This window comes from Pseudomonas sp. NMI542_15, assembly GCF_021283425.1.
Lineage (GTDB): Bacteria > Pseudomonadota > Gammaproteobacteria > Pseudomonadales > Pseudomonadaceae > Aquipseudomonas > Aquipseudomonas fortuita.
Genome location: NZ_JAJSRO010000031.1, coordinates 1 through 53,282 on the forward strand (window position 1 = coordinate 1; position 53,282 = coordinate 53,282).

Annotated in this window: 56 protein-coding genes, 4 tRNA genes and 1 pseudogene (1 of these 61 running past the window's edge); 30 read left to right on the forward strand and 31 right to left on the reverse strand. The window is 63.0% G+C overall.

Going from position 1 to position 53,282, the window contains the following annotated elements:
• Nucleotides 1-2: 2 nt before the first annotated feature.
• From LU684_RS27885 to LU684_RS27895, 3 genes are all read right to left on the reverse strand, one after another.
• Nucleotides 3-75, reverse strand: a tRNA-Glu gene (locus tag LU684_RS27885).
• A 92-nt stretch (nt 76-167) separates the two neighbouring features.
• Nucleotides 168-243, reverse strand: a tRNA-Gly gene (locus tag LU684_RS27890).
• 2 nt (nt 244-245) lie between these two features.
• A tRNA-Glu gene (locus LU684_RS27895) sits at nt 246-321 on the reverse strand.
• Between the two features lie 315 nt (nt 322-636).
• Here LU684_RS27895 and LU684_RS27900 point away from each other — a divergent pair.
• Nucleotides 637-1,404 (forward strand): hypothetical protein, encoded by a 768-nt coding sequence (locus LU684_RS27900; protein ID WP_016485458.1) that lies wholly within the window; start codon nt 637-639, stop codon nt 1,402-1,404.
• Nucleotides 1,405-1,457: 53 nt separating this feature from the next.
• Here the strand turns inward: LU684_RS27900 and LU684_RS27905 are convergent, their stop codons facing one another.
• A complete protein-coding gene (locus LU684_RS27905; protein WP_016485457.1) occupies nt 1,458-1,940 on the reverse strand; it encodes a GAF domain-containing protein in 483 nt (160 codons plus the stop codon).
• Nucleotides 1,937-2,827 (reverse strand): ATP-binding protein, encoded by an 891-nt coding sequence (locus LU684_RS27910; RefSeq protein WP_016485456.1) that lies wholly within the window; start codon nt 2,825-2,827, stop codon nt 1,937-1,939. The genes LU684_RS27905 and LU684_RS27910 overlap by 4 nt, the downstream gene beginning before the upstream one ends.
• A gap of 200 nt (nt 2,828-3,027) precedes the next feature.
• Between LU684_RS27910 and LU684_RS27915 the strand changes: the two genes are divergently transcribed.
• On the forward strand, nt 3,028-5,385 hold the full coding sequence (locus tag LU684_RS27915; protein ID WP_232895262.1) for a hybrid sensor histidine kinase/response regulator: 2,358 nt from the start codon (nt 3,028-3,030) through the stop codon (nt 5,383-5,385).
• Here LU684_RS27915 and LU684_RS27920 read toward each other — a convergent pair.
• The gene (locus LU684_RS27920; RefSeq protein ID WP_197889057.1) at nt 5,375-5,863 is read right to left on the reverse strand and encodes a glutathione peroxidase; all 489 of its coding nucleotides are present in this window, start codon (nt 5,861-5,863) and stop codon (nt 5,375-5,377) included. The genes LU684_RS27915 and LU684_RS27920 overlap by 11 nt on opposite strands.
• Before the next feature lie 13 nt (nt 5,864-5,876).
• Nucleotides 5,877-6,272, reverse strand: coding sequence for a peptide-methionine (R)-S-oxide reductase MsrB (gene msrB / locus LU684_RS27925; protein ID WP_016485453.1), 396 nt, complete (start codon nt 6,270-6,272; stop codon nt 5,877-5,879).
• A gap of 168 nt (nt 6,273-6,440) precedes the next feature.
• On the opposite strand from msrB, the gene LU684_RS27930 reads away from it, so the two are divergent.
• The gene (locus LU684_RS27930; RefSeq protein ID WP_016485452.1) at nt 6,441-7,652 is read left to right on the forward strand and encodes a pyridoxal phosphate-dependent aminotransferase; all 1,212 of its coding nucleotides are present in this window, start codon (nt 6,441-6,443) and stop codon (nt 7,650-7,652) included.
• Between the two features lie 276 nt (nt 7,653-7,928).
• Nucleotides 7,929-8,816 (forward strand): protease HtpX, encoded by an 888-nt coding sequence (gene htpX, locus LU684_RS27935; RefSeq protein WP_012271122.1) that lies wholly within the window; start codon nt 7,929-7,931, stop codon nt 8,814-8,816.
• A 47-nt stretch (nt 8,817-8,863) separates the two neighbouring features.
• Here the strand turns inward: htpX and LU684_RS27940 are convergent, their stop codons facing one another.
• The gene (locus LU684_RS27940) at nt 8,864-9,514 is read right to left on the reverse strand and encodes a thiopurine S-methyltransferase (RefSeq protein WP_016485450.1); all 651 of its coding nucleotides are present in this window, start codon (nt 9,512-9,514) and stop codon (nt 8,864-8,866) included.
• A 110-nt stretch (nt 9,515-9,624) separates the two neighbouring features.
• On the opposite strand from LU684_RS27940, the gene LU684_RS27945 reads away from it, so the two are divergent.
• The gene (locus LU684_RS27945) at nt 9,625-10,392 is read left to right on the forward strand and encodes a DODA-type extradiol aromatic ring-opening family dioxygenase (RefSeq protein WP_016485449.1); all 768 of its coding nucleotides are present in this window, start codon (nt 9,625-9,627) and stop codon (nt 10,390-10,392) included.
• 90 nt (nt 10,393-10,482) lie between these two features.
• Here LU684_RS27945 and LU684_RS27950 read toward each other — a convergent pair whose 3' ends face one another.
• Together LU684_RS27950 and LU684_RS27955 are read right to left on the reverse strand one after the other, a co-directional pair.
• Nucleotides 10,483-12,156 (reverse strand): DEAD/DEAH box helicase, encoded by a 1,674-nt coding sequence (locus LU684_RS27950; protein ID WP_232895263.1) that lies wholly within the window; start codon nt 12,154-12,156, stop codon nt 10,483-10,485.
• Nucleotides 12,157-12,621: 465 nt separating this feature from the next.
• Complete coding sequence (locus tag LU684_RS27955; RefSeq protein ID WP_016485447.1) at nt 12,622-13,377, reverse strand: spermidine synthase; 756 nt, start codon at nt 13,375-13,377, stop codon at nt 12,622-12,624.
• A 115-nt stretch (nt 13,378-13,492) separates the two neighbouring features.
• Between LU684_RS27955 and LU684_RS27960 the strand changes: the two genes are divergently transcribed.
• Nucleotides 13,493-14,839 (forward strand): class II 3-deoxy-7-phosphoheptulonate synthase, encoded by a 1,347-nt coding sequence (locus LU684_RS27960; RefSeq protein WP_096425744.1) that lies wholly within the window; start codon nt 13,493-13,495, stop codon nt 14,837-14,839.
• A gap of 43 nt (nt 14,840-14,882) precedes the next feature.
• On the opposite strand, the gene LU684_RS27965 is transcribed toward LU684_RS27960, so the two are convergent.
• A complete protein-coding gene (locus tag LU684_RS27965; RefSeq protein WP_013971536.1) occupies nt 14,883-15,101 on the reverse strand; it encodes a DUF1127 domain-containing protein in 219 nt (72 codons plus the stop codon).
• Between the two features lie 97 nt (nt 15,102-15,198).
• On the opposite strand from LU684_RS27965, the gene LU684_RS27970 reads away from it, so the two are divergent.
• Complete coding sequence (locus LU684_RS27970; protein ID WP_095117221.1) at nt 15,199-16,050, forward strand: LysR substrate-binding domain-containing protein; 852 nt, start codon at nt 15,199-15,201, stop codon at nt 16,048-16,050.
• Between the two features lie 58 nt (nt 16,051-16,108).
• Here LU684_RS27970 and LU684_RS27975 read toward each other — a convergent pair whose 3' ends face one another.
• The gene (locus tag LU684_RS27975) at nt 16,109-16,858 is read right to left on the reverse strand and encodes a sulfite exporter TauE/SafE family protein (RefSeq protein ID WP_024717729.1); all 750 of its coding nucleotides are present in this window, start codon (nt 16,856-16,858) and stop codon (nt 16,109-16,111) included.
• Between the two features lie 113 nt (nt 16,859-16,971).
• On the opposite strand from LU684_RS27975, the gene LU684_RS27980 reads away from it, so the two are divergent.
• From LU684_RS27980 to LU684_RS27990, 3 genes are all read left to right on the forward strand, one after another.
• Complete coding sequence (locus LU684_RS27980; RefSeq protein WP_016485443.1) at nt 16,972-17,925, forward strand: LysR family transcriptional regulator; 954 nt, start codon at nt 16,972-16,974, stop codon at nt 17,923-17,925.
• Nucleotides 17,926-17,983: 58 nt separating this feature from the next.
• On the forward strand, nt 17,984-18,439 hold the full coding sequence (locus LU684_RS27985) for a MarR family winged helix-turn-helix transcriptional regulator (protein WP_016485442.1): 456 nt from the start codon (nt 17,984-17,986) through the stop codon (nt 18,437-18,439).
• A 139-nt stretch (nt 18,440-18,578) separates the two neighbouring features.
• Nucleotides 18,579-19,007 carry an organic hydroperoxide resistance protein gene (locus tag LU684_RS27990; RefSeq protein WP_232895265.1) on the forward strand — a complete coding sequence of 143 codons (429 nt, stop codon included), beginning with the start codon at nt 18,579-18,581 and terminating at the stop codon, nt 19,005-19,007.
• A gap of 58 nt (nt 19,008-19,065) precedes the next feature.
• Here LU684_RS27990 and LU684_RS27995 read toward each other — a convergent pair whose 3' ends face one another.
• Together LU684_RS27995 and earP are read right to left on the reverse strand one after the other, a co-directional pair.
• The gene (locus tag LU684_RS27995; RefSeq protein ID WP_016485440.1) at nt 19,066-19,638 is read right to left on the reverse strand and encodes an elongation factor P; all 573 of its coding nucleotides are present in this window, start codon (nt 19,636-19,638) and stop codon (nt 19,066-19,068) included.
• Nucleotides 19,639-19,686: 48 nt separating this feature from the next.
• Nucleotides 19,687-20,820: an elongation factor P maturation arginine rhamnosyltransferase EarP gene (earP, locus tag LU684_RS28000; RefSeq protein ID WP_145913225.1), complete on the reverse strand. Its 1,134-nt coding sequence runs from the start codon at nt 20,818-20,820 to the stop codon at nt 19,687-19,689.
• A gap of 130 nt (nt 20,821-20,950) precedes the next feature.
• Between earP and LU684_RS28005 the strand changes: the two genes are divergently transcribed.
• Together LU684_RS28005 and LU684_RS28010 are read left to right on the forward strand one after the other, a co-directional pair.
• On the forward strand, nt 20,951-21,349 hold the full coding sequence (locus LU684_RS28005; RefSeq protein ID WP_232895266.1) for a hypothetical protein: 399 nt from the start codon (nt 20,951-20,953) through the stop codon (nt 21,347-21,349).
• A gap of 2 nt (nt 21,350-21,351) precedes the next feature.
• A complete protein-coding gene (locus LU684_RS28010; protein ID WP_232895267.1) occupies nt 21,352-21,822 on the forward strand; it encodes a GreA/GreB family elongation factor in 471 nt (156 codons plus the stop codon).
• Between the two features lie 114 nt (nt 21,823-21,936).
• Here LU684_RS28010 and LU684_RS28015 read toward each other — a convergent pair whose 3' ends face one another.
• On the reverse strand, nt 21,937-22,875 hold the full coding sequence (locus LU684_RS28015; RefSeq protein WP_024717730.1) for a LysR family transcriptional regulator: 939 nt from the start codon (nt 22,873-22,875) through the stop codon (nt 21,937-21,939).
• Nucleotides 22,876-22,993: 118 nt separating this feature from the next.
• On the opposite strand from LU684_RS28015, the gene LU684_RS28020 reads away from it, so the two are divergent.
• Nucleotides 22,994-23,743: a 3-oxoacyl-ACP reductase family protein gene (locus LU684_RS28020; RefSeq protein WP_060518446.1), complete on the forward strand. Its 750-nt coding sequence runs from the start codon at nt 22,994-22,996 to the stop codon at nt 23,741-23,743.
• A gap of 125 nt (nt 23,744-23,868) precedes the next feature.
• Here the strand turns inward: LU684_RS28020 and LU684_RS28025 are convergent, their stop codons facing one another.
• Complete coding sequence (locus LU684_RS28025) at nt 23,869-24,747, reverse strand: LysR family transcriptional regulator (RefSeq protein WP_232895268.1); 879 nt, start codon at nt 24,745-24,747, stop codon at nt 23,869-23,871.
• A gap of 106 nt (nt 24,748-24,853) precedes the next feature.
• Between LU684_RS28025 and LU684_RS28030 the strand changes: the two genes are divergently transcribed.
• From LU684_RS28030 to LU684_RS28040, 3 genes are all read left to right on the forward strand, one after another.
• The gene (locus tag LU684_RS28030) at nt 24,854-26,041 is read left to right on the forward strand and encodes an MFS transporter (RefSeq protein ID WP_095117192.1); all 1,188 of its coding nucleotides are present in this window, start codon (nt 24,854-24,856) and stop codon (nt 26,039-26,041) included.
• Nucleotides 26,042-26,175: 134 nt separating this feature from the next.
• On the forward strand, nt 26,176-26,556 hold the full coding sequence (locus tag LU684_RS28035) for a hypothetical protein (RefSeq protein WP_060518452.1): 381 nt from the start codon (nt 26,176-26,178) through the stop codon (nt 26,554-26,556).
• 133 nt (nt 26,557-26,689) lie between these two features.
• Nucleotides 26,690-28,822 carry a TonB-dependent siderophore receptor gene (locus LU684_RS28040; protein WP_232895269.1) on the forward strand — a complete coding sequence of 711 codons (2,133 nt, stop codon included), beginning with the start codon at nt 26,690-26,692 and terminating at the stop codon, nt 28,820-28,822.
• A gap of 185 nt (nt 28,823-29,007) precedes the next feature.
• On the opposite strand, the gene LU684_RS28045 is transcribed toward LU684_RS28040, so the two are convergent.
• Nucleotides 29,008-29,097, reverse strand: a tRNA-Ser gene (locus tag LU684_RS28045).
• A 198-nt stretch (nt 29,098-29,295) separates the two neighbouring features.
• On the opposite strand from LU684_RS28045, the gene LU684_RS28050 reads away from it, so the two are divergent.
• From LU684_RS28050 to LU684_RS28060, 3 genes are all read left to right on the forward strand, one after another.
• Nucleotides 29,296-29,985, forward strand: coding sequence for a crotonase/enoyl-CoA hydratase family protein (locus LU684_RS28050; RefSeq protein ID WP_016485430.1), 690 nt, complete (start codon nt 29,296-29,298; stop codon nt 29,983-29,985).
• Nucleotides 29,986-30,168: 183 nt separating this feature from the next.
• Complete coding sequence (locus LU684_RS28055; RefSeq protein ID WP_232895270.1) at nt 30,169-30,882, forward strand: lysophospholipid acyltransferase family protein; 714 nt, start codon at nt 30,169-30,171, stop codon at nt 30,880-30,882.
• Nucleotides 30,883-30,951: 69 nt separating this feature from the next.
• Nucleotides 30,952-31,923: a magnesium and cobalt transport protein CorA gene (locus LU684_RS28060; RefSeq protein WP_024717731.1), complete on the forward strand. Its 972-nt coding sequence runs from the start codon at nt 30,952-30,954 to the stop codon at nt 31,921-31,923.
• A gap of 31 nt (nt 31,924-31,954) precedes the next feature.
• On the opposite strand, the gene LU684_RS28065 is transcribed toward LU684_RS28060, so the two are convergent.
• Nucleotides 31,955-32,686: an amidotransferase gene (locus LU684_RS28065; RefSeq protein ID WP_023048853.1), complete on the reverse strand. Its 732-nt coding sequence runs from the start codon at nt 32,684-32,686 to the stop codon at nt 31,955-31,957.
• A gap of 528 nt (nt 32,687-33,214) precedes the next feature.
• Here LU684_RS28065 and LU684_RS28070 point away from each other — a divergent pair.
• Entirely contained in the window at nt 33,215-34,015 is an 801-nt protein-coding gene (locus LU684_RS28070) for a cytochrome c (RefSeq protein ID WP_102689859.1), read from the forward strand.
• Nucleotides 34,016-34,060: 45 nt separating this feature from the next.
• On the opposite strand, the gene LU684_RS28075 is transcribed toward LU684_RS28070, so the two are convergent.
• The 4 genes from LU684_RS28075 to LU684_RS28090 all read right to left on the reverse strand — a co-directional run bounded on the left by LU684_RS28075 (nt 34,061) and on the right by LU684_RS28090 (nt 37,502).
• Nucleotides 34,061-34,393, reverse strand: a complete 333-nt coding sequence (locus tag LU684_RS28075) for a ribonuclease E inhibitor RraB (RefSeq protein WP_016485425.1) — start codon at nt 34,391-34,393, stop codon at nt 34,061-34,063.
• Nucleotides 34,394-34,572: 179 nt separating this feature from the next.
• Nucleotides 34,573-34,809: a hypothetical protein gene (locus LU684_RS28080; protein WP_016485424.1), complete on the reverse strand. Its 237-nt coding sequence runs from the start codon at nt 34,807-34,809 to the stop codon at nt 34,573-34,575.
• 203 nt (nt 34,810-35,012) lie between these two features.
• Entirely contained in the window at nt 35,013-37,070 is a 2,058-nt protein-coding gene (locus LU684_RS28085; protein ID WP_016485423.1) for an LTA synthase family protein, read from the reverse strand.
• A gap of 240 nt (nt 37,071-37,310) precedes the next feature.
• Nucleotides 37,311-37,502 carry a PLDc N-terminal domain-containing protein gene (locus LU684_RS28090; RefSeq protein ID WP_016485422.1) on the reverse strand — a complete coding sequence of 64 codons (192 nt, stop codon included), beginning with the start codon at nt 37,500-37,502 and terminating at the stop codon, nt 37,311-37,313.
• Nucleotides 37,503-37,628: 126 nt separating this feature from the next.
• Between LU684_RS28090 and LU684_RS28095 the strand changes: the two genes are divergently transcribed.
• Nucleotides 37,629-38,567 carry a ZIP family metal transporter gene (locus LU684_RS28095; RefSeq protein WP_016485421.1) on the forward strand — a complete coding sequence of 313 codons (939 nt, stop codon included), beginning with the start codon at nt 37,629-37,631 and terminating at the stop codon, nt 38,565-38,567.
• A 63-nt stretch (nt 38,568-38,630) separates the two neighbouring features.
• Here LU684_RS28095 and LU684_RS28100 read toward each other — a convergent pair whose 3' ends face one another.
• Together LU684_RS28100 and LU684_RS28105 are read right to left on the reverse strand one after the other, a co-directional pair.
• Nucleotides 38,631-39,161, reverse strand: a complete 531-nt coding sequence (locus tag LU684_RS28100) for a hypothetical protein (RefSeq protein ID WP_016485420.1) — start codon at nt 39,159-39,161, stop codon at nt 38,631-38,633.
• A gap of 60 nt (nt 39,162-39,221) precedes the next feature.
• Nucleotides 39,222-39,746, reverse strand: a complete 525-nt coding sequence (locus LU684_RS28105; RefSeq protein ID WP_016485419.1) for an ankyrin repeat domain-containing protein — start codon at nt 39,744-39,746, stop codon at nt 39,222-39,224.
• Between the two features lie 264 nt (nt 39,747-40,010).
• Here LU684_RS28105 and LU684_RS28110 point away from each other — a divergent pair, with 264 nt between their 5' ends.
• Nucleotides 40,011-40,283 (forward strand): DUF3509 domain-containing protein, encoded by a 273-nt coding sequence (locus tag LU684_RS28110; protein WP_016485418.1) that lies wholly within the window; start codon nt 40,011-40,013, stop codon nt 40,281-40,283.
• A gap of 123 nt (nt 40,284-40,406) precedes the next feature.
• Here the strand turns inward: LU684_RS28110 and LU684_RS28115 are convergent, their stop codons facing one another.
• From LU684_RS28115 to aroC, 3 genes are all read right to left on the reverse strand, one after another.
• Nucleotides 40,407-40,943 (reverse strand): oxidase, encoded by a 537-nt coding sequence (locus LU684_RS28115; protein ID WP_016485417.1) that lies wholly within the window; start codon nt 40,941-40,943, stop codon nt 40,407-40,409.
• Entirely contained in the window at nt 40,943-42,097 is a 1,155-nt protein-coding gene (locus LU684_RS28120) for an MFS transporter (protein WP_016485416.1), read from the reverse strand. Before LU684_RS28120 ends, LU684_RS28115 begins: the two co-directional genes overlap by 1 nt.
• A gap of 147 nt (nt 42,098-42,244) precedes the next feature.
• Entirely contained in the window at nt 42,245-43,336 is a 1,092-nt protein-coding gene (aroC, locus tag LU684_RS28125; RefSeq protein ID WP_016485415.1) for a chorismate synthase, read from the reverse strand.
• A 175-nt stretch (nt 43,337-43,511) separates the two neighbouring features.
• On the opposite strand from aroC, the gene LU684_RS28130 reads away from it, so the two are divergent.
• Both LU684_RS28130 and LU684_RS28135 read left to right on the forward strand, forming a co-directional pair.
• Entirely contained in the window at nt 43,512-44,474 is a 963-nt protein-coding gene (locus tag LU684_RS28130) for an alpha/beta hydrolase (protein WP_016485414.1), read from the forward strand.
• 64 nt (nt 44,475-44,538) lie between these two features.
• Complete coding sequence (locus tag LU684_RS28135) at nt 44,539-45,321, forward strand: hypothetical protein (RefSeq protein WP_023048646.1); 783 nt, start codon at nt 44,539-44,541, stop codon at nt 45,319-45,321.
• Between the two features lie 133 nt (nt 45,322-45,454).
• Here the strand turns inward: LU684_RS28135 and prmB are convergent, their stop codons facing one another.
• Nucleotides 45,455-46,363 carry a 50S ribosomal protein L3 N(5)-glutamine methyltransferase gene (gene prmB, locus LU684_RS28140; protein WP_016485412.1) on the reverse strand — a complete coding sequence of 303 codons (909 nt, stop codon included), beginning with the start codon at nt 46,361-46,363 and terminating at the stop codon, nt 45,455-45,457.
• Between the two features lie 179 nt (nt 46,364-46,542).
• On the opposite strand from prmB, the gene LU684_RS28145 reads away from it, so the two are divergent.
• The 5 genes from LU684_RS28145 (at nt 46,543) to LU684_RS28165 (ending at nt 49,310) form a co-directional block, all read left to right on the forward strand.
• The gene (locus tag LU684_RS28145; protein WP_012271080.1) at nt 46,543-47,133 is read left to right on the forward strand and encodes a cysteine hydrolase family protein; all 591 of its coding nucleotides are present in this window, start codon (nt 46,543-46,545) and stop codon (nt 47,131-47,133) included.
• 86 nt (nt 47,134-47,219) lie between these two features.
• Nucleotides 47,220-47,540: a hypothetical protein gene (locus LU684_RS28150; RefSeq protein ID WP_016485411.1), complete on the forward strand. Its 321-nt coding sequence runs from the start codon at nt 47,220-47,222 to the stop codon at nt 47,538-47,540.
• A gap of 162 nt (nt 47,541-47,702) precedes the next feature.
• On the forward strand, nt 47,703-48,263 hold the full coding sequence (locus tag LU684_RS28155; protein ID WP_060518466.1) for a Smr/MutS family protein: 561 nt from the start codon (nt 47,703-47,705) through the stop codon (nt 48,261-48,263).
• A 70-nt stretch (nt 48,264-48,333) separates the two neighbouring features.
• Nucleotides 48,334-48,879 carry a GTP cyclohydrolase I FolE gene (gene folE / locus LU684_RS28160; protein WP_003252789.1) on the forward strand — a complete coding sequence of 182 codons (546 nt, stop codon included), beginning with the start codon at nt 48,334-48,336 and terminating at the stop codon, nt 48,877-48,879.
• A gap of 59 nt (nt 48,880-48,938) precedes the next feature.
• On the forward strand, nt 48,939-49,310 hold the full coding sequence (locus LU684_RS28165) for a glutaredoxin (RefSeq protein ID WP_016485409.1): 372 nt from the start codon (nt 48,939-48,941) through the stop codon (nt 49,308-49,310).
• 130 nt (nt 49,311-49,440) lie between these two features.
• On the opposite strand, the gene LU684_RS28170 is transcribed toward LU684_RS28165, so the two are convergent.
• A complete protein-coding gene (locus tag LU684_RS28170) occupies nt 49,441-50,043 on the reverse strand; it encodes a glutathione S-transferase family protein (RefSeq protein ID WP_232895271.1) in 603 nt (200 codons plus the stop codon).
• A gap of 145 nt (nt 50,044-50,188) precedes the next feature.
• On the opposite strand from LU684_RS28170, the gene LU684_RS28175 reads away from it, so the two are divergent.
• The gene (locus LU684_RS28175) at nt 50,189-51,379 is read left to right on the forward strand and encodes a benzoate/H(+) symporter BenE family transporter (protein WP_016485407.1); all 1,191 of its coding nucleotides are present in this window, start codon (nt 50,189-50,191) and stop codon (nt 51,377-51,379) included.
• Nucleotides 51,380-51,461: 82 nt separating this feature from the next.
• On the opposite strand, the gene LU684_RS30875 is transcribed toward LU684_RS28175, so the two are convergent.
• Together LU684_RS30875 and LU684_RS30880 are read right to left on the reverse strand one after the other, a co-directional pair.
• Entirely contained in the window at nt 51,462-52,343 is an 882-nt protein-coding gene (locus LU684_RS30875; protein ID WP_371262313.1) for a methyl-accepting chemotaxis protein, read from the reverse strand.
• 27 nt (nt 52,344-52,370) lie between these two features.
• Nucleotides 52,371-53,282: pseudogene (locus LU684_RS30880) on the reverse strand (methyl-accepting chemotaxis protein); its annotated part runs 120 nt beyond the window's last position; the annotation flags it as partial.

Genomic DNA, 53,282 nt, shown 5'->3' on the forward strand with positions numbered 1-53,282 from the left:
GGCGTCCCCTAGGGGACTCGAACCCCTGTTACCGCCGTGAAAGGGCGGTGTCCTAGGCCACTAGACGAAGGGGACACACAACACTTTTCAGTGCACCAGCACATGAACCTCACGGTTCAGACTGGATTTTCTTTTCCTGCCCCGCCGTTAAGCAGTGCCGGAGAAACTGGAGCGGGAAACGAGACTCGAACTCGCGACCCCGACCTTGGCAAGGTCGTGCTCTACCAACTGAGCTATTCCCGCATTGGCGTCCCCTAGGGGACTCGAACCCCTGTTACCGCCGTGAAAGGGCGGTGTCCTAGGCCACTAGACGAAGGGGACACGCTACAAGCATTACTGCTTGCTTTCACTCCCTGCCGCGTTTCGCTGTGTGCTTTACGCTGCAAGTGGCGCGCATTCTATGGATGGATCGGGAAGGCGTCAACCCCTTTGTAGAAATTTATTTAAATCAAAGACTTCCGGGTGGGTTGGGGTGTAAATGCGGGGCGGGTTGTCGATATAGAGAGCAGTCATCCTGCACTGGCCTCCTCGCGGCTTTAGCCGCGAAAGGACCAGCACTGGCATACAGCCGCTGTTCGCCCCTTGGCAAACTCACTACACTCAAAGCTGTAATTCTTCTTCAATGAGGCATTAACGGTGACACCACTTCTGATCACCCTGCTCATCGTGGCGGGCATCGCGTTGCTGATCGTGATCGGCTACCTCAACAATGTGGTCGAGAACGGCAAGCTGGAACGCGCCCGGACCAAGATCGAGCTGGCCGACCGCCTGCGCCGCTGTGGCGAAATCACCGAGACCTTCCCGGGCCAGTTCATGACCCCGGCCCTTAAACTGTTGCTCACCCGCCTGGAGCTGAACCTTACCCAGCGCCAGCTGGCGGTGGACAAGCATAATGCCGAACTCAAGGCGCGCATTGCCGAGCTGGACGTGCTGATTGCCCTGGGCGAAAAGATCCCAGTGAACAACCCGCCCAACCCGATCCATACCGAGATCAAGGCCAAGGACGTGCGCTTCTTGCTGGAGGCCATGCACAACCAGGTGACTCGTGCGGCCCAGGAAGGCTTCCTGACCACGCCTGAAGCCAAGCACTGGGTCAAGGAAATCCGCCACATCCTGGTCCTGCTGCATATCGAGTTCTTCAACAACCTCGGCCAGCAAGCCCTGCAGAAGAACCAGCCCGGCCAGGCACGCCTGGCATTCGAGCGCGGCGTGCAGTACCTGCGCAAGCAGCCGGAGCCGAAGGTGTATGAAGAGCAACTGACGTATCTGGAAAAGCTGCTGGCGCGGGCCAATGCCCAGGTGCTGGACCGCATGGCACCTGCGGAGGACGAGCACAACGAACTGACCGACGGGCTCAAGACCGATGCAGAAGAGACCTGGAAGAAGAAAGTGATCTACGACTGATTCGTTAGCCTGTGCTGGCCCTGTGAGAGCGGCCAGTACAGCGAACCTGTTGGTCAGCAGTCTGTCAGCTCCAGGAAGATCGCCGCCAAGCGTTCCAGCCCCGCCTGGTCTGCCTCGCTGAACCGCCCAACCTTCGGGCTATCCAGGTCCAGCACACCAATCAACCGTCCCGCCTTAACCAACGGGATTACCAGCTCGCTGTTGGACGCGCTGTCACAGGCAATGTGGCCCGGAAACGCATGCACGTCCTCTACCCGCTGGGTCTGGCGCGTTGCCGCCGCTGCACCGCACACGCCCTTGCCGAACGGAATGCGCACGCACGCCACCTGGCCCTGGAACGGGCCCAGCACCAGCTGTTCGTTGCGGTTGAGGTAGAACCCCGCCCAGTTCAGGTCGTCCACCTGGTTGTACAGAAACGCCGAAAACTGTGCGGCATTGGCGATGAAGTCACGCTCGTCGGCAAACAGCGCCTGCACTTGCGCCGCCAGCAGGTGGTAGCCGTCGAGGCCGGCGCCACTGGCATTAAGGTCGATCATTTACTTTGCTCCAGCAATTGCAGCCCGACCCAATAGCGGGCGAACTGATAGGCACAACGGCCATTACGGTTACCGCGGCCGGTGGCCCAGCGCACGGCGAGGATGTCGAGTGCTTCAGAGCGCTGCCAGGCAAGCCCGGCAGGCCGTGCCAACTGGCCAATCCAGTGCTCGACAACATTCAGGAAGTGGTCCTGGGTAAACGGGTAGAACGACAGCCACAGGCCAAAGCGGTCAGACAGGGCAATCTTGTCCTCCACCGCTTCGCTGGGGTGCAGTTCGCCATCTACGCGCTTCCAGTTTTCGTTGTCGCTTTCTTTTTCGGGCACCAGGTGGCGACGGTTGGAGGTGGCGTACAGCAGCACGTTGTCCGGCGCCTGCTCCAGCGAGCCGTCGAGCACGCTTTTGAGTACCCGGTAGTCGCCCTCCCCGGCCTCGAACGACAAGTCGTCACAGAACAGGATGAAGCGTTGTGGCAGCTTCTGCAGCTGCTCGACCACCCGTGGCAGGTCGGCCAGGTGGTCGCGTTCAATTTCGATCAGGCGCAGGCCGGCGCTGGCATGCTCGGCCAGCAAGGCGCGCACCAGCGACGACTTGCCAGTACCGCGCGAGCCCCACAGCAGCGCGTGGTTGGCCGGCAGGCCGTTGATGAACTGGTGGGTGTTGCGGCCCAGCTGGTCGCGCTGCTGGTCGACGCCGATCAGGTCGGTCAGGCGGATGTCCAGGCTGACTTCCAATGGCAGCAGATAACCGCTGCGGCCATCGCGCTGCCAGCGCGCGGCCAGGGTGGTGCCCCAGTCGATGTTCGGGCGCTGTGCCGGTAACAGGGGCTCAAGGCGCGCCAGTACCGATTCGGCGCGGTCCAGAAAAGCAATCAAGCGAGCGTCCATGACGACTCCTAACAATTCAGATTCGAGGCTGCTGTGCTGGCCTCTTCGCGGCTAAAGCCGCTCCCACAGGGACCGCACCAGGCCAGAGGACGGCGCAGTACCTGTGGGAGCGGCTTTAGCCGCGAAGAGGCCGGTACAGCCAGTTGAGCAATCAAGGCTGAATGTGTGACAGACCCACCAGTAGCCGGGGTTGATCGGCTATGCTTGCGCAGCGCAAGCAACGGGAAACCGGCTCGGGACTCATGGATATCAAGTTCACCAATCGCCTGTCATACAAGCAAGCCCGGTTGACAGTCCTGGTCGGCTTCATCCTGGGAACATTGCTCAGTCTCATCCAGATCGGCATCGATTATGCCAGCGAAGATGCGTCCATCAACCGTGAAGTGAATGCGTTGCTGCAAATCAGCCACAACCCGGCCTCGCGCATCGCCTACAACATCGACTCGGAGCTGGCGCTGGAGCTGACCCGCGGCTTGTTGCAGTCGCCGGCCATCATCCGTGCGCGGCTGATCGACAACAACGACACCGTGCTGGCCGACGTCGAGCGGCCCAGGCTGCAACACCGCTACCGGCCGCTGAGCGACTTCCTGTTCGGCGAGCAGCGCCAGTTCAAGGAACGCTTGTACCTGACCCACATGCCAGAGGAAAACCTGGGCACCCTGTACCTGGACGTCGACACCTTTGCCTTCGGCAGCCGCTTTCTCGAACGCGCCGGCATCACCCTGCTCAACGGTTTTGCCCGTAGCCTGGTGCTGACCGGCATTCTGCTGGCGCTGTTCTACATGATGCTGACCAAGCCACTGGTCACGGTGATCGGCGCGCTCAGCGGCAGCGACCCGCGCAAACCCCGGCAAACCCGCCTGGACTGCCCGCACGGCCACGAGCACGACGAAATTGGCGTGCTGGTGAAAGTCGCCAACCAGCAGTTCGTCAGCATGGCCACCGAGATCGAGCAGCGGCGCACCGCCGAAAACCGCCTTACCCAGTACCTGAACGAACTGGAAGACATCGTCTCGGCACGCACCAACGAGTTGAAGGCCAGCAACAACAGCCTGAGCCTGTCCAACCAGGAGCTGGAAGAAGCGCGCCGCCGCGCGCTGGACATGGCCCAGGCGCGTGCGGCGTTCCTGGCCAACATGAGCCACGAAATCCGCACCCCGCTAAACGGCATGCTCGGCATGATCGCCCTGGCCCTGGACAGCCCGCTACCCAGCGAGCAGCGCCAGCAACTGGCGATTGCCCACGACTCGGGCAAAGTACTGGTGGAGTTGCTGGACGATATCCTCGACCTGTCCAAGTTCGATGCCGGCCAGCTGGAGCTGGAACGCATTCCGTTCGACATGGGTTCGATGGTGGAGGACACCGCCAACCTGCTGTCTCAGAACACCGCACAGAGCGTGGAACTGACCTGCCTGATTGCCCGTGACTTCCCCAGCAGTGTGCTCGGCGACCCCACGCGGGTGCGGCAGATCGTCAGCAATCTGCTGTCCAACGCGCTGAAGTTCACCCGCTTCGGCCGCGTCGATGTGCGCTTGGTGACTATCGTCGGCGGTGTCCGGCTAGAGGTGCGTGATACCGGCATCGGCATCCCTGAAGACGCCCAGGCACGGATCTTCCAGCCGTTTACCCAGGCCGGCGCCGGCATCACCCGCCAGTACGGCGGCACCGGCCTGGGCCTGGCGCTGACGCGCAACCTGTGCAAGGCCATGCAAGGCCATTTGCACATTCGCTCCGAAGCGGGCTTTGGCAGCTGCTTCAGCGCCGAGCTGCCGCTGGTCGTGCACACTGAAGCCATCGCACCGTTGCCGCTGCATGGGCGTGTGGCCGCCCTGAGCGATGCAGGCAACGGGCTCAACGAACTGTTACAGGGCCTGCTGCCGGCCTGGGGTTTGACCTACCAGCGGCATGACAGCAGCGCGACGCTAGCCGCCACCGCGATGGACCTGCTGATCACCGACGACGTAGAGCGCCTGTTCGAACTGCGCCAAACGCTGAAAACCCCCATCTTGCTGGTGACCGCCTACGGCAACTTCCTGTCCAGCGAGCAATCCGCCGCCCTCGCCCCACTCCATCAACTGGCCCGGCCACTGGCGCGCAACGCCCTGTACCAGACCCTGCGCCGCACCCTGCAAGGCTTCGACCCCGAGCACCCGCTGGCCAGCCCGGCCATCAGCCTGGAGGCAGGCCGCGCGCGCATCTTGCTGGTGGAAGACAACCCCGTGAACCAGTTAGTGGCCAAGGGCATGCTGGCCAAGCTCGGCTGCCAGGTGCAACTGGCCACGCAGGGCGCCGAGGCCCTGGAGCAGCTGGAACGGGATGACTTCGACCTGGTGCTGATGGACTGCAACATGCCGGTGATGGACGGTTACGAAGCCAGCCGACGCATCCGCCAGAGCGGCCGCTGGCCCAACCTGCCAATCGTCGCCCTCACCGCCAACGCCATGCCCGAGGAGCGCGAGCGCTGCCGGACCGCGGGCATGAACGACTACCTGGCCAAGCCATTTCGCCGCGAAGAGCTACTGGCGCTGATCGACCACTGGGTTCCGCTCAGCGGCTAAGCAGGCGCTCGATGTCTGTTGCCAAGGCCTGTGGCTTGGTAGTGGGTGCATAACGCGACACCTGGCCGCTGGCCGGGTCGACCAGGAACTTGGTGAAGTTCCACTTGATCTTCTGGCTGCCCAAAATGCCCGGTGCGCGCTGCTTGAGCTCGACGAACAACGGGTGGGTGCCTGGGCCGTTGACTTCGACCTTGCGAAACAGCGGGAAGCTCACGCCAAAGTTGCGTTCGCAGAACTGCGCAATGTCCCGCGCGTCGCCCGGCTCCTGCTTGCCGAACTGGTTGCAGGGAAAGCCCAGCACCACCAGGCCGCGCTCGCGGTAGGCCTGCCACAGTTGCTCCAGGCCCTTGTACTGCGGGGTAAAGCCGCACTGGCTGGCGGTATTGACCACCAGCAACGCCTTGCCCGGGAAGTCGCCGAGCTTCTTTTGCTCGCCGCCCAGGGTCACGCAGGGGATGTCCAGCATCGATCCAGCCATGTCAGGGCTCCGGTCAGTCGCGCGGGCGCAAGTCGATGCACACCGAGTTGATACAGTAGCGCAGGCCAGTCGGTGGCGGGCCATCGGGGAACACGTGGCCCAGGTGCGCGTCGCAGCGGGCACAGGTGACTTCGGTACGGATCATGCCGTGGGAGGTGTCACGGATCTCGATCATCGCACTGTCTTCGATCGGCGCGTAGAAGCTGGGCCAGCCGCAGCCGGAATCGAACTTGGTCTGCGCATCGAACAGTTTCGCGTTGCAGCAGATGCAATGGTAGATGCCGTCTCGGCGCTCGCTGTTGTACTTGCCGCTGAACGGCCGCTCAGTGCCTTTTAGGCGGCATACCTGGTACTGCTCGGGGTCGAGCATCGACCGCCATTGCTCCAGGGTTTTTTCGATCTTTTGCATATGGAAACCTCGGCAGGCTGAATTTCACCTCGCGCCGTCTTTTCCGGGGCGCGGGTGGCACGTATATTAGTTGGCTTCGTGTGCCAGGCGTTCAGTCTGGCACCCGCTTCCTGCCGTTACAAACCTTTCGGCGGGGCGTAGCGCGTTTTCTCATATCGGGATCCCATCATGCAGTTCAGCAAATCGAACAAGCTCGCCAATGTCTGCTATGACATTCGCGGCCCAGTGCTCAAGCACGCCAAGCGCCTGGAAGAGGAAGGCCACCGCATCCTCAAGCTGAACATCGGCAACCCAGCGCCGTTTGGCTTCGAGGCGCCCGATGAAATCCTCCAGGATGTGATCCGCAACCTGCCCACCGCGCAGGGCTACAGCGACTCCAAAGGCCTGTTCAGCGCACGCAAGGCCGTGATGCAGTACTGCCAGCAGAAGGAAATCGAAGGCGTCACCATTGAGGACATCTACCTCGGTAACGGCGTTTCCGAGCTGATTGTCATGTCGATGCAGGCGCTGCTGAACAACGGCGACGAAGTGCTGATCCCGGCCCCCGACTACCCGCTGTGGACGGCCGCCGTAAGCCTGGCCGGGGGCAAGCCGGTGCACTACCTGTGCGACGAGCAGGCCGACTGGTTCCCCGACCTTGAAGACATCAAGGCCAAGATCACCCCGAACACCAAGGCCCTGGTGATCATCAACCCGAACAACCCGACCGGCGCGGTGTACTCCAGGGAGCTGCTGCTGGGCATGCTGGAGCTGGCCCGCCAGCACAACCTGGTGGTGTTCTCCGACGAAATCTACGACAAGATTTTGTACGATGAAGCGGTACACATCAGCACCGCCTCGCTGGCACCAGACCTGCTGTGCCTGACTTTCAACGGCCTGTCCAAGTCTTACCGGGTGGCGGGCTTCCGTTCCGGCTGGCTGATCATCTCCGGGCCCAAGCACCACGCGCTCAGCTACATCGAAGGCATCGACATGCTGGCGAACATGCGCCTGTGCGCCAACGTGCCGGCCCAGCATGCCATCCAGACCGCACTGGGCGGCTACCAGAGCATCAACGACCTGGTGCTGCCGCCAGGCCGCCTGCTGGAGCAGCGCAACCGTACCTACGAGCTGCTAAACGATATCCCGGGTGTAAGCTGCGTGAAGCCGATGGGTGCGCTGTATGCCTTCCCGCGGATCGACCCGAAGGTGTGCCCGATCCTCAACGACGAGAAGTTCGCCCTGGACCTGCTGCTGTCGGAAAAGCTGCTGATCGTACAAGGTACGGCGTTCAACTGGCCGTGGCCGGACCACTTCCGCGTGGTGACCTTGCCGCGGGTGGATGACCTGGAAGCGGCGATTGGCCGGATCGGCAATTTCCTGCGGACGTATTCGCAGTAAATGATGGCCTCTTCGCAGCACCAGGCTGCGCCTACAGGTGTACGCGTTCTCCTGTAGGCGCAGCCTGGTGCTGCGAATGGGCTGCAAAGCAGCCCCTCGCACTCTCACAGGGTGTTTCTTACATCCTGCAACGCTCTATCCCACAGCTCCCGCGTCATCCTCTGCCATACTCCGCCGTACACAGTTTGAAATAGTCGGCCGATTGAATCGGCGCGACAGGCCCCTTATATACCCCGCAGTAAGCGACAATTCATCCGTCAGGAGAACGTAACAACCATGATGCGCATTCTGTTGTTTGTGGCCACCAACCTTGCGGTGGTGCTGGTTGCAAGCATTACCCTGAGCCTGTTCGGTTTCAACGGGTTCATGGCCGCCAACGGGGTCGACCTGAACCTCAGCAGCCTGCTGGTGTTCTGCGCCGTGTTCGGCTTTGCCGGCTCCCTCGTCTCGCTGTTCATCTCCAAGTGGATGGCAAAGATGAGCACCGGCACCCAGATCATCAGCCAGCCGCGCACCCGCCACGAGCAGTGGCTGTTGCAAACGGTCGAAGAGCTCTCCCGTGAAGCGGGTATCAAAATGCCCGAGGTGGGTATCTTCCCGGCGTACGAGGCCAACGCCTTCGCCACCGGCTGGAACCGCAACGACGCATTGGTAGCCGTGTCCCAGGGCCTGCTGGAGCGTTTCTCGCCCGATGAAGTGCGGGCGGTGCTGGCCCACGAAATCGGCCACGTGGCCAATGGCGACATGGTCACCCTGGCGCTGGTACAGGGCGTGGTGAACACCTTCGTGATGTTCTTCGCACGCATCATCGGCAACTTCGTCGACAAGGTCATCTTCAAGAACGAAGAAGGCCAAGGCATTGCCTACTACGTGGCGACCATCGTTGCCGAGCTGATCCTGGGCATCCTGGCCAGCATGATCGTGATGTGGTTCTCGCGCCGCCGCGAGTACCGCGCCGACGAAGCCGGTGCGCAACTGGCTGGCACCTCGGCCATGATCGGCGCCCTGCAGCGCCTGCGCGTGGAACAAGGCCTGCCAGTGCACATGCCAGACACCATGAAGGCCTTTGGCATCAACGGTGGCCTCAAGCACGGCCTGGCCGGGCTGCTGATGAGCCACCCGCCCCTGGAAGACCGTATCGAGGCCCTGCGCCGTCGCGGTTGATCCATCGGGTAATACAGAAAGGGCGACTTTGGTCGCCCTTTTTCGTATTACCGGCCAAGCCGGTAAACCCGCTCCAACAGACTGGAAACCCCGGCCTGCACAAACTTGGGGCTCTCCTGAATCACCTCTACCGCCTCCAGCTCATGCAGCTGCCACCCTGCAAACCCCTGCCGCACCTCTGCGTCCCCGACTGAAAACGGCGGCCCGGGCAGCAGTGACTGATCATAATCCAGGGTCACCACCAAACCCCGGCAATTGGCCGGCAGCAAAGCCGTCAGCGCCTGCATGTACATCGCGCGCATTTGCGCCGGCAGCGCAATCAGCGCCGCCCGGTCATACAGCCCCACGCAGTCGCCTATATCCTGCGCACGCAACGCAAAGAAATCACCACACCACAGCTCCACGTCACCACTGCGCCAAACTTCGAAGTCCCCGCGCTGCTGCACCTCGGCTTCAAGCCCGTGCTCGCCGAAGAAATCCTCTACCGCGCGCCGCGACAGCTCCACACCCAACACTCGGTACCCCTGCCCGGCCAGCCAGATCAAATCCAGGCTTTTGCCGCACAGCGGCACCAGCACTCGGCTACCAGACTCAAGGCCGAGTGACGGCCAGTGCGCCTGCAGGTACGAATTGACCTGCCCCTGATGAAAGCCGATCTGGTTATCGACCCACCGCTTGTGCCAGAAAGCTGGCTCCATGGTTGCTCCTTGTTTATCGAGTAAACCGATAGAAAACGCGTAAAACTTGCGATGGATATCGATCAGTTTCTGACCGAAGATGAGTGCATCTTAACCTTCAGGACCTTGCCATGCTGCCCAGCCTGTTCATTTCCCATGGTTCGCCCATGCTCGCCCTGCACCCGGGTGCCAGCGGGCCGGCCTTGGCCGGGCTGGCCAACAGCCTGCCACGCCCCAAGGCAATCGTGGTGGTGTCAGCGCACTGGGAAAGCCGTGAACTGCTGGTAACCAGCAGTGCACAGCCAGAAACCTGGCACGACTTCTACGGCTTTCCACCGGCATTGTATGCGGTGCAATACCCGGCGCCGGGCGAGCCTTCCCTGGCAGGCCAGGTCAGCGAGTTGCTGAAGGCTGCCGGGCTGCCAGCCCGGCTGGACGCCCAGCGGCCGTTCGACCACGGCGCCTGGGTGCCGCTGTCGCTGATGTACCCGGACGCAAGCATTCCCGTGGTGCAGGTTTCCCTGCCCAGCCACATGGGGCCTGCGCTGCAGGTGAAGGTGGGCCAGGCGCTGGCGAACTTGCGTGCCGAGGGCATCTTGCTGGTGGGTTCGGGCAGCATCACCCATAACCTGGGGGAACTGGACTGGCATGCAGGGCCGGATGTGATCGAGCCATGGGCGCTGGCGTTCAGGGATTGGGTGGTGGAGCGGCTGCAGGAAGATGACCAAGCGGCATTGCTGGATTACCGGAAGCAGGCGCCACATGCCGTGCGTAACCATCCCAGTGATGAGCATTTGCTGCCGCTGTTCTTTGCCCTGGGGGCTGGGAGCAGGTTTGGCGTGGTGCATCAGGGGTTTACCCTAGGGGCGCTGGGGATGGATATATATCGGTTCGACTGAAGGGCCTCTTCGCGGGCTTGCTCGCGAAAGGGCCGGTACAGGCAAAAAAAATCCCCGACCTGGGCCGGGGATTTTTTTATAGCGCCAGGATCAATCCTCGCGGTAGCGACGCAGCTTCAGCTGCTTGCCAGCTACGCGGGTGTCCTTGAGCTTGGACAGCAGCTTCTCGAGGCCGTCTTCCGGCAGCTCGACCAGGCTGAAGCTGTCGCGAACCTGGATGCGACCGATGGCATCACGCGCCAGGCCACCCTCGTTGAGGATCGCGCCCAGCAGGTTCTTGGCAGCGATACCGTCGCGGGCACCCAGGGCGGTACGGCAACGTACACGGCCTTCGGCCAGCGGCAGCGGCGCACGGCGCTCGCGGTCACCGCGGTCAGGGCGCTCGCCACGCTCAGGACGCTCACCACGCGGGGCACCAACGCCCGGCACCAGCGGCTGCTCACGCTCTACCGCAGCCAGGTCCAGCGCCTGGCCATTGGTGGCTTTGCGCAGCAAGGCCGAAGCCAGCGCACGTGCGCTGCAACCCAGGTCGGTGGTCAGGCGGTCGAACAGTTCACCGTGGGTGGCTTCTGCTTCGGCTACCAGCGGCGCCAGGCTCGAGGTCAGCTTCTTGATGCGGGCATCCAGCACGGCCTGGGCATTCGGCAGGCGGGCTTCGGCAACTTTCTGCCCGGTTACACGCTCGATCACCTGCAGCATGCGGCGCTCACGCGGGGTGACCAGCAGCAGCGCACGGCCTTCGCGACCGGCACGGCCAGTACGGCCGATACGGTGCACGTAGGACTCTGGGTCGTACGGCATGTCAACGTTGAACACGTGGGTGATGCGCGGTACGTCCAGACCACGGGCAGCGACGTCGGTGGCGACGACGATGTCCAGGCGGCCATCCTTGAGCGAGTCGATCACGCGCTCACGCTGGTTCTGGGCGATGTCGCCGTTCAGCGCGGCAGCCTTGTAGCCTTTGGCTTCCAGGGCGGCGGCCAGGTCCAGGGTGGCTTGCTTGGTACGCACGAAGGCGATCAGTGCGTCGAACTCTTCCACTTCCAGCAGACGCAGCACAGCCGGGATCTTCTGGTCGGCATGGACCATCAGGTGGGCTTGCTCGATCGCGGTTACGGTCTGGGTCTTGGTCTGGATCTTGACGTGCTTGGGCTCGCGCAGGTGGCGCTCGGCGATCGAACGGATCGACGACGGCAGGGTTGCGGAGAACAGTACGGTCTGACGGGTAGCCGGGATTGCGTCGAAGATCACTTCGAGGTCATCCATGAAGCCCAGCTTCAGCATCTCGTCGGCTTCGTCCAGTACCAGGTACTGCACGGTGGACAAGACTTTTTCGTCACGACGCAGGTGGTCGCACAGGCGGCCCGGGGTGGCGACGACGATTTGCGCGCCGTTGCGGATTGCACGCAGCTGTGGGCCCATCGGGGCACCACCGTATACGGCAACCACGTTCACGCCCGGCATCTGCTTGGCGTAGGTTTCGAAAGCGGTAGCTACTTGCAGCGCCAACTCACGGGTTGGCGCCAGGATCAGGGCTTGCGGTTCGCGCTTGCTCACATCGATCTTGTTGAGGATCGGCAGGGCGAAGGCAGCGGTCTTGCCGGTGCCCGTCTGCGCCTGGCCGATCATGTCGTGACCGGCGAGGATGATCGGGATCGATTGTTGCTGAATGGCGGACGGCTCTTCGTAGCCGGTAGCCACAACAGCAGCAACAATGTTCGGATTAAGATCGAGAGCGGCGAAGCCGCCGGTTTCCTGGGTCATGGGTCTGCCTCTAGGTGCATCCGCAAAGACCCATGCTCCAAAGCTGCACATGCCTTGAAAGACCGTCAGGTCACCCAGGCAGCTTTGGCGGCGGGGATTTGCGAAAACGATTGAAAAAGAAAACTTGGGAAGGTCCGCCTAGCGGACGCGCAGCCGAAGCTGGACTCGGAGGATTTGCACCACCTGATTTTGAGGTCCGCTAAAAGACCGGCGCGTACTATACCTGAAATAGCGGCAACCGTGAGGAATATTTTCAGGGGGCAAGGCCATTATCGGGCCATCAACCAATCCGCGCTGAATCGATAATTCCCTGAAGCCTCACCCGCTCTGTGTGGGAGCGGCCTTGCGTCGCGAAAGGGGTGCGAAGCGCCCCCAGGATTTAAGCCACGCCGCATAGATTGCCGGGGCCGCTCTGCGGCCCTATCGCGACACAAGGCCGCTCCCACAAATGGCCGCGTCAGGCGTTCAAGTTGCTGGCCGAATCTCTTTGATCAACCCATCCAGGCTATAACCCAGCTGCGGCGCCAGCGCCTCGGCCCGGGCACGCAACCCCTCCAGATCCAGCACCTGCTCAAGATCAGCCGGCACCAGCAAGATCACATTACCCTCCTTCACCGGCAGCTCCCAGTAATGCCGATGGTACAGCCCGCGCAGCAATGCCGCGCCCAGCGGCTTGCCGTCGTCGGTAGCCCACTGGTTGATTACCAGCCAGCCGCCCGGGTTCAGTTGCTGCTGGCAGTTTTCCAGGAATTTCCATGCCAGGTGCCCCACGCCCGGCCCATGGTCGGTGTACAGGTCGACAAACAACAGGTCGGCCTTCTCCGCCGTGGGCAGCAACTCGATGGCATCACCGATGCGCACGTACAACCGAGGGTCATCATCCAGGCCCAGGTGCTCCATGGCCAGGCGCGGTACGTCCGGGCGCAGCTCGATGGCCTCGATGTCTTCAAGTGGCAGGAACTTCATGCAGGCCTGGGTCAGCGTGCCGGCGCCCAGGCCAAGAAACAGCGCGCTCTCCGGCTGTTCATGGCACAACGCCCCCACCAGCATGGCGCGGGTGTAGTCGTACTCCAGCCAGCTGGGGTCGGCCGTGAACACACAGCTCTGCTCGATGGCATCGCCGAATTCCAGAAAGCGGTAGTCGTCGACTTCATACACGCTGATGACGCCAAAAGCGTCCTCTACCCGTGCCAGTAGCCGCTCTTCCCGTTCCGCCGTCATGCTTACCACCCACCCGCGCAAAACGCGCATTGTCCGTCAACACCCTTGATGCAACAAGCGCAGCGCCAACTGTTACCATGGCCTATAGCCTACAACCTACAAGACCGAGCCCGAGATGAACCGACCGTGGAGCCCTGACAGCTGGCGCACCCTGCCGATCCAGCAGCAACCGACCTACCCCGATGCTGCGCACCTGCTGAAGGTTGAACAGACCCTCGCCAGCTACCCGCCGCTGGTGTTCGCGGGCGAGGCACGCGAGCTGCGCAGGCAGTTTGCCGAGGTTACCGAAGGCCGCGCCTTCCTGCTGCAAGGTGGCGACTGCGCCGAGAGCTTCGCCGAGTTCTCGGCGGCAAAAATCCGCGACACCTTCAAGGTGCTGCTGCAGATGGCCATTGTGATGACCTTTGCTGCCGGCTGCCCGGTGGTGAAGGTGGGGCGCATGGCCGGGCAGTTTGCCAAGCCGCGCTCCTCGGGCGATGAAACCATTGGCGACATCACCCTGCCCGCCTACCGCGGCGACATCGTCAACGGCATCGGTTTCGACGCCAAAAGCCGCATCCCCGACCCGGAGCGCCTGCTGCAGGCCTATCACCAGGCCACCGCCAGCCTCAACCTGCTGCGCGCCTTCGCCCAGGGCGGGTTTGCCGACCTGCACCAGGTGCACAAGTGGAACCTGGATTTCATCGCCAACTCGGCACTGGCCGACAAGTACCACCAACTGGCCAACCGCATCGACGAAACACTGGCATTCATGCGTGCCTGCGGCCTGGACAGCGCGCCGCAACTGCGCGAAACCAGCTTCTTCACTGCCCACGAAGCGCTGCTGTTGAATTATGAAGAAGCCTTCGTGCGCCAGGACAGCCTGACCGGCGACTACTACGACTGCTCGGCGCACATGCTGTGGATAGGCGACCGCACCCGCCAGCTCGACGGCGCCCACGTGGAGTTTTTGCGCGGCGTGCACAACCCGATCGGGGTCAAGGTCGGCCCGAGCATGAACCCCGAAGAGCTGATCCGCCTGATCGACACGCTGAACCCGGCCAACGACCCCGGGCGCCTGAACCTGATAGTGCGCATGGGCGCGAGCAAGGTTGGCGACCACCTGCCGGGGCTGATCCGCACCGTCGAGCGCGAGGGGCGCAAGGTGCTGTGGAGCTCCGACCCGATGCACGGCAATACCATCAAGGCCAGCAGCGGCTACAAGACGCGCGACTTTGCGCAGATCCTGGATGAGGTGAAGCAGTTCTTCCAGGTGCACCAGGCCGAGGGCAGCCATGCTGGCGGCATTCATATCGAGATGACCGGGCAGAATGTCACCGAATGCATCGGTGGCGCCCGGCCGATTACCGAGGATGCGTTGTCTGACCGGTATCACACCCATTGTGATCCGCGGATGAATGCCGATCAGTCGCTGGAGTTGGCGTTTTTGATTGCCGAGACGTTGAAGCAAGTCCGGCGGTGAGGCTGGGGCGCATGCCTTGAGAAGCCAGGCGCCCGGCCCACACTCACTTCCTCAGCGGATCATCCCAGAAATGCCGCTCGGCCTCTTGCTGGATATCCGCCCGGCTCAACCCCAAGTCGTGCAAGGTTGCGTCACTGAGGCTGGCCAGCTCCTGGCGCTGGCGGTACAGCTGCAGCCAGCGCGCCGGACGCTGCAGGGCCGCATGCCACAGGTGGTTCAGGGAAAAGGCAGGTTGCTGGATGCTGCTGACATGACCTTTCATCGTGAAGCCCTCCGTGTTGGATGGCCTCAGTCTCGCGCCGGGCTTAAGATCAATCCAACGAATGTTTCTGATGCCATGCATCTCGGAGATTGATGCAATGTCCCAGTACCAGAGCCTCGATGCGGACGTATTGCGCACCTTCGTCGCCATCGCCGAGCAAGGCGGCTTTACGCGCGCCGGCGAAGTGGTCAACCGCACCCAATCGGCGGTGAGCATGCAGATGAAACGCCTGGAAGAAGACATCCTGCAGCGCCAGCTGTTCGAGCGCGACGGCCGCCAGGTTCGCCTCACCGCCGAGGGCCAGGTGCTGCTGGGCTATGCCCGGCGCATCCTCAAGCTGCATGGCGAGGTGTTCAATACCCTGCGCATGCCGCACATGGTCGGGCTGGTGCGGATTGGCACGCCTGACGACTACGCCATGCGCTTTCTGCCGACCATCTTGTCGAGCTTTGCCCAGGCCTACCCGCTGGTGCAGGTGGAAGTGCATTGCGACTCTTCCAAGCAATTGATGCTGCGCCAGGACCTGGACCTGACCATTGTCACCCGCGAACCAGGTAACGAGGTGGGCCAATTGCTGCGCCAGGAACGCTTGGTGTGGGCCGCCGCCGAAGGCTTTTGCCCACAGGAACAGCGGCCGATGCCCGTGGCACTGTTCAATACCGACTGCTTCTGCCGGGCCTGGACCTGCAATGCACTGCAAGCACAAGGTATCGACTACCGCATTGCCTATACCAGCCCCAGCCTGGCGGCGATCTTTGCCATCGTCACGGCAGGGTTGGCGGTGACGGCGCAACTGCAAAGCCTGATTGGTGGCAATATCCGCATACTGGGTGAACAGGACGGGCTGCCGCAGTTGCCCTTAGCCAATGTGATGCTGGTGCGCAGTGCGCAGAACCCCTCGCCGATTACCGACTGTATGGCCGACTACATCGTTGAGGGTTTCAAATAATTGGGGCTTGTGGGAGCGGGCTTGTCCCGCGAATGGGCCGCAACGCGGCCCCACAATCTCACAGTTCAAACCCCAGCATCACCGCACACACCACCAAAAACACACAGAACATCGCCCGCAGTACCTTCTCCGGCAACGCATGAGCCAGCTTCACCCCCCAGCTGATGCTGAGTAAACCACCCACCGCCAACGGAATCCCCACCGCCCAGTCGACACTGTGGTGCACCCCATAGGTCACCAACGTCACCAAAGTACTCGGCGCGGCCAGCGCCAGCGACAGCCCCTGCGCCACCACCTGGGTGGTGCCGAACACACTGGTCAGGATCGGCGTGGCCACCACCGCCCCGCCCACGCCGAACAAGCCGCCCATGGTGCCGGCAAAACTGCCCAGCACGCCCAGCCAGGGCCAGGCATAACGCAGTTCGGCACTGGGCGGCGATGCCTTCATGAACATGCGCGCCACGTTCCACACCGCCAGGGCGACCAGAAAGCCGACAAAGCCCAGGCGCATGGATTGCGCATCCAGCCCCACTGCCCAGATCGACCCCAGCCAGGCAAACAAAAAGCTGCACGCCGACAGCGGCAAGGCATGGCGCAGCTCGATGCGGTTGCGCTGGTGATAGCGCCATAACGCCAGCAGCACGTTCGGCACCACCATCACCAGCGCCGTACCCTGCGCCAACTGCTGGTCCAGACCAAACAGCACGCCCAGCGCGGGGATTGCGATCAGCCCCCCACCAATACCGAACAAGCCCCCCATGGTGCCCAAGGCAGCGCCCAGCACGATATACAACAACCACTCGATCATCAGGGCCTCGTTTGCCTGTACAGATAATGCGAGCATGCTAACGACTGTGTGCTGGCGGGGAAACGCACAGCAGCGCACAATGGCTATGCGTTTTTCGCAAAAGCAAGGCAGCCATGAGCCCCGATACCCTGACCGACCAATTGAGCCTGTTCCTCGATGTGTTGGAGGCTGGCAGTTTTTCCGCCGCCGCCCGCCGTCACCCGCTGACCCCGTCCGCTGTGGCCCGGCGCATCGACAACCTGGAAAGCGCCGTCGGCAGCCGCCTGTTCACCCGCAGCACCCATGCCGTGCGCGCCACACCCGCAGGCAATGCCTTTGCCGAACGGGCCAGGCGCATCATCGAGGAGCTGCGCCTGGCCCGGGCTGAAGCGGTATCGCTGAGCAACGCCCCCGAAGGCCTGATCCGCATCGACGCCCCCGCCGCGTTCGGCCGCCGCCATCTGGCCCCCGCCATCGCCGACTTCCTGGTGGCCTACCCCGGCCTGGATGTGCAACTGCGGTTGATCGACAGCTTCGTCGACCTGCAGGGCAGCCACCTGGGCGAGGTCGACCTGGTACTGCGTGCCGGCCCCTTGGCCGACACCCGGTTGGTCGCCACGCCGCTGGCTTACATGGTGCGCGTCGCCTGCGCCAGCCCCGCCTACCTGGCCAGCCGCGGCATGCCCACCTGCCCCAGCGAACTGCCTGGGCATGACGGCCTGGACTGGGACGGCCTGGCCCCGCCGTTCGCCTGGCGCTTCAACGTGGCCGGGCAAACGCGCCTGTACCGTCCTGCGCGCATGCGCATGGCCGCCAACAATGCCGAAACCTTGCTGTTCGGTGCGCTCGCCGGCTTAGGTGTTGCCCACCTGCCTACCTGGCTGATCAGCGAATACCTGCTGCGTGGCGAACTGGTTCCGCTGTTTTGCGACGGCGGCCTGCCAGCAGCCGAGACCAGCGGCATTTACGCACTACGGCTGGAACATGAAACGAACTCTCGCAGCCGTTTGCTGCTCGAATTCCTCAAGAGCCGCTTCAGCCCGATTCCACCCTGGGACCTGGCCTTGCGCAGTGAACTGCGTGAGTAATGCGCGCACTAAAAATAAGCGTGCCAGAATTCCCCATTGATCAATTTCAAGGACCTGCATGAACGCCGACACCCAAGCCTCTTGCGACGAGCTGCTGCTGGACAACCAGGTCTGCTTCGCCCTGCACTCCACCTCGTTGCTGATGACCAAGGTCTACAAACCGCTGCTGCAAGCCTTGGGCCTGACCTACCCACAGTACCTGGCCATGCTGGTGCTGTGGGAGCGCGACGACCTGACAGTGGGCGAAATCAGCCAGCACCTGCTGACCGACCCGGGCTCCCTGACGCCACTGCTCAAGCGCCTGGAAAGTGAAGGCCTGCTGCAGCGTAACCGCAGCAGGGAGGACGAACGGGTAGTAATGGTGCAGCTGACTGAAAAGGGCCGCGCCCTGCAACAGCAGGCCAAAGAAGTGCCGCAGTGCATCCTCAAAGCCAGCGGGCGCAGCCTGGAGCAGTTGCAGCAACTGCAGGCCGACCTGCTGAACCTGCGCGAGAACCTGCAGAAAAACCTCTGACAGCTATGCTGTGCACTGGCCGTTCGGATGGACGGCAATGATTTATCTTGCGCGCAAACTAATTGCGCGCTAATTTAAATCCCACACCAATCCGCGCCCTCCTTGACCGGGAGCGCACAGCACATTAGCGAGGCTCAAGATGCAAAAGGTCACTCCGCTGTACATCGCAGAAGCTACCTCCACCGGTGGGCGCGACGGAAAATCGAAATCCAGCGACGGCAAGCTGGCAGTCAGCCTGAGCACGCCCAAGGAACTGGGCGGCGCAGGCGGTGACGGCACCAACCCCGAGCAGCTTTTCGCTGCCGGATACTCAGCCTGCTTCATCGGCGCCCTGAAGTTCGTGGCCGGGCAAGAGAAGAAGGCCCTGCCGGCAGATGCCTCTATCACCGCCAAGGTGGGCATTGGCCAGATCGAGGGCGGTTTCGGCCTGGACATCGACCTGCACATCAACCTGCCAGGCCTGCCCCAGGCCGATGCCGAAGGCTTGGTGGAAAAGGCTCACAAAGTTTGTCCGTATTCCAACGCTACCCGCGGGAACGTGGATGTGCGCCTGCATGTGACGGTTTAAGTCGCAGGCACAAAAAACCCGGCCGAGGCCGGGTTTTTTGTGCACATTGCAAGAAGAATTACTTCTTGGCACGGCCTTTGTACGAACCGCCTTCGCGGGTATCGATTTCGATCAGGTCGTCGATTTCGATGAAGTCAGCAACGCTGAGTTCAGTACCGTTTGCCAGCTTGGCAGGCTTCATGACTTTGCCCGAAGTGTCGCCACGAGCCGAACCTTCGGTGTAGGCAACCTTACGCACGATGGTGGTCGGCAGCTCTACCGATACCAGACGGTCTTCGAAGAACACAGCTTCGCAGATGTCTTCCATGCCTTCTTCGATGAACGGCAGAACGGCCTCGATGTCTTCGGCGTTCAGCTCGTACATGGTGTAGTCGGTGGTGTCCATGAAGGTGTATGTGTCACCGCTGATGAACGACAGGGTCGCTTCTTTGCGATCCAGGATCACGTCGTCCAGCTTGTCGTCCGCACCGTATACGGTTTCGGTCTTGTAGCCGGTCAGCAGGTTCTTCAGCTTGGTCTTCATGATCGCGCTGTTACGGCCCGACTTGGTGAACTCAGCTTTTTGAACCAGCCACGGGTCGTTGTCGATCCGCAGGACGGTACCGGGTTTCAGTTCTTTACCAGTTTTCATTACGAAGTATCCGAATCTGGATGGATTTATAAAAATCGAGGCCGCGTATCATAGCGAATTTCGGTAAAAGTGTACTAGCGCTGTGGCAAGGTCCGGCTGAGCGGCCTGTCGCACCGCCCAAAGCCGGGCATGCCGTTGCAGTTCCGGCCAATGCTGGCGGGCTGCCTGCCACGCCTGGCCCATGTCGCAGTCCATGTTCCAGGCACGCCACAGGCCCAGCAGGGCGGCATCGGCTTCATCTGACAGGCCGCGTCGATAATGCGCCAGAAACGCTTCGAGCTTTTCCCAGTGGGCGTTCTCGTCCTGCACATAGATGTGCCACAGCATCGGCTGCCCGGCCCACTGCGCCCGCACGAACGAGTCTTCACCACGCACCGCGTTGAAATCGCAACTCCACAGCAGCCGGTCGAAGTCGTCCTGGCTGACGAACGGCAGCACCTGTACGGTCAGCGCGCCCCGCTTGCGCACGCTGCCCACCTGCAGCGGCACCTCGCCAAGCCACTGGCTCAGCCCCGCCACGATACGCCCTTGCGGTACCAGCAGGTGGCACGGTTGCGCGCCTGTGGCCAAGGCATCCAGCCAGCTGGCCAACTGCGGGTTTTCGTAGGCAAACAGCGATATCAGCAATGCCCCCTGCTCGGGCGCTACCCCAAGCTCCTGCAGAAACGCCTGGCGTGCCCCGGCCGACTGCTGGAAGGCATCACGCCGCGCCAGCAGCGAGCCCTCGCGTAGCAGGCCGCCGGTTTTTTCGGTAAAGCCGGGGAAGAAAAACACCTTGCGCAGGCCATTGGGCTGCGGCGAAGGCAAGCCATGGCAGCCCTCCACCCAGTCCTCGGCACTGAGGTATTCAAGGTTCAGCCACAGCGGCGGCGTGGCGCAGGCACGCATTGCCTCTACATAGGCCGCCGGCAACTGGCACGCGAAGGCGCCGATCACCCCATCGGCCGGTGCCACCGGCAGCCAGGCCGCAGGCCACTGACGCACATCCACACCGTGCTGCCACTGCTGTGCTGCGCTGGCATCAGCCCCTGGGCACATGGGCGTGAACGCGTTCAGGTCATCTACCCACAGGCGCACCGCCAGGCCATGCTCAGCCACCAGTTGCCGGGCCAGGCGCCAGGTCACGCCTATGTCGCCGTAGTTGTCGACGACGCTGCAGAAAATGTCCCAGGTGGCTTTCACCCGCCCCTCCCGTTCTGGTGCAAAAAACGCGAATTCTGCGGATAAATTGTCGCCGACAAAAGCACCCGCACGGAAAAATGCTCAAGTGCATGCGACAATGTACCCCGACCTACCCTGCCAGGAGGCTGCCATGGCCCGCCACCGTGAACTCAAGATCACCCTCAAGCCGCTGCCGTTGATTGTGTGCGTTGCCTTTGGCCTGTGGCTGGGCGCCGTGGCCATTGCCGCGAGCCTGTGGCTGGCGCTGCAACTGTGGCCACAGCAGGTGCAGCCGCTGGCCCAGGCCGTGGCCCCCGGTGTGTACCGGCCTGCCGCCCCCCCGGCGCCAGCCCCGGCACAAGACGCCCAGGCCGAGATGTTCGAGCTCTACAAGGGCATTCTGCGCAAACAGGAACTGCAACAGGCCGCCGAGGCCGCGCAGGGCAACCCGCGCAACCTCAACAGCCCCAAATGCCAGTTCTGGATGCAGCAGAACCGCACCGCCCCCACCGACAAAAGCCAGGCCAACGTGCTGGAGTTCTGTTACTGACCATGGACAAGACCCGCCTGCTGGCGCAGATCGTCGCCACCCTCGAGCATGACCTTGACGTGCTGACCCGCGCGGCGCAAAGCGCCTACGAAACTGCCACCGCCGAAGAGAACATTGCCGAGAACAAGTACGACACCCTGGGCCTGGAAGCTTCGTACCTGGCCACCGGCCAGGCCCGCCGCAGCGCCGAGATCCACCAGGCGCTGCTGACCTACCAGCAATTGCTGCTGCGCGACCATGACCCGGCGCGCGGGGTGCAGATCAGCAACCTGGTGACCCTGGAAGATGACGCTGGCGGGCAGCGCCGGTTGTTCCTCGGGCCTGAGGCGGCGGGGCTGAAGATTGGTGAGGGGGATGAGCGGGTGACCGTGATCACCCCGCGCTCACCGCTGGGGCAGCAATTGATGGGCAAGCGGGTGGATGATGAGGTGAGCCTGGGAGCGCAGGCATTGTTCATTACGGGTATTGCCTGACCGGGCCCTATCGCCGGCAAGCCAGCTCCCACAGGATTACCACAGGCCTGAATACTGCAGGCTCCCTCTGGGAGCTGGCTTGCCGGCGATAAGTTTCGGTCAGGCAAAACACACCTAAAGGGTTTGCAAGGCATCGAACCGCCCCGCCAACCCCTGTTCGGCAAACTGCTCCACCACAAAATCGATAAACGCCCGGGTCTTGCCCGGCATCAGCTTGTGCTCGGCGAAATACAGGCTGATATGCCCGTCATCCACGTACCAGTCAGGCAACACCCGCCGCAGCCGCCCTGCCTGCAGGTATGGCACGGCAAATGGCAGGCTCACCAGGGCAATCCCCAGCCCCTGCTCGGCCACCGCGCACGCCGCGTCCGAATCGCTCATGGTCATCGCCTGGCGCAGTTGCATCGGCTGCTGCGCCTGCCAGCGGCTGGTCAAAGGCCACGACCGCACCCGCCCGGTCTGCGGTGAGCGGATCAGGATGCCGTCGTGCCGCTGCAGCACCTGCGGGTCGTCAATCGGTGCGTGCCGCTGCAGGTAGGCCGGTGCTGCCACCAACACCCGGTGGGCCGGGGTCAGCTTGCGCGCCACCACCCCCGGCGGCAGATCGAAACCACCGCCAATCGCTGCATCGAAGCCCTGGCCGATCAGGTCGACCTGGCGGTTGTCGAAATGCCAATCCGGGGTAATCGCCGGATAACGCCGTAAAAACTCACCCAGCAAGGGCAACACATACAAGCGCCCGAACACAGTGCCCATGCTCACCCGCAACAACCCGGCCGGCTGGCCTTCGGCGCTGGCCAGGTTGGCCACGGCATACTGGATGGTACGAAAGCTGTCGCTGACTTCGCCCAGAAAACGCTGCCCCGCCTCAGTCAGGGTCAGCTTGCGGGTACTACGCTGGAACAACCGCACGCCCAGGCGCGCCTCCAGCTGAGCCACGTGCTTGCCCACGGCGGCGGGGGTAATGCTCAGGCGCCTGGCAGCTTCGGCAAAGCTGCCGACCTCGGCACTGCGGATGAAGCACTCCAACGCGTTGAACGATTCCACGGCCATCATTGCCAACCCAAGGTTTACTCTGCTGATAGTGATTGCCATCTTATCAGCAGGTAATCAAGCGCCGATACTTTGCCCATCCAAGGCATTTCGGCCTGGCTTCCAGCAGGAGATCAGCATGTCCAAGCAACTTTCACTCGAAGGCAAAGTGGCCCTGGTTCAGGGCGGTTCCCGCGGCATAGGCGCAGCCATCGTGCGCCGCCTGGCACGCGAAGGTGCGCACGTGGCCTTCACCTATGTCAGCTCCGCCGGCCCGGCAGAAGACCTGGCCCGCGAGATTACCGAAAACGGCGGCAAAGCCCTGGCCCTGCGGGCCGACAGCGCCGACGCAGCCGCCGTGCAACTGGCAGTGGATGACGCCGTGAAGGCCTTTGGCAGGCTGGATATCTTGGTCAACAACGCCGGTGTGCTGGCGGTAGCACCGGTGACCGAGTTCGACCTTGCCGACTTTGACCGCATGCTGGCGGTGAACGTACGCAGCGTGTTTGTCGCCAGCCAGGCCGCAGCACGTTACATGGGCCAGGGCGGGCGCATCATCAATATTGGCAGCACCAACGCCGAGCGCATGCCATTTGCCGGCGGTGCGCCTTATGCCATGAGCAAGTCGGCGCTGGTTGGCCTGACCCGTGGCATGGCGCGTGATCTGGGGCCACAGGGCATTACCGTGAACAACGTGCAGCCGGGGCCGGTGGACACCGACATGAACCCCGCCAGTGGCGAGTTTGCCGAGAGCCTGATCCCGTTGATGGCGATTGGACGGTATGGCGAGCCGGAAGAAATTGCCAGCTTTGTGGCTTACCTTGCTGGGCCAGAGGCGGGGTATATCACCGGGGCAAGCCTCACGATTGATGGTGGGTTTGCCGCTTGAATTGATGGGTTGCCTGTTTCGGCCCATTGCCGGCAAGCCAGCGCCCACAGGATCACCACAGGCCTTGAACCCGTGGGGTTCCCGTGGGCGCTGGCTTGCCGGCAATGGGGCCAGAACAGGCTCAATCATTGTCCCCCCAGATGCTGTTCCATCACCTCCAGAAACGCCCGGGCAGCAGCCGTCGGGCTGGAGGACCACACGGCATACAGGTGCCGCACCGGCGCATCTACCAACCGCGCCAGTGCCACACCTTCGAAACCCTGGGCCACCCGTTCCGGCACCAGGCCCACCGCCATGCCCCGCTGCACGAACTTTTCCACCAGGCGCACATGGCCGATCTCGAATTGCACCCGATGCTGCAGCCCCGCTGCCTGAAACGCCTCATCTGTCTGGCGCCGCGCCCCGGTGCCTTCGGGGAAATCCACCAGCACTTCATCCGCCAGATCGGCCAACGCCAGCTGCCCGCAGCCGGCCAGCCGATGATCAACCGGCAACAACGCCACCAGTTCCTCCCTGGCCAGCAACCGATGCTGCACGCCCTGCACCACCTCGCCCTGCCACAGGCCAATGAAACCAACGTCCAGGCGCCGCTCGACCACATCGGCTATCAGCCATTCGCTCTTGGCCGTGATCCAGCGCACATCCACATCCGGGAATCGTTCGTGGAACACGGCCAGCAAGTCGACCAGGTCCAGCGCCGTGAGCGAGCTGATTTCCCCTATCGCCAGCCGCCCGCGCACCTGCCCGCATGCCGCCGCCACGTCATCGGCAATGCGCCGGGCCGCGTCCACCGCCGGCCGCGCGCTGAGCACAAAGGCCTCACCGGCAGGCGTCAGGCGCACCCGCCGCGAACTGCGCTCAAACAGGCTTACACCCAGCTGCGCTTCCAGCCGCGCCACCTGGTGACTGAGCGCCGACTGCACCACATGGCAGCGCTCAGCGGCACGGGTAAAACTGCCAGTGTCGGCCACGGCGAGGGCGTATTCGAGCTGCTTGAGGTTCATCGATCTATCTGCTTTCAAGATGGATAAGTTGAAAACTATACATTGGCGTCATGCCTGACACTTCTTGATAATTCCCCCACTTCCTACTGCCCGCCAAGAGAACCGCATGAACGCCCCCACTCTCAGCCGCGCCATGATCCTGCTGATGGCCACCGCCACCGGCCTGGCCGTGGCCAGCAACTACTACGCCCAACCGCTGCTGCACAGCATCGCCCAGCAGTTTGGCCTGAGCACTGCCAGCGCCGGCAGTATCGTCATTGCCGCACAGCTCAGCTATGGCGCCGGCCTGTTGCTACTGGCGCCGCTGGGTGACCTCTTCGAGCAGCGCCGGCTGATCACCGTGATGACCGCCATTGCCACGTTAGGGCTGGTCATCAGTGCATGTGCGCCGAGCCTGCCCTGGCTGATCCTCGGCACGGCGCTGACCGGGCTGTTCTCGGTGGTGGCGCAGATTCTGGTGCCCATGGCCGCGACCCTCAGCGAGCCGCATCAGCGTGGGCGCGCAGTCGGTACGCTGATGAGCGGCCTGCTGCTGGGCATCCTGCTGGCACGTACTGCTGCCGGTTTTATGGCCGAACTGGGCGGCTGGCGCAGCATCTACGTGTTGGCCGCTGTGCTGATGGCGGTCACCGCGGTGGCGCTGTACCGCAGCCTGCCGCAGCATCACAGCCATGCCGGGCTGAAGTACCCGGCACTGATCGGCTCGGTGTTCCGCCTGTTCATTGAAGAACCGGTCCTGCGCCTGCGCTCGCTGCTCGGCCTGCTGGCGTTCAGCCTGTTCGCCCTGTTCTGGACGCCCCTGGCTTTTTTGCTGACCAAGGGCCCCTACCACTACTCCGATGCAGTGATCGGCCTGTTCGGCCTGGCCGGTGCAGCCGGTGCGCTGTCGGCGAACTGGGCCGGGCGCCTGGCCGACCGCGGCAAAGGCGCGCTGGGTACCACCGTGGGCCTGGTGGTGTTGCTGCTGTCGTGGGTGCCGCTGGGCTTTGCCCAGCAGTCATTGCTGGCCCTGCTGCTGGGCGTGCTGATGCTCGACCTGGCGGTACAACTGGTGCACGTGAGCAATCAGAACGCAGTGATTGCCCTACGCCCCGAGGCACGTACGCGGCTGAACGCCGGGTATATCACCTGCTATTTCATTGGCGGGGCGCTGGGGTCATTGCTGGGCACGCAGTTGTTCCAGTACCAGGGCTGGATGGGCATTGTGGCGGCGGGCCTGGTGATTGGCGGGCTGGCGTTGCTGGTGTGGGGCCTGGCCGAGCGTAAGCGCAAGACCACCTTGCAGGTGGCCTGAAAGATACCCGCGAAGAGGCCATTAGCCACGGCGACAATGCACCGCACGACCCTCCGTCGCATGGTCGTTGACTTGCCAGGCCAGGCAGCGCCCATTAGGCGCTGGTCAATGCCCTTTCCTGACAGGACGACTTTATGACAAGACTCACGGTGCAATCCGGCGATTTCTTGCAAGGTGAAGGCGAGTATCGCAACGGATCGCTCACACTCAAGACCCCGCGCAGCCCGTCACCGGGTGAGCGGATTTCCCTGGCCCGCATCAGCGACCTCCGGCTGGCCAGCCTGGAAACCAGCCGCAGCCTGGGCAGCGCCCTGGGCTGGGGTGTGGCGGGGGCCCTGGTGGCCGGGCCGGTGGGCTTGCTTGCCGGGCTGTGGCTAGGCGGCAAGGAGCAAGAAGCTACCTTCCTGGCCACCTTCAAGGATGGTCGCAAGCTCATGGCGATTACCGACGGCAAAACCTGGTCGAAGATCGATGACAGTTGGCGGCAGCACAATCACCCTGCCAACCAGGGCTGAATATCGCGGGGCCTGGATCGTTTTATGCTGAAGGCGGCTGTTAAGATGCCGCCTTTTTCATGGCCTGTGCCGGCCTCTTCGCGGGTTTACCCGCGAAGAGGCCGGCACAGGTGTGCGCATCCAGGAGCCCCGCATGCCCCCGCGTCACCCCCGCCTGCCCCTGAGCCTGCTCAGCCTGGGCCTGGCCCTGCATTGCCCCCATGTGCTCGCCGAAAACAGCGTGGTGCTGGCCCCGCTGCAGGTGTCCGACACCTACGGCGACGACGGCTATCAGGCACACCAGGCCGCAGTGGGCGGCTTCCAGCCCGCGCCCTTGCTTGATACCCCTGCCGCCATCAGCGTTTTCAGCCAGCAACTGCTTGAAGACCGGCAGGTGCGCCAGCTAAGCGAAGTGCTGCAAAGCGACGCCTCGGTTGGCGAAAGCTATGCCCCCATCGGCTACTACGAAAACTTCAACGTGAGGGGCTTCGAGCTTAACGCCGCCAGCAGCTACCGTATCAACGGCCAGACCATTGCCGGCGAGCAGAACGTGGCCCTGGAAAACAAACAGCAAGTCGAGTTGCTAAAGGGCCTGTCCGGGCTGCAAAGCGGCGTTTCAGAGCCGGGTGGCCTGGTCAACTACGTGACCAAGCGCGCCGAGGATGTGCGTAGCGTCACGCTGTCGACCAACGCACAGGGCGAACGCTACCTGGCCACCGACCTGGGTGGCTGGTTCGGCAGCGAAAAACAGTTCGGCCTGCGTGCCAACCTGGCCCATGAGGACATCCGCTCGTATGTCGACCATGCGGATGGCAAGCGTGACTTCGCCTCGCTGGCCTTCGACTGGCAGATCAACCCGGATGCCACCCTGCAACTGGATGCCGAATACCAGCACCGCGAACAGCGCTCGGTGCCGGGTTACCAACTGCTGGGCGGCACCGCAGTGCCTCATGGCATCGACCCGGACGATCGTTTGGCGTACCAGCACTGGGCCAAACCCGTGCAGAACGACTCGCTGAACCTGGGCGGGCGCTTCGAGTACCGCTTCAACGAGGCCTGGACCGGCACCTTGAGTGCCTCGCGCAGCAAGGTGGTGATCGACGATTACAGCGCGTTTGCCTGGGGTTCGAGCGAAGGCGCGTTCTTTGCCAGCAATGGCGACTACGACATCTACGACTTCCGCAGCCCCGACGACACCCGCCGCACCGATGAAGCACAGGCCATGCTCAACGGGCACTTCGATGCGCTGGGCGTAGGGCATGAACTGACCGTGGGCACCAGCGCGCAGCGGCGCACGCTGGATCAACGGCCGTACTACAACGAGTGGCTGGGTACCGGCAACATCTACACCGGCGCCCCCGCCTTCGACCCGTCCGACAAAGCTGTCGGCGCCAGCGAACGCCGCCTGGACAGCCGTCAGTACGGCCTGTTCGTCAGCGACCGCATCAGCTTCAACGAACAGTGGCAGACCGTGCTGGGCGCCCGTGAAGTGCGCCTGGATGAAAAGACCTGGGACGAGAACGGTGTTGCCGGGCGCCATACCCGCCAATATGAGTTGCTGCCCAATGCTGCACTTATCTACAAGCCGCAGCCAGATACCACGGTATACGCCAGCTACGCCCAGGGCCTGTCTGCCGGCGGCACGGCACCCTGGTTTGCCAGCAACGCTGCCGAAATCCTCGCCCCCACAACCTCACACCAACTGGAACTGGGCCTCAAGCACGACTGGCAAGGCCTGAGCCTCAGCGCCGCGCTGTTCCAGATCCGCCAGGCCTACCAGTACGCACGCCCGGACGGTGCTGGCAACTTCACCTACGTGCAGCAAGGCCAGCAGAAAAACACCGGCCTGGAGCTGGGTGCCAGCGGCTGGGTAACCCGCAACTTGCAGGTACAGGCCAGCGCCGCAGCCATTCGTGCGCGGGTGAAAAACAGCGGTACCGATGCCTATGAAGGCCATCAGGCAATCAATGTGCCCAGGTTCCGGGCAGCACTGCACGCGCAATACACGCTGCCGGTACCGGGGCTGGCCCTGTTGGGCGGGGCGCGCTACAGCGCCAGCAAGTATGCGAGCCAGGCGGGCAATGTGGAGGTTGGCGGGTACACCGTGTTCGATGTAGGGAGCCGGTATCGTACGCGCATTGGCGGGTATGACACGGTGCTGCGCCTGACCGTGGATAACGTGTTCGACAAACGCTATTGGCGCGATGTGGGGGACTATCTGGGGGATAACTACCTGTTCCAGGGGGCGCCACGTACCGCTCGGCTTTCGGCTTCGGTCAGCTTTTAAGATCTTGGGGCCGCTTTGCGGCCCATCGCGACGCAAGGCCGCTCCCACAGAGGACCGCGTGAATCTCAGGTGAACGCGGTCCCCTGTGGGAGCGGCCTTGCGTCGCGATGGGCTGCAAAGCAGCCCCAAAGGCCCAAATACAAAAAGCCCCCGTGCTTTTCAGCGCGGGGGCTCTTCGTAGAATGTGGCGGTGAAGAAGGGATTTGAACCCTTGATACGATTTCTCGTATACACACTTTCCAGGCGTGCTCCTTCGACCACTCGGACACTTCACCGTTTCTCTTCAAGCCTTGCGGCCCGTCGAGGTGCGCTAATTTAGTGAAAGACATTCCCTTTGGCAAGCACTTTTTTCAAATTTTTCATGTATTTGCATTTGGCACGCGGTGAACGCTGACCGACCAGTCAGCCTTGCTGCTTTACCTGGCCTCTGGCGCTGGGTAACGTCGTCGCCACGCCAACAAAAGGACTCTGCCATGAGCGAGCTGATTACCTACCACGCCGAAGACGGCATCGCCACCCTGACCCTGAACAACGGCAAGGTCAACGCCATCTCGCCGGACGTCATCACCGCCTTCAACGCCGCGCTCGACCGCGCGATCGAAGCGCGCGCAGTGGTGATCATCACCGGGCAGCCAGGCATCCTGTCGGGTGGTTACGACCTCAAGGTGATGACCAGCGGCCCGCAAGAGGCAATCAGCCTCGTCACCGCCGGCTCTACCCTCGCCCGCCGCCTGCTGTCGCACCCGTTCCCGGTGGTGGTCGCCTGCCCGGGCAATGCCGTGGCCAAGGGCGCTTTCCTGCTGCTGTCGGCCGATTACCGCATTGGCGTCGAAGGCCCGTACAAGGTGTGCCTGAACGAAGTGCAGATCGGCATGACCATGCACCATGCCGGTATCGAACTGGCCCGCGACCGCCTGCGCCGCTCAGCCTTCCACCGCTCGGTGATCAATGCCGAGGTATTCGACCCACACGCGGCGGTCGATGCCGGCTTCCTCGACAAAGTGGTGCCGGCCGAGCAGTTGCAGGAAGCGGCACTGGCGGCGGCGCGTGAATTGAAGAAGCTGAACATGCTGGCGCACAAGAACACCAAGCTGAAAGTGCGTAAAGGCCTGCTGGAGGCCCTGGACAAGGCGATCGAGCTGGACCAGCAGCATATGGGCTAGGCCCACCGGCCTCTGTGGGAGCGGGCTTGCCCCGCGAAGCAGGCAACGCGTTGCACGGCACCGGCTCCGCCGGTGTTCGCGGGGCAAGCCTGCTGCCACCGTCAGCAAGGCGCAGCAACAAGGTTTGCCCGAACCAGTGCACATCCGTACACTCCCCGGCGACTGTCTGGTGTGAGTCGTACCATGCTTTATTCCTTGCGCATGCTTCTGCTGGCGCTGCATTTCCTTGTGGTTGGCGTCGTGGGCCTGGTCATCGGCCTGTGCCGCCCCTTCAACCCCGACAACAGCCGCATATTCGCCCACCTCTACAGCCGCCCGGCCACCAGACTGCTGCGCATCAAGGTCAAGGCCGAGGTCGGCCCGCTATGGGATCAGCCCCCCGGTTGCGTGATCATCGCCAACCACCAATCCAACTTCGACCTGTTCGTGCTCGGCCAGGTCGTGCCACGACGCACCGTTGCCATCGGCAAGAAAAGCCTGGGCTGGGTTCCGTTGTTCGGCCAGCTGTTCTGGCTGGGCGGCAACGTGCTGATCGACCGCAAGAACAGCTACCAGGCACGCAAGGTCCTGCAGAAAACCACCCGCGTGCTGCAGGACGATACCTCGATCTGGGTGTTCCCCGAAGGCACACGCAACCCCGGTGAACACTTGCTGGCATTCAAGAAAGGCGCCTTTCACATGGCCATCGAGGCCGGCGTGCCGATTGTGCCGGTATGCGTCAGCCGCTATGCCAAACGCATGGGCCTGAACAGCTGGCGCCAGCGCACGGTAGTCGTCCGTTCGCTGCCGCCCATTACAACCGCCGGCATGACCCAACGGGACATCCCGGCGCTGATCGAGCAGTGCCGGGTGCAGATGCAGCAATGCATCGACCGCATGGAACACGAGCTGGCCTGAAGCCGGTTGCTCTTGGGCCGGGTACGGCCCAAGCTGTACCCCGTGTTCAACCGGAATAAGCAGGCAACCATGGGTCGAGTCGTGGCATCGGCGGTGTACAGCGCCGGCAGAAAGGTCACCAACATCAGCATCGACGAAGGCAGCGAGTGGGCGCGCAAGCCGGGGCACTTTGTGTGGATTGGCCTGGAAGAGCCCAACGCCGAGGAACTGGCCAACCTGCAATGCCAGTTCAACCTGCACGAGCTGGCCATCGAAGACGCCCTGGAAAAGCACAGCCGGCCCAAACTGGAAACCTTCGGCGACGCGCTGTTCATCGTCACCTACTCGCCAGTGCGCCATGAAGGCAAGCTGGAGTTCATCGAAACGCATATCTTTGCCGGCAACGGCTACATCATCACGTGCCGCAATGGCCACTCCAAATCCTATGCCCTGGTGCGCCAGCGCTGCGAGGCGCGGCCGCTGCTGCTGGAGCACGGTGAAGATTTTGTGCTGTACGCCCTGCTCGACTTCGTCACCGAGAACTACCAGCCGGTCAGCGAGGCCATTCATGGTGAAATCGAGGAGTTGGAGCAAAGCGTGCTCGGCGGTTCGTTGCAGGAGGATGACATCCGCCGCCTGCACAGCCTGCGCCGCGACATCCTGCGCCTGCGCCGCTATGTGGCGCCGATGGTGGAAGTGAGCGAGGAGTTGCAGCGCCTGAGCTTTCCGTTTATCGACAAGAACATGCGCCCGTATTTTCGTGATGTGCAGATTCACGTGACCCGGCAGATGGAAGACCTGGCCGGCATCCGCGACATCGCCAGCCAGACCATCGAGATCGGCATGCTGCTGGAGTCGTCACGGCAGAGCATAGTGCAACGCAAATTCGCGGCCTGGGCGGCGATTCTGGCGTTCCCTACAGCGATTGCGGGGATTTACGGGATGAACTTCCAGAACATGCCGGAGCTGGGGTGGCACTATGGATACTTCGGGGTACTGGGGGTGATCGTGCTGGGATGTACGGGGTTGTTTGCCAGCTTCAAGAAGTCTGGCTGGCTCTGAGATTGCCGGGGCCGCTTTGCGGCCCCCGCCACTACGCCGCGTTATGCTTGCTCACCGGCTGCTGGATAAAGCGCATCATCCACTCCCCCACCAGGTCGCCCTGGTGCTCGGTGGCCAGGCTGGCCACCGCCTTGTGGTACACCTCATCCCCCAGGTATTCCTGGCGGGCATCCAGCAGCGCGCGTGAATAGTCGTGCACGAACTCCGGGTGGCCCTGGAAGCACAGCACCTGGTCGCGGATGTGGTACGCCGCATTCGGGCAGAAATCGCTTGAAGCAATCACCGTGGCGCCTTCCGGCAGTTCGGTCACCTGGTCCTGGTGGCTGATCAGCAAGGTCAGCTCCGACACCTCCGGGTCCATCCACGGCGCATGGGCCGCCAGCGAGTAGCGATGGATGCCCACGCCCCAGCCCTTCTCCGCCCGCTCGGCCTTGCCACCCAAGGTCAGCGCCAGCAACTGATGGCCAAAACACACCCCCAGCAGCTTCTCGCCACGCTCGTAAAGCTTCAGCAAGTAGGCCCTGAGCGTCTGGATCCAGGCATCTGTACCGAACGAATCGGCCTTGCTGCCCGTCACAAGGTAGGCATCGAACACTTCATTCTCGGCGGGATAGTCGCCGTGCATCACGTTGTAGACACGAAATTCGGCGGCAATCGGCTGACGCGAGAAAAGCTGCTCGAACATCCTGCCGTAGCCCTGGTACTGCGCCGTCAACTCCGGTCGCAGGACATCGGTTTCAAGGATGCAGATGCGTAACGACATAGGGGTAGTCCTGAACGACATGGGTGGGAATCTGCTGTAGAGACTGACGCGAAAGACACGTACAAGCAAGTAGGCTGCACTGACGAACGGTCACATTTCGTCGGTACCCGCTTTGTGCTTGCGCCCCTGTCTAGTCAGAGCATGCCAGCCAGATGGCACATGGCCTCATAGCTAACTGAAATCAATGAACCACACAATTAGAACAAAGGGTTCTCAAACATGCATCACACACACCCTACTGTTGGATGTATATCCACTTTCAAGAGGCATGCAGTTCAGGCGCCAAGCGTCGCCACTGTGATCGACCCGAAGCGCGACAAGGAAGCCAACGGGTATTCAGGAATAACAACAAGAAGGCGGTCCGCCATGTTCAGACAATCAAAAATTCGCCAAGCTGGGCTCATTCTCTTTGCCACGACATTGCTGTTGATATTGCCGAACCTGACACGTTTATTCGGCTGACCCTTTCGGTGGCGCCAACGGGCAGTGCACAGGTAACCTGCCGGCCTTGATGGTCGGAGATTACCCATGCGCCACTGCCTTGCACTGTTTGCGTTGTTCCTGAGCCTGCCGCTGTCGGCGGCGCAACTGCACCTTGAGCTGGGCGCCAGCGCGCGCCAGTGGAGCAGCGCCGAACTGCTCGGCCACCCGCAGGCCCGGGATATCAGCGTCGATCAGGATGTGTCATACAAACGCCCCATGCACTATCGGGCGGTGCCATTGGCCACGCTGCTGGAAGGCGTAAGCCCCGCTGATCACCTGCAGGCAGTGGCACGGGATGGCTTTGCCGCCGAAATGCCCGCCGCACCGCTGCTGCAGCAAGGGCCGGCACGGGCCTGGTTGGCCATAGAGGACCCCGACAAACCGTGGCCGGCATTGGGCAAGGGCAAACCCAGCGCGGGGCCGTTCTACCTGGTGTGGACTCAGCCGCAAGCGAGCGGCATTCGCCCGGAGCAGTGGCCGTTCCAGATTTCCACCCTTCGTAAACTGGACGCTGTCGAGACGCGCTTCCCGGCCTTGCTGCCCGATCCGAAGTTGCCAGCCGATAGCCCGGTGCGCCAGGGCTTTGCCTTGTTTCAGCAGAACTGCATGGCGTGCCACCGCCTTAACGGTGCGGGGGATGCGCAAATGGGGCCGGATTTGAACATGCCGCACAACCCGACCGAGTATTTCCAGCCGGGTTATCTGCGCCAATTGATTCGCAACCCGCAAAGCCTAAGGCAGTGGCCGCAGGCAAAGATGCCGGGGTTTGCTGAAAACGTGCTGAGTGAACAAGACCTGGATGCGTTGCTGGCTTATCTGGGGCATATGGCTGGGCGCAAGCCTTGAGGGCTTCTTCGCGGCTTCACCCGCGAAGAAGGCAACGGAAAACCTTCAGGCAGTCTGCCGTTCGTGCTTGACTCCCCACCCTTCCACCTCCCCCCCATAAGGTGTCACCAACTGCTCGAACGCCTCTTCAAAGTCGCCAATCCCGCCATAGGTCGCATACATGACCTTGCTCAGTTCCAGGTGCCAGGCACCGTCGCCCAGCTCTTTCACCTGGGCATTGAGCGATTCGCCACGAAACTGCCCGGCGGCGCGGCGGGCACCTGCTTCATCGGGGAATACGGCATAGAACTCGATGGGGTGGATCTGGGTGAAGTCGAAACCGCCTGCCTTCATCTGGCGCAGGACGTTGCTGCTGATATCGTCGTTCTGGCTGCTCATGAATCGTCCTCCTGAATAACGCAATGGATAGACTTTCCGTGCACTACGCACCTGCCGGCAATCAATGGCCGAGCAGTTCGAGCTGATGCAAGACGCGAATTGAAACGGCGCCTACCCGCAGAATGGCAGGCACCTTTCATCATCGTAGCGCTTGAACAGGCACCACGCAAACGTGTGGGTCAGGGCGCTTCGTGAATACTGGTGATGGTCACCCCGCTATGCTCCTTGAGCCAGCGGGCGGTCGGGGAAATGGTGCGGTCCTGGAAGTCGTTGAGGTCCAGCTCGTCCATCACCGGGAACAGCTGCGAACGGATGGCCCGCGCGGCTTCCTCCTCGCTGGGACGGTGCTCGGTCCGCAGCATCAGGGTGGACGGTTCGCCTTTTTGATCGGCAAAGATGACTTCCCACTCTTTCATTGAACAAGTCCTCCCAATCCAGATACACCACGGTGTGATGCCTGATCAACTGACCTTGGGGCCGGGAGAATGTTCAGTCTGTAAAGGCCTCTTCGCGGGGCAAGCCCGCTCCCACAGAGATATCAACTGCGGGTTTGCGATGATTTCCCTGTGGGAGCGGGCTTGCCCCGCGAATGGGCCGCAAAGCGGCCCCTTTTGCAGCCTTACTTCGGCGTGCCGTGCACGACACCGGCGGTGTTATCCAGCAGGCTCTTGGTCGCCGTCTGGATATACGCTTCCAGCTTTTTCAGCATTTCTGGCTGGTCCGGGCTTTCAATCAGTTCGGCCTTGAACTCGCTGCCCAACTGATAGCGGTACATGCGCGGGGTCATGTCCTTGGACTCGATCAGGATGCGGTCGCCTTGCACCAGGCCGACGATCTGCTCGCTGCCCGACGGCTTGATCATGCCCACGCCCTGGTCACCCTCAGGCAGGTTGAGCAGATCACGCCCCCAGCACTGGTGGCGGGCCTTGCCACCCAGGCGGCCCATGATGGTCGGCACGATGTCGACCTGGGTGCCCACGGTGTGGTTCACCGCACCAAACTTCTCCTGAATGCCCGGGGCAATCAGCAGCAGCGGCACGTTGAAACGGCCCAGGTCCAGTTCGGTGACTTGCTGGTGGTTGCCAAAGCCATGGTCGCCGACGATGACGAACAGGGTTTCCTTGAAGTATGGCTCTTTACGCGCCTTCTCGAAGAACTGGCCCAGCGCCCAGTCCGAATAGCGCATGGCAGTGAGGTGCTCGTCCAGGCGGCCTTGCCCGGTGACCTTCTCGACCGGCAGGTCTTTGGGCAGCGCGTATGGGGTGTGGTTGGAAAGCGTCTGCAGCAGCGCGTAGATCGGTTTCTTGCCGTCGTGCTTGGCCAGCTCCTCGTTGCCGCGGTCGAACATGTCCTGGTCGGACACGCCCCAGGTCGGGTCGGAGAACACCGGGTTGACGAAGTCGTTACGGCCAATGAAGGTGGTCATGCCCTGGTTGCCGAAGAACCCGGACTGGTTGTCCCAGGCAAAATCGCCGTTGTAGACGTACACGTCGTCGTAATCACGGGCGCTCAGCAGTGCCGGCAGGCCCGACAGCTTGTGCCCGCCTTCCGGGGTCTGCATCAGGTATTCGAAGCCTGGCAGGTTGGGGAAGCAGGCCATGGTGGCGAACATACCTTGATGGGTATGGGTGCCGTTGGAGAAGAAGCGGTCGAACAGCAGGCCTTCTTTGGCCAGCTTGTCGAAGTACGGGGTAATGTTGTTGGGGCTGCCCAGTGCGCCTACCGAGTGGCCGGCGAAGCTTTCCATCAGGATCACCACCACGTTCTTGATCGGCAGGGTGCGCTCGGCCGGCGGCACGAAGTCGCGGCGGATGGCAGCCTCGTCGGCATCGACCAGGGTGTCGTGTGCCGTCAGCAGTTGCTCGCGCACGCTTTGCGTGGCCACGTTCTGCTCCAGTACCGGCTTCCAGATGTTGGCGCGGTCTTCGCCGAAGCGGCTCTTGGCAGCGTCGATCAGGGTCAGGGTGCCGTTCAGGCCTAACTGGTTGACGAAGTTGGAGTCAGTGGTAAACGCATCACCCCAGCGCATTGGCGGGCCTTGGCGCAGGGTGCCACGGGCAGCGACCACGGCCACCAGCAGAATCACCATGAACACCGCCAGGCGGTTGTACCATGGGGCAACCCGGTGCAGGCCTTCGCCACGGGTCGCGCGGTCGATGCCCTTGAACAGCAGGCTCAGCAGCCAGGTACCGAAGGCCCAGGCCAGCAGGTAGCGCACCACCGGGAAACCGTACCAGAGCATGCTCATGACGGTTTTCGGGTCTTCCTTGATGTACTGGAACACCAGGCCGTTAAGGCGCTGGTGGAACTCGCGGTAGAAGTCCATCTCCATCAGGCCGAGGAACATTACCACGCTCGAGGCAAGGGTCAGCCAGAAGCGGAACACCCCACGCCGGGCCATGGCCCAAGGGCTTAGGATGGCCAGCAGCAGCGGGATGCTGAGGTACACCACCACGCGCAGGTCGAAGCGCAAGCCGTTGAGGAAGCCTTCGGCAACGGTGGAATACGGGGTATCACCGATCATGTCGCTGTTGTAGACCAGCAGCGCCAGGCGCACCAGGCTGAGCATCAGCATGATCACCAGCCCGCTGAGCAGCGTGTAGGCCAGGTGGGATTTCAGGGTCGGCGAAAACGACGTTCGCGCGCCCTGTTGCTTCAAGGCGTCCGTGTTAGCCATGAATGGGGAGGTCCTAGGATTGCGGTTTGCGAAGAGGCGATGGCGCTAGACCAACGCAGCATTGTGCGGGTGCGGATTCTGTTTAAACCAATGTGAAAATTTTGTCACTGGGATGTTGCGGCTTTTGTCTGTGCCGGCCTCTTCGCGGGCTTGCCCGCTCCCACAGGAGCCCCACAACTCTTGAGAGCGGCGCAGTACCTGTGGGAGCGGGCGAGCCTGCGAAAAGGCCGGCACAGGCGTTCAGATGCGCACGTTCCCCCGCGGCCCGGCAATTGCCCAGATCACCAGCCCTACCACCGGCAACAGTGCGATCAGCAAGATCCACAACACTTTGACACCCACCTCGCTGCCACTCTTGATGACATTGAGGATGGCCCAGATATCCAGCGCCAGAATGATCAGCCCGACGAGGCTGTTGAAGGTAGACCCCATGCCTAAACTCCTGTCCAGAGGCTTTGCTGCACAGCATAGCCAGCTATCGCACCAATAGAAGGGAATCCTTGGCCGTTGGCACAGGTCCCTGAGTAGACTGACTGCAATAACTGATTCGAGGTTCGCATGCCCCCCGCACACAGCCAAAGCGCCGCCCCACTTTCACTGCTGCACGCCTGGCGTCAGCAGGTGGCCCACACCCCTTGGCTCAGCGCCGGCCTGGGGCTGAGCCTGCTGGCAGTGATCGCACTGCTGGTGGCCAGCTTCTGGAACGCGGTGAACGGCGACCATGCCGATAACCTGCACCTGGCCGTGCTAGGCGGGTTGTCCGGCTTTGGCGCCACCGCGTTGGGTGCAGTGCTGGCGGTAGTGCTGCGCGATGTCAGCGCCCGCACCCAGGACGTGATGCTTGGCTTTGCCGCCGGCATGATGCTGGCGGCCAGTTCGTTTTCACTGATTCTGCCGGGCCTGGACGCCGCCCGCGAGATCACCGGCAACGGCCCGGCTGCGGCCTTTACCGTAGTGCTGGGCATGGCGCTGGGCGTATTGCTGATGCTGGGCCTGGACCGGTTCACCCCGCACGAGCACGAAAGCACCGGCCCATGCGGCCCCGAGGCCGAGCGTATCAGCCGGGTATGGCTGTTCGTGCTGGCGATCACGTTGCACAACCTGCCTGAAGGCATGGCGATTGGCGTGAGCTTCGCCAATGGCGACATGAACATCGGCCTGCCGCTGACCAGCGCCATCGCCATCCAGGACATCCCTGAGGGGCTGGCCGTGGCGCTGGCCCTGCGCGCTACCGGGCTTTCGAACATGAAAGCCGCGCTGGTGGCGATAGGGTCTGGGCTGATGGAGCCGCTGGGGGCGGTGATCGGGCTGGGGATTTCGACCGGCTTTGCCCTCGCCTACCCGATCAGCATGGGGCTGGCGGCGGGGGCGATGATCTTTGTGGTGAGCCACGAGGTCATCCCCGAAACCCACCGCAATGGGCACCAGACGGCGGCGACCCTTGGGTTGATGGGTGGCTTCGGCGTGATGATGTTTCTGGATACCGCGCTGGGCTGAGGTTTTGCGGTTGCCTGTGCCGGCCTCTTCGCGGGCTTGCCCGCGAAGAGGCAAACGACGAAATCAGATGTGCACGGCGACTTTCAGGGCTTCCAGGGCCGGCTCGACCTTGATGCCCAGCGCTGCACCCAGTTCCAGCACCCGCGCCAGGTCGTTCTGCCCCACCATCACCACCTGCAGCTCGTCATCCAGCAACTGGCTGAAGTTCAGCAACACATAACCACCGGCTTCTTTGTTCAGTGCGCCCATCTGCACCTGAATGCGGTTGAGCGCGGTCAGTGGCTCGGTGCGGGCCAGTTGCTTGGGCTTGAGGGTGAACGGCACGCTGCTGTCGAACGAGTCGCTGATCTGCTGGAACAGGTCCTGATAGCTGTCAGCCTGGAACACTACGGTGTCCGGCAAGCTGCCCAGCACCACCCATTCGCCCAGCGGGATGGGGAAGCTGTCGTCGTAGTTGATGTCGGGGTTGGCGGCCAGGAAAGCGGCCGGGTCGGCGTAGGCCTGGGCGGCCTCGTCGGCGATGCGCTCGATGTCGGCCTCACGCATGCAGCCGGCGCCAATGAGGCTGATGAATTCGAGCAACTGAGTTTTCATGAAAGGGGGCCTGCGACGGGTGAAAAGTCGCCAAGGATAGCCGCAAATGCCCCCGGGCGGTTAGCCGGCCAGCGTTTGCAAGCGTGCGGCTGTGTCCACCGCGCCCATGGTTTGCGCGGCCATCAGCGCGGTGGCGCCGCGGGCATCCTGGCGAGTCGGGTCGGCGCCTTGGGCCAACAGGTACTCGAGGATTTCGCTGCGGTTGAACATGGCCGCCAGCATTAATGCGGTGCGGCCGTCCTGCGCTGCGGCATCGACTGGCACGCCGTGCTCCAGCAGCAGGCGGATCATCGCCAAATCCCCCTTGAACGCGGCACCGGCAATCGGCAACTGGCCGTTGTCGTTGGCAATCAGCGGGTCGGCGCCCTGCGCCAGGAGCACGCGCACCGCGTCGTGGTGGCCGTGGTAGCTGGCCAGCATCAGCAGGGTATCGCCTTTGTGGTTACGCAGGTTGGCCGGCAGGCCGCTGGCAAGCAGGCGACCAAGCATTTCAGCATCGCCCTGGCGGGCACGTTCGAACACTTGCTCGGCGAACGCAGCAGTTTCGTCGTCGGTCATTGTGGCTGGCGCGGTGTGGCTGGACATCGGGAACCTCCTGGCATAAATGATTGCCCAAGTGTTTGTCAGGCACGCCATTGTGGTCAAAGGTTCAGATTCTATAGGGCCAATAGCTAAAGCCGGACCCGTGCAAAATGCACTGTGCAAAATGCACGACCATGCAACCTGCACGGCACCGCTTCTTCAAATACCTATTAAGTGACTGTTTTTACTGGTTTTTTTCTGAAATCAAGTTCTGGCACGGTCGCTGCAATCATCAACTCATGTCTGCCACACTAGCCAGGAGTTGATATGGACCTCATCCAGCAAAAGTTCGTCTCGGTATTTTCGGCCTATCAGGTGACCACCCAGGCACGCCCTGATGGCGGCGTACTGTTGACCCTGCGTGCCGCTGACAACAAAGTCACCCGCCGGGTGCTGACCTATGCGCAGCTGCACAACGCAGAGCAACTGTCCTGGGCGATCAGCGCCATCCGCCGTGACCTGGCTGAACAGGCCAGCGAGTTGCCAGTGATTACCATGCTGCAGAGCCAGCAACGGTTTGCCCTGCCGACCTATCGCTGAGCTTGGTGGTGTTGCTAGTGGCCCCATCGCCGGCAAGCCAGCCCCCACATTGACCACGTCGGCCTCAAGGCCTGCGCATAACCTGTGGGAGCTGGCTTGCCGGCGATAGGGCCTACCCAGCAATTAAAGCTCGTCAATCCCCATGAACGCCCGCGCAGTCACATCCCCGGTGAATCGCGCTTGCGCGCCCTGCTCGCTGCCATACAAACGCAACGCCAGGCAAAAAGGCGTCGCGCCCAGTTCTACCCAGCGCCGTGTTCCCGCCGGCACTACCAGCTGGTCACCCTTCTCGCACAGCACCGAATACACCCAGTCGCCCAGCCGCAGGCCAACCTGCGCCCGCCCGCTGACCACGGCAAACACCTCGTCGGCATCATGCACATGCTCATCGCGCACATCGACTTGCAGCGCGTCTTCACCGTCACGGTTCAACAACACGTAGGCTTTGCTGCCGTGTGCAGTCATCAACTGGTCCAGATACTCACGGCTGAGCTCCAGTGCCTCACCGTCGGCCGTGCCAGGCCGCACCCGCAGGCCAGGCTCGCAATGGGAAAAATGCACGCCCTGCTCGGCAAGGGTCGCGGCGATATCGTCGTGGTGGGTCAGCACCTTGTTCGGCAGTTCCGGGCTGGCGGGGTGAAAAACGCTGAGAATGCTCATTAGGGGCGGGTCCTGGTCGGTTGCGAACAAAGGGCAATGATAACGGCTGCAGCCAAGGCTGCGGCACTGGCCATACCAAAGGTGAAGGTGGGGCCCAGCAGTTTCCAGCTGTAGCCCGAATATAATGCCCCCAGTGCACCGCCGGTGCCCGACAGCGCCGCGTACAACGCCTGGCCCTGGCCCTGCTGGCGGGCGCCGAAACTGGCCTGGACGAACGCGATGCTGGCAGCGTGAAAGCAACCGAAGGTGGCCGCGTGCAGCAGCTGGGCGAAGATCAGCACGGCCGGTGCCTCGGCCAGGTTGCCCAGCAGCAACCAGCGCAAAGCCGCCAGCAAAAAGCTGACCAGCAAAACGCGTTGCACACTGAAGCGCGCAAATAGCCGGCTCATCACCATGAACATCAGCACTTCGGCCACCACCCCCAGCGCCCACAGCAGGCCGATGGCACTGCGGCTGTAACCCAGGTGCTCCAGGTGCAGGGTAAGGAAGGTGTAGTACGGCCCATGGCTGAGCTGCATCAGCGCCACGCAGGCGTAGAACGCGACCACCCCCGGGGCCCGCAACTGCTGCAGGAAGCCGCCGGCGCCTTTGCGCTCGCCCTGCTCCACCGGCTGGGCGTTTGGCACCCACAGGCTGGCAGCGACAATACCGGCCATGATCGTGACCAGGGCCACCGGGTAGATGTCCAGGCTCAGCCATTCGAACAGGCGGCCCAGGCCAACCACCGTGAGGATGAAGCCGATAGAGCCCCACAGGCGCACCTGGCTGTAGCGCGACGTTTGCCCGTGCAGGTGGGCCAGGGTGATGACCTCGAACTGCGGCAGCACCGCGTGCCAGAAGAACGCGTGCAGGGCCATCACCAGCGCCAGCCACGCGTAGCTTTTGCCGAAGAAGATCAGGGCGAAGGTGGCCAGGGTGGACAACGCGCCCAGGCGCACGATCAACAAGCGCTGGCCGGTACGGTCGCCCAGCCAGCCCCACAGGTTGGGGGCGATGCAGCGCATCAGCATGGGAATGGCCACCAGCTCGCCGATACGCGCCGGGGAGAAGCCCAGGTGGTCGAAGTACAGGGCCAGGAAGGGGGCGGTGGAGCCTAGCAGGGCGAAGTAGAACAGGTAGAAGCTGGACAGGCGCCAGTAGGGGATGGGTTGCATGGATTTACCGTCTGAACCGGCACCACCCTGTAGGCGCAGCCTTGTGCTGCGAAAGGGCCGATGTCGCCATAGAGATGTGTGCTAGCTGCACCGGCCCTTTCGCAGCACGAGGCTGCTGCAAAGAGCGGGCCGGCGCAAGCAACACGGTCAGAGCTGGCCCAGCACCGGGGTGGTTACCTTCACATCGGCATTCTGCGCGCGGTGGCGCAGCAGGTGGTCCATCAGCGCGATGGCCATCATCGCCTCGGCGATCGGCGTGGCGCGGATGCCCACGCACGGGTCGTGGCGGCCTTTGGTGATGACGTCCACCGGGTTGCCGTCGATGTCGATCGAGCGACCCGGCGTGGTGATGCTGGAAGTCGGCTTCAGCGCCAGGTGGGCAACGATCGGCTGGCCCGAGGAAATGCCGCCCAGGATGCCGCCTGCGTTATTGCTGAGGAAGCCTTGCGGGGTCAGCTCGTCGCGGTGCTCGGTACCGCGCTGGGCCACGCTGGCGAAGCCGGCGCCGATTTCCACGCCTTTGACCGCGTTGATGCTCATCAGCGCATGGGCCAGCTCGGCATCGAGGCGGTCGAAGATCGGCTCGCCCAGGCCAGGCATCACACCCTCGGCGACCACGGTGATCTTGGCACCTACAGAGTCCTGGTCACGGCGCAGTTGGTCCATGTAGGCCTCCAGCTCCGGCACCTTGTCCGGGTCGGGGCTGAAGAAGGCGTTCTGCTCCACCGATTCCCAGGTCTTGAACGGGATTTCAATCGGACCCAGCTGGCTCATGTAGCCACGTACGGTGATGCCCTGGGTGGCCAGGTACTTCTTGGCAATGGCACCAGCGGCCACGCGCATGGCGGTTTCGCGGGCCGAGCTGCGGCCACCGCCGCGGTAGTCGCGGATGCCGTATTTGTGGTGGTAGGTGTAGTCGGCGTGGGCCGGGCGGAACAGGTCCTTGATGGCCGAGTAGTCCTTGGACTTCTGGTCGGTGTTGCGGATCAGCAAGCCGATCGAGCAGCCAGTGGTGCGGCCTTCGAACACGCCGGAGAGGATTTCCACCTCATCGGCTTCCTGGCGCTGGGTGGTGTGCCGGCTGGTGCCAGGCTTGCGCCGGTCGAGGTCGTGCTGCAGGTCGGCCAGGGAAATTTCAAGGCCCGGTGGGCATCCATCGACAATGGCGACCAACGCCGGGCCATGGCTTTCGCCAGCGGTGGTGACAGTGAACAGCTTGCCGTAGGTATTGCCGGACATGGGCGCTCCGCGAGTTCTGCCTGAAATGGACGAAAGCGGCAGTATACAGATGGATTGGTTGTCTGTACTGGCCCTATCGCCGGCAAGCCAGCGATGGGGCCGATCCTGCAACACACTACCCGAGAACCTTCCCGCAAACATTGGGTCAAAGCTGCATCTCCCCATGTAGTGCCGCATGATGTCGCGCCTCGTTGCCTTGCTCTTACTGCTGTGCACCGGTCTGGCCCAGGCCGCTGCCCCCACCGTGCTGCAACGCCCGATCGACCTGGACACCGGCCAAGGCGTGCTGCACGGCAGCCTGCTGCTGCCGCAACAGGCCTCCCCGCCGCCGGTGGTACTGATTATCGCCGGCTCCGGCCCCACCGACCGCGACGGCAACAACCCGGCGTCGGGCCGGGTCGACAACCTCAAACGCCTGGCTTTGCTACTGGCCAACGAGCACATTGCAAGCGTGCGCTACGACAAGCGTGGAGTGGCTGCCAGCCAGCCGGCCACGCCTGATGAGCGCAACCTCAGCGTGGAGCGCTACGTGGCCGATGTGGTCGCCTGGAGCCACAAGCTCAAGGCTGACCCGCGCTTCGGCCCGCTGATCCTGGTTGGGCATAGCGAAGGTGCGCTGATTGCAAGCCTGGCTGCAGAACAGGCCGGCGCCAGCGCGGTGATCACCCTGGCCGGCAGTGGCCGGCCGCTGGCCGACGTGCTGCGCGAGCAACTGGCCAAGCGGCTGCCACCGGCGCAACTGGCCAGTGGCAGCGCCCTGCTCGACCGCCTGCAGGCCGGGCAAACCAGCCTGGAAGTACCCGCGCCGCTGCGCCAGGTGTTCCGCCCCAGCGTTCAGCCCTACCTGATCTCGCTGTTCCAGCAGAACCCGGCGGCAGCCTTTGCCCGCCTGCCCATGCCCGCATTGATCGTGCAGGGGCGCAACGACGTGCAGGTGGACGTGGCCGACGCCGAACGGCTCAAGGCGGCCAAGCCGGATGCGCAGCTTGTGCTGATCGACGGCATGAACCACATGCTGCGCATCAGCCCCAGGGACATGAGCCAGCAGCGCGACAGCTACCTCAACCCCGAGCTGCCGCTGGCGCGCGAGCTGGGTGAGCGCATTGTGACGTTCATCCAGCATTTGCCTTCGGCATGAGGTAAACGAGCTCAGGTCCGCGGCAAGCCTGCCGATACAGCAGGCATAGCCGAGGACAAGCCTGATGACTACCGCCCCCGCCGCCGCAGAGCCGGCCGAAGAATCCCAGGAAAACCCTGCCCTGCCTTGGGCAGAACTGGGCACAGAACACTTCCAGCTGCTGCGCCTGGCCGCGCTGCCCACCGACCGCAGCACCGGCGCACGGCCGCTACGCTTTGTGCAGTTCGGCTATGCCGAGCGCCACGACAAGGCCCACAGCTTGCTACGCATGGAAATCCAGCTGCCTGGGCAAAAGGTGCACAAAGAGCAGAACCGCCTGGACATCCGCGTCGACCATACCGAGCGCCTTGTGCGCATTGGCAGTGAACACGGCCTGCAACTGGAACCGGTAAACCGTGGCATTGGCCGCTTCATGCTCGCCCAGGCCGCGCAATGGCTGCAGCGCAAGTGGCCGCACTACCGGGTGCCAGGCATGGCGCTGCCGAGCAAGGATGCCCTGAGCGAGGACTCACGCCTGCGCCGTGACCAATGCTTGCGCGGGGTGGGGATCGAAGTGGAGTACGAGGACGGCCAGCACCTGAAGGGCCGGACCGTGGACATGACCGTAGGCCAGCTGAAGGCCGCCTGGAGCAACGAGCGCCTGCAGCGAGTGGAGATTCTGGACGCCGCCAACCTGCTGCAGCAGGCGGACCAGCAGTTGCAAGAGATGGAGGGGCAACTGCGCGAGCGCGATGAACGGGTGGCCAAGTACCACCGCGAGGACAGCGGGCTGCGCTTCACCATCACCTGCCTGGTGGCGTTTGCGGTGTTTCAGGCGGGGTTGTTGATCTGGATAGCAACCCGCTGACACCGCGCCAGCGGGTGGATATTAGGGCCGCTTTGCGGCCCATCGCGACACAAGGCCGCTCCCACAAGGTATCGCGATCAATCTGTGGGAGCGGCCTTGTGTCGCGATGGGCTGCAAAGCAGCCCCAAATAGCCTAAACGCGGGCTTTGAACAACTCCTGATGCTGGCGGCACTGCTCGGCGGTGAGCATGAACACCCCATGCCCGCCACGCTCGAACTCCAGCCAGGCAAAGTCCACTTCTGGGTACAACGCCTCGACATGCACCTGGCTGTTGCCCACTTCAACAATCAGCAGGCCCTTGTCGGTCAGGTGGTCTGCCGCTTCGGCCAGCATGCGCCGTACCAGGTCCAGGCCGTCGTTGCCGCAGGCCAGGCCCAGTTCGGGCTCGTGGTGATACTCGGCCGGCATGTCGTCGAAGTCTTCGGCATCGACGTACGGCGGGTTGGACAGGATCAGGTCGAAACGCTGCCCCGGCAAGCCGCCAAAACCATCGCCCTGCACGGTATACACGCGGCCGTCCAGGCCATGGCGCTCGATATTCTGGTTGGCCACTTCAAGGGCCTCGAACGACAGGTCGGCCAGCACCACCTCTGCCTCGGGGAACACGTCGGCGGCGACGATACCAATACAGCCCGACCCCGTGCACAGGTCAAGAATGCGTGCCGGCTCGCTCGCCAGCCACGGTTCGAAGCGTTTTTCGATCAGCTCGCCAATGGGCGAGCGCGGCACCAGCACGCGCTCGTCAACGATGAACGCCATGCCGCAGAACCACGCTTCGCCCAACAGGTAGGCAGCCGGCACCCGCTCTTCGATCCGGCGTTTGAGCAAATGCTGCAGGCGTACCCGCTCGTCGTCCTCGAGCATGCAGTCCAGGTAGCTGTCGGCCACCTCCCATGGCAGGTGCACAGCACCCAGCACCAGCATGCGGGCCTCGTCCCAAGCGTTGTCGGCACCGTGGCCGAAGAACAGGTCGTGCTCGTGGAAGCGGCTGACCGCCCAGCGGATGTAGTCGCGCAGCGTGCGCAGACGGGATGTGATCACGGGGTACTCCTATTTCAGACCGGCCAAAAGTCTAACAGCCCCACCCGCACATTTGTTCGTTTGCCGTGACCAGTGGCTAGCCAGAGGCCAGTAACCACGCCGCTTGCGTTGTCAACCATTCCCATTGGCGTCAAGGCAGGGGACAATAGGTATACAAAAGCCCTTCCAAGGAGCCCTTGATGTCCGTTCCAACCACGATGTTCCGCCTCACTGGCCGCGACTACCCGCCGGCCAAGCTGAGCCACGCCAGCCTGATCATCATCGATGCACAAAAGGAGTACCTCAGTGGACCCCTGCAGCTGTCGGGCATGGACGAGGCCGTGGCCAACATCGCCAGGTTGCTCGACGCCGCCCGTAAAAGCGGCCGTCCGATCATCCATGTTCGCCACCTGGGCACTGTCGGTGGCCGCTTCGACCCACAGGGGCCTGCCGGCCAGTTCATTCCGGGGCTGGAGCCGCTCGAAGGCGAAATCGTCATCGAAAAACGCATGCCCAACGCATTCAAGAACACCCAACTGCACGAAACGCTGCAGGCGCTGGGCCACCTGGACCTGATCGTCTGTGGTTTCATGAGCCATTCCAGCGTCAGCACCACCGTGCGCCGCGCCAAGGACTATGGTTACCGGTGCACCCTGGTGGAAGACGCCTCGGCAACCCGTGACCTGGCCTTCAAGGATGGCGTCATCCCGGCCGCGCAGATTCACCAGTGCGAAATGGCCGTGATGGCTGACAACTTCGCTTGCGTGGCCCCCACCGCCAGCCTGATCTGAGCGGCTAGGCACTACCGCCCGGCAGCCGGGCGGAACCCGATGGGCGGCGGCAGGTCGAATTCCGGATATCCACAGAGGAGAGCGGAATGAAGCTTAAAGGCAGTTTCGACGCCAAGCGCCTGCGCCCGCGCCAGCCGCGCAATTGGGGCGCCCGCCTGGCGGCCGGCCTGTCGGCGCTGCTGGCGACCCTGGGCGTGCTGCTGGCCATGGCCGGCGTCGCCGGTTTGCTGGGCAACTACCCTGCCCTGCAAGAACTCAACACCAACAAGCCGCTGTCCAGCATCCTTACCGTGGCTGGCTTGTTGCTGCTGTGGCTGGGGGTGCGCTTCTGGCGGCGCAGCCGTATTCGCTTGCGTCGCGGGCGGGAATTGAACCTGTCGCCGCACCTGATGAAAAAGCACGACTGAATCCTGCACTGGCCCTATCGCCGGCAAGCCAGCTCTCACAGGATTACCACAGGCCTGAGTGTTCTCCAGTACCTGTGGGCGCTGGCTTGCCGGCGATAGGGCCCGCACAGGCTGCACACGGCCCCACAGTCGCGTAAACTACGCCGCCCACGTGGAGGCATCATGCAAGACGACGATTTTTCCCTGTTCAAGGCCGAAGTGCGTGGCGTGAAGCCAATCCGCCACGACCGCGCCGAAGTCGGCAAGCCCAAGGCCGACCGCCAGAAGCTGGCCGGTCTGCGCCAGGCAGCGACCGTGCGCAGTGACAAGGCCTTGGTAATCGACGGTATGTCCGACCTGTTCGTCATCGACGTTGGCGCCGAAGACGAGCTTATGTGGCGCCGCGACGGCGTTCAGGAAGGCCAGTTGCGCAAGCTGAAGCTGGGCCAGATCCCGTTCGAGGGCAGCCTCGACCTGCACGGCATGACCGTGGAAAAGGCCCGCGAAACCCTGTGGGACTTCATCGCCGAAGCCACCAGACTGGAAGTGCGCTGCGTAAGGGTTACCCACGGCAAGGCGGCACGTCTGGACGGCAAGCGCCCGATGATCAAAAGCCACGTCAACACCTGGCTGCGCCAGCACCCGCAAGTGCTCGGTTTTGCCTCGTGCAGCGCCCGCCACGGCGGCACCGGCGCGGTGTATGTCATGCTCAAGCGAACCATGCTCGAAGGCCGCGACGAGTAACGCCGCGCTTGCAGCGCCGCCCTCACCGCCGTAACCTTCGTTTTTGCGATTTTTTCCCACAGGTAGATCCATGTCCCTGGAACAGAACTACACCGAGATCCTCAGCCAGATTGGCGAGGACGTCTCCCGTGAGGGCCTGCTCGACACGCCCAAGCGGGCTGCAAAGGCGATGAAGTACCTTTGCCGCGGTTATGAGCAAACACTGGAAGAAGTCACCAACAACGCGCTGTTCAGCTCTGACAACAGCGAAATGGTGCTGGTCCGGGACATCGAGCTGTATTCGATGTGCGAACACCACATGCTGCCGTTCATCGGCAAGGCACACGTGGCCTACCTGCCCAAGGGCAAGGTACTGGGCCTGTCGAAAGTAGCGCGCATCGTCGACATGTATGCCCGCCGCCTGCAGATCCAGGAAAACCTCAGCCGCCAGATCGCCGAAGCCGTGCAGCAGGTCACCGGTGCCGCCGGTGTGGCCGTGGTGGTCGAGGCCAAGCACATGTGCATGATGATGCGCGGTGTCGAAAAGCAGAACTCGACCATGATCACCTCGGTGATGCTGGGTGAGTTCCGCGACAACGCCGCCACCCGCAGCGAGTTCCTCAGCCTGATCAAGTGATTGGCTGCTGACCCCAAGCCGACCCAGCCGGGTCGGCTTTTGCATTTCAGGAGTTGCCCATGATCGTCAAAGCCCTGCGGGTTGGCCTCGGCCAGCTCATCGTGTTCGGTGACTGGATCAGCCGCCCAGCCAAGCGCAAGCGCGACGCCGCTGCCCAGGCCCGCGTCGAGCAAGCGGCCAAGGGCCTGGCGCTGTACCAGTTCCATGCCTGCCCGTTCTGCGTAAAGACCCGCCGCACCCTGCACCGGCTGAATGTGCCGGTGGCGCTGCGCGATGCAAAGAATGACCCGGTGCACCGCCAGGCCCTGCAGGAAGGTGGCGGCCGGGTGAAGGTGCCGTGCCTGCGCATTGAAGAAGCCGGCAAGGTGACCTGGATGTATGAGTCCAAGGCCATCGTTGCCTACCTGGATGAGCGTTTTGCCTCGGCCTGATAGCGTCTAGTCATCCCGTATCGGCCCTATCGCCGGCAAGCCAGCTCCCACAGGTTAATCACAGGGCTGAATATTGTGGGGTCCCTGTGGGAGCTGGCTTGCCGGCGATAGGGCCAGCACAGGCTGACAATCAACCCACCATCGGCACATGCCGCGGGTGGCTGCTGACCCGCTCCAGCCAGGCGTGTACCGCCGGGTAATCGGCCAGGTCGAACCCGCCCTGCTGCGCCACATGGGTGTAGGCGTACAGCGCCACATCGGCAATGGAGTACTGCTCACCCACCAGGTAAGGCGTCATCTGCAGCTGTCGCTCCATCACCCTCAGTGCCTTGTAGCCGCCCTTGTGCAGCTTGCGGTACTCATCCACCCGTTCATCCGGCAGCCCCAGGTAGAACTGGATGAAGCGCGCCACGGCAATGTACGGCTCATGGCTGTACTGCTCGAAGAACTGCCACTGCAACACCTGCGTGCGCAGGCGCGGTTCGCTGGGCAGGAACTCGCTGCCATCGGCCAGGAAGTTGAGAATGGCATTGGATTCCCACAGGTAGCTGCCGTCTTCCAGCTCCAGCACGGGCACCTTGCCGTTGGGGTTCATCGCCAGAAACTCAGGCGTTTCGGTCTCGCCCTTGAGGATGTCCACCGGGTGCCATTCATACGGCCGGCCCAGCAGGCTCAACATCAGCTTGACCTTGTAGCAGTTGCCCGACTGGTAGTCGCCATAGACCTTGTACATCGCCCCTCCCCCTCCAAGCAGTTTTGCAATTGCGCCCAATAGTTGGCGACTGTACGGCTAAAAGCAATGGCCGCTGTATGGCAAGGATCAATCTTGCTCGCTGTAGTCTGAAAAAACTGCTTACACCTTTACAAGGACTTTGTTCATGACCGATGCCACTTCCGCACGCCTGCGGCCCCTGGCAGACACTTCCCCGTCGGCGGTGGTCGCCGGCTTCATCGCCATGCTCACCGGCTATACCAGTTCGCTGGTATTGATGTTCCAGGCCGGCCAGGCAGCCGGACTGACCACCGCGCAGATCTCCTCTTGGATCTGGGCGCTGTCGATCGGCATGGCGGTCTGCAGCATCGGCCTGTCGCTGCGCTACCGCACCCCGATCACCATTGCCTGGTCTACCCCCGGTGCCGCCTTGCTGATCACCAGCCTGGGCGGTGTGAGCTATGGCGAGGCCATTGGTGCCTACATCACCTGTGCCGTGCTGGTACTCCTCTGCGGCCTCACCGGCAGCTTCGAGCGCCTGGTCAAACGGATTCCGGCTTCGCTGGCCTCGGCGTTGCTGGCGGGTATCCTGTTCAAGATCGGTAGCGAAATTTTTGTTGCGGCGCAGCATCGCACATTGCTGGTGCTGGGCATGTTCTTCAGCTACCTGCTGGTCAAGCGCCTGTCGCCGCGTTACTGCGTGCTGGCGGCGTTGCTGGTGGGCACGGCATTGTCCGGCGCCCTGGGCCTGCTGGACTTCAGCGGCTTCCACCTGGAGGTGGCCAAGCCGGTGTGGACCACACCAAGCTTCTCGCTGGCGGCGACCATCAGCATTGGCATTCCGCTGTTCGTGGTGGCCATGACCTCGCAGAACATGCCCGGCGTCGCCGTGCTGCGTGCCGACGGCTATCAGGTACCGGCCTCGCCGCTGATTTCAGCCACCGGCTTTGCCTCACTGTTGCTGGCGCCATTCGGTTCGCACGGGGTCAACCTGGCGGCGATCAGCGCGGCGATCTGCACCGGGCCACACGCCCATGAAGACCCAGGCAAACGCTACACCGCAGCGGTATGGTGCGGGATTTTCTACGGCATCGCCGGGGTGTTCGGGGCGACCTTGGCGGCGTTGTTTGCAGCGTTGCCGAAAGAGCTGGTGCTGTCGATTGCCGCACTGGCGCTGTTCGGCTCGATCATGAACGGGCTGACCGTGGCCATGAGCGAGGCGCGCGAGCGGGAGGCGGCAGTGATTACCTTCATGGTCACGGCTTCAGGACTTACGTTGTTCTCGATTGGCTCGGCGTTCTGGGGGATTGTGGCGGGGGTGCTGGCCTTGATGATCCTCAACCCGCGCAAGGCCTGACTGCAACGCGGTAAATGTGGGAGCGGCCCTTTCGCGACACAAGGCCGCTCCCACAAAGACCGTATTCACAAAGCCTGCTGAATCACAACCTGAAATGCCCCACCATCCCCTTCAAATCAATGCCTAACTGCGCCAGTTCCACACTCGACCGGGCATTGTCCTGCATTGCCAGCGCCGCCTGATCCGCACTGCCGCGAATCTGCGTGACACTGCGGCTGATCTCTTCCGCCACCGAGCTCTGCTGCTCGGCCGCCGCAGCAATCTGCTGGTTCATCTGCTGGATCAACGAAACCGCAGCAGCAATGCTGCCCAACGCGCTCTCGGTGTGCAGCGCATCGGCCACCGCCAACCGCACCAGCTCGGTGCTGCCACGGATCTGCGCCACCGACTGCTGGGCATTGCCGCGCAGGCTGGCAACCAGTGCCTCGATCTGCTCGGTAGACTGCCGGGTACGCCGCGCCAACGCACGCACCTCATCGGCCACCACGGCAAAACCACGCCCCTGCTCGCCAGCGCGGGCGGCCTCGATGGCGGCATTCAGCGCCAGCAGGTTGGTCTGCTCGGCCACGCTTTTGATCACTTCGAGCACGTCGCCGATGGTGTGGATTTCGGCACTGAGGCTGTCGATGCCGGCGCTGGCCGTTTCCGCTGCCGACGCCAACTGCTCGATGCGCTGCATGCTCTGACGCACCACCTGCTGCCCCGAGCCGACCTTGTCGTCCGCCGCCTGGGCGGCCTGCGCCGCTTGCTCGGCATTGCGCGCCACATCGTGCACAGTGGCCGTCATCTGCTGCATGGCGGTGGCCACCTGCTCGGTTTCCTCCTTCTGGCTGCCCACCTCACGGTTGGTCTGCTCGGTCACGGCCGACAACGCCTGGGCGCTGCCAGCCAGTTGTTCGATACCTTGCTGCAACCCACTGACAATGCCCGACAGGCCCGCCGCCATCTGCTGCATGGCCTGCATCAACTGCCCCACCTCGTCGCGCCGCGGTGGCTGGGCGTCAAAGCCAAGCTCGCCAGCCGCAATGCGCTGGGCGCGGCCGATGACATGCTTGAGCGGGCCGACGACCGCGCGAGTGATCAGCCAGGCAGCCAGTACACCCACCAGCAGCGCCAAGGCAGTGGCCAAGGCAATGGCCACAGCATTGCGTTGCAGCTCGGCCTGCAGGGCCTGCTGCTGGGTCAGGTAGGCCTGGTCGACCCTCCCGGTGACCTGCTCGGCACTGGCCTGCAACTGGGCTTTGAGCCCCTGCTCACGGGCCAGCTGGTCGGTATATTCATTGAGTTTTTCCGAGAAGCTGCCAATGTGCCCCGCCACTTCGCCCAGCACGCTCTGGTAGCCGGCATCACTGACCGTGCCCTGCAACTGACCAACCAGGCTGGCAGCCTCCACTGTCTGGGCAATGCGCGCCTGGCTCACGCCCTCTTCGCCCTTGCGGCTTTTTTCCAGGCGTACGCGCGCTTCGTCCATGGCCTGCAACATCAGCCGCGATACCTGTGCCACCTGCGCAGCCTGCTCAAGAAACTCGCCCCCCTGCTGGCCCTGGGACTGCTTGAGGGTATAGACGCCGTCATCGGCCAGGCCGGCCTGCAGCACATCAAGGTTATTGGCAACGCTGGACACCGACCAGCTGGCCATGTCCAGCGCCAGCTCCTTGGCCTGCACCGCGGCTACGAAAGCCTCGAACGCCTGGCCGTAGGCCGCCAGGTCAGTTTCTGCGGCCACCAACGCCGGCAGGCCACGGGCGCGCTCGGCCAAGCCCTGCAGGCCACTGCGCAAGGCCTCGGCCTGCTGAATATCGGAGCGCAGGGCAAATGCCTGCTCATGCTGACGCAAGCGCAGCAGGTCGGTATTGAACTGTGCCAGTTGGCGCAAACTGTCGAAGCGCTGGCCAACGCTGGC

Excerpts from the sequence above, each read along its gene's own strand:
- LU684_RS27905 (WP_016485457.1), bottom strand. The coding sequence starts at position 1,940 with ATGATCGACCTTAATGCCAGTGGCGCCGGCCTCGACGGCTACCACCTG.
- LU684_RS27910 (WP_016485456.1), bottom strand. The coding sequence starts at position 2,827 with ATGGACGCTCGCTTGATTGCTTTTCTGGACCGCGCCGAATCGGTACTG.
- LU684_RS27915 (WP_232895262.1), top strand. The coding sequence starts at position 3,028 with ATGCTTGCGCAGCGCAAGCAACGGGAAACCGGCTCGGGACTCATGGAT.
- LU684_RS27920 (WP_197889057.1), bottom strand. The coding sequence starts at position 5,863 with ATGGCTGGATCGATGCTGGACATCCCCTGCGTGACCCTGGGCGGCGAG.
- msrB (WP_016485453.1), bottom strand. The coding sequence starts at position 6,272 with ATGCAAAAGATCGAAAAAACCCTGGAGCAATGGCGGTCGATGCTCGAC.
- LU684_RS27930 (WP_016485452.1), top strand. The coding sequence starts at position 6,441 with ATGCAGTTCAGCAAATCGAACAAGCTCGCCAATGTCTGCTATGACATT.
- htpX (WP_012271122.1), top strand. The coding sequence starts at position 7,929 with ATGATGCGCATTCTGTTGTTTGTGGCCACCAACCTTGCGGTGGTGCTG.
- LU684_RS27940 (WP_016485450.1), bottom strand. The coding sequence starts at position 9,514 with ATGGAGCCAGCTTTCTGGCACAAGCGGTGGGTCGATAACCAGATCGGC.
- LU684_RS27945 (WP_016485449.1), top strand. The coding sequence starts at position 9,625 with ATGCTGCCCAGCCTGTTCATTTCCCATGGTTCGCCCATGCTCGCCCTG.
- LU684_RS27950 (WP_232895263.1), bottom strand. The coding sequence starts at position 12,156 with ATGACCCAGGAAACCGGCGGCTTCGCCGCTCTCGATCTTAATCCGAAC.
- LU684_RS27955 (WP_016485447.1), bottom strand. The coding sequence starts at position 13,377 with ATGACGGCGGAACGGGAAGAGCGGCTACTGGCACGGGTAGAGGACGCT.
- LU684_RS27960 (WP_096425744.1), top strand. The coding sequence starts at position 13,493 with ATGAACCGACCGTGGAGCCCTGACAGCTGGCGCACCCTGCCGATCCAG.
- LU684_RS27965 (WP_013971536.1), bottom strand. The coding sequence starts at position 15,101 with ATGAAAGGTCATGTCAGCAGCATCCAGCAACCTGCCTTTTCCCTGAAC.
- LU684_RS27970 (WP_095117221.1), top strand. The coding sequence starts at position 15,199 with ATGTCCCAGTACCAGAGCCTCGATGCGGACGTATTGCGCACCTTCGTC.
- LU684_RS27975 (WP_024717729.1), bottom strand. The coding sequence starts at position 16,858 with ATGATCGAGTGGTTGTTGTATATCGTGCTGGGCGCTGCCTTGGGCACC.
- LU684_RS27980 (WP_016485443.1), top strand. The coding sequence starts at position 16,972 with ATGAGCCCCGATACCCTGACCGACCAATTGAGCCTGTTCCTCGATGTG.
- LU684_RS27985 (WP_016485442.1), top strand. The coding sequence starts at position 17,984 with ATGAACGCCGACACCCAAGCCTCTTGCGACGAGCTGCTGCTGGACAAC.
- LU684_RS27990 (WP_232895265.1), top strand. The coding sequence starts at position 18,579 with ATGCAAAAGGTCACTCCGCTGTACATCGCAGAAGCTACCTCCACCGGT.
- LU684_RS27995 (WP_016485440.1), bottom strand. The coding sequence starts at position 19,638 with ATGAAAACTGGTAAAGAACTGAAACCCGGTACCGTCCTGCGGATCGAC.
- LU684_RS28005 (WP_232895266.1), top strand. The coding sequence starts at position 20,951 with ATGGCCCGCCACCGTGAACTCAAGATCACCCTCAAGCCGCTGCCGTTG.
- LU684_RS28010 (WP_232895267.1), top strand. The coding sequence starts at position 21,352 with ATGGACAAGACCCGCCTGCTGGCGCAGATCGTCGCCACCCTCGAGCAT.
- LU684_RS28015 (WP_024717730.1), bottom strand. The coding sequence starts at position 22,875 with ATGGCCGTGGAATCGTTCAACGCGTTGGAGTGCTTCATCCGCAGTGCC.
- LU684_RS28020 (WP_060518446.1), top strand. The coding sequence starts at position 22,994 with ATGTCCAAGCAACTTTCACTCGAAGGCAAAGTGGCCCTGGTTCAGGGC.
- LU684_RS28025 (WP_232895268.1), bottom strand. The coding sequence starts at position 24,747 with ATGAACCTCAAGCAGCTCGAATACGCCCTCGCCGTGGCCGACACTGGC.
- LU684_RS28030 (WP_095117192.1), top strand. The coding sequence starts at position 24,854 with ATGAACGCCCCCACTCTCAGCCGCGCCATGATCCTGCTGATGGCCACC.
- LU684_RS28035 (WP_060518452.1), top strand. The coding sequence starts at position 26,176 with ATGACAAGACTCACGGTGCAATCCGGCGATTTCTTGCAAGGTGAAGGC.
- LU684_RS28040 (WP_232895269.1), top strand. The coding sequence starts at position 26,690 with ATGCCCCCGCGTCACCCCCGCCTGCCCCTGAGCCTGCTCAGCCTGGGC.
- LU684_RS28050 (WP_016485430.1), top strand. The coding sequence starts at position 29,296 with ATGAGCGAGCTGATTACCTACCACGCCGAAGACGGCATCGCCACCCTG.
- LU684_RS28055 (WP_232895270.1), top strand. The coding sequence starts at position 30,169 with ATGCTTTATTCCTTGCGCATGCTTCTGCTGGCGCTGCATTTCCTTGTG.
- LU684_RS28060 (WP_024717731.1), top strand. The coding sequence starts at position 30,952 with ATGGGTCGAGTCGTGGCATCGGCGGTGTACAGCGCCGGCAGAAAGGTC.
- LU684_RS28065 (WP_023048853.1), bottom strand. The coding sequence starts at position 32,686 with ATGTCGTTACGCATCTGCATCCTTGAAACCGATGTCCTGCGACCGGAG.
- LU684_RS28070 (WP_102689859.1), top strand. The coding sequence starts at position 33,215 with ATGCGCCACTGCCTTGCACTGTTTGCGTTGTTCCTGAGCCTGCCGCTG.
- LU684_RS28075 (WP_016485425.1), bottom strand. The coding sequence starts at position 34,393 with ATGAGCAGCCAGAACGACGATATCAGCAGCAACGTCCTGCGCCAGATG.
- LU684_RS28080 (WP_016485424.1), bottom strand. The coding sequence starts at position 34,809 with ATGAAAGAGTGGGAAGTCATCTTTGCCGATCAAAAAGGCGAACCGTCC.
- LU684_RS28085 (WP_016485423.1), bottom strand. The coding sequence starts at position 37,070 with ATGGCTAACACGGACGCCTTGAAGCAACAGGGCGCGCGAACGTCGTTT.
- LU684_RS28090 (WP_016485422.1), bottom strand. The coding sequence starts at position 37,502 with ATGGGGTCTACCTTCAACAGCCTCGTCGGGCTGATCATTCTGGCGCTG.
- LU684_RS28095 (WP_016485421.1), top strand. The coding sequence starts at position 37,629 with ATGCCCCCCGCACACAGCCAAAGCGCCGCCCCACTTTCACTGCTGCAC.
- LU684_RS28100 (WP_016485420.1), bottom strand. The coding sequence starts at position 39,161 with ATGAAAACTCAGTTGCTCGAATTCATCAGCCTCATTGGCGCCGGCTGC.
- LU684_RS28105 (WP_016485419.1), bottom strand. The coding sequence starts at position 39,746 with ATGTCCAGCCACACCGCGCCAGCCACAATGACCGACGACGAAACTGCT.
- LU684_RS28110 (WP_016485418.1), top strand. The coding sequence starts at position 40,011 with ATGGACCTCATCCAGCAAAAGTTCGTCTCGGTATTTTCGGCCTATCAG.
- LU684_RS28115 (WP_016485417.1), bottom strand. The coding sequence starts at position 40,943 with ATGAGCATTCTCAGCGTTTTTCACCCCGCCAGCCCGGAACTGCCGAAC.
- LU684_RS28120 (WP_016485416.1), bottom strand. The coding sequence starts at position 42,097 with ATGCAACCCATCCCCTACTGGCGCCTGTCCAGCTTCTACCTGTTCTAC.
- aroC (WP_016485415.1), bottom strand. The coding sequence starts at position 43,336 with ATGTCCGGCAATACCTACGGCAAGCTGTTCACTGTCACCACCGCTGGC.
- LU684_RS28130 (WP_016485414.1), top strand. The coding sequence starts at position 43,512 with ATGATGTCGCGCCTCGTTGCCTTGCTCTTACTGCTGTGCACCGGTCTG.
- LU684_RS28135 (WP_023048646.1), top strand. The coding sequence starts at position 44,539 with ATGACTACCGCCCCCGCCGCCGCAGAGCCGGCCGAAGAATCCCAGGAA.
- LU684_RS28145 (WP_012271080.1), top strand. The coding sequence starts at position 46,543 with ATGTCCGTTCCAACCACGATGTTCCGCCTCACTGGCCGCGACTACCCG.
- LU684_RS28150 (WP_016485411.1), top strand. The coding sequence starts at position 47,220 with ATGAAGCTTAAAGGCAGTTTCGACGCCAAGCGCCTGCGCCCGCGCCAG.
- LU684_RS28155 (WP_060518466.1), top strand. The coding sequence starts at position 47,703 with ATGCAAGACGACGATTTTTCCCTGTTCAAGGCCGAAGTGCGTGGCGTG.
- folE (WP_003252789.1), top strand. The coding sequence starts at position 48,334 with ATGTCCCTGGAACAGAACTACACCGAGATCCTCAGCCAGATTGGCGAG.
- LU684_RS28165 (WP_016485409.1), top strand. The coding sequence starts at position 48,939 with ATGATCGTCAAAGCCCTGCGGGTTGGCCTCGGCCAGCTCATCGTGTTC.
- LU684_RS28170 (WP_232895271.1), bottom strand. The coding sequence starts at position 50,043 with ATGTACAAGGTCTATGGCGACTACCAGTCGGGCAACTGCTACAAGGTC.
- LU684_RS28175 (WP_016485407.1), top strand. The coding sequence starts at position 50,189 with ATGACCGATGCCACTTCCGCACGCCTGCGGCCCCTGGCAGACACTTCC.
- LU684_RS30875 (WP_371262313.1), bottom strand. The coding sequence starts at position 52,343 with ATGCAGGCCATGCAGCAGATGGCGGCGGGCCTGTCGGGCATTGTCAGT.